Origin of the sequence: Bartonella sp. AP3QHHD, assembly GCF_042195765.1 — a bacterium.
GTDB lineage: Bacteria > Pseudomonadota > Alphaproteobacteria > Rhizobiales > Rhizobiaceae > Bartonella.
In genome coordinates, this window is the sequence record NZ_JBHIPC010000111.1 from 115343 (window position 1) to 173013 (window position 57671).

The following is a 57671-nucleotide window of genomic DNA, read 5'->3' on the forward strand; positions in this document are numbered from 1 at the left end:
TCTCGAGCCATCATAGCTGCAGTAGGAGCCCAATTTGGCCACCGACGCTTGCGCTGTATAACCCCCTCACCTTCAAATGCTAGTCCTTCTTTACCGACACCAATCCCATAACGCAAAGCTTTTCCATTTTCACCAATAAGGTAAAGAAAACACTCTTGCGTATCGATAACCAATGTTCCAGGCGCATAAGATGTATAATAAATCACCTCTTGTCGCCAATATTTTGGATCAATTGTCGCAAGATCAACAGCAGGTAACGAATAGGTCTCATTCGTTACAGGACCATACAAAGCCTGTATTTCTGGTGGAATGTATCGAACTTGTTGAAAAGGTACCGATGACATATCTGACTGACGTGTAGCACATCCAGCCAAAGCCAAAAGTGCTGCAATTAAAAAGGCACAACGAGATAACACTCTTCTATTTTCTCCGATTAATTATTTATGCAGATTTGCATACCATGAAAAACTTAGCACAATATTAACATTAATTCGAAGTTTTCTTATCCTTGTAACTAAGGAGAACAATAAGGTAAGAAGAACTAAGGTAAAAAAGTAGATACCTACTACTTTAGACTTTTTTCTCACTTATCGCAAGACAAGGACTATAACTCTTCTGAAAATATGCTATAAAAAGGAAGCTTTATCTTGACCATAAAATCAATAGAAAAGAAAGACTCTCATGGGCTTTAAATGCGGTATTGTCGGATTACCTAATGTCGGGAAATCAACTCTTTTTAATGCATTAACAAAAACAGCCACTGCACAGGCTGCCAATTATCCTTTTTGTACCATTGAACCCAATACCGGTGAAGTTGCTGTTCCAGATTTACGAATGGAAAAAATTGCATCAATCGCTGGTTCAAAAGAAATGATTCCTACACGCATTAACTTCGTCGATATTGCGGGGCTTGTGCGAGGAGCTTCAAAAGGTGAAGGTTTAGGAAACAAGTTTTTAGCCAATATTCGCGAAGTCGATGCCATTGTCCACGTTTTACGCTGTTTTCAAAATGAAGATATTACCCATGTAGAGGGACGTATTGATCCTGTTTGTGATGCGACAACGGTTGAAACCGAACTCATGCTTGCGGATCTTGAAAGTCTTGAGAGACGAATCATACAAATCCGTAAACGAGCAACCGGAAAAGACAAAGAAGCTCTCACAATTTTACCTATTATGGAAAAAGCATTAAACATACTGCAACAGGGAAACCCTGTCCGGTTATTACTCAAAGATATTTCTTCCGATGAACACCACATTCTTAAGAGTTTGAATCTTTTAACCTCCAAGCCTGTACTTTATGTTTGTAATGTAAGCGAAAATGACACCGCTCATGGAAATAGCTTTACCCAAACAGTTGAAAAAATGGCAACAGAGCAAAATGCGCAAAGCATTATCATCTCTGCTTCTATCGAAGCGGAAATTACACAACTGAGTGATGCTGAAGCATCAGAATATCTCAATGCTCTAGGACTCTTTGAACCGAGTCTCAATCGCCTCATTCGCGCTGGTTACCATTTACTTGATCTCATTACTTACTTCACCTGTGGGCCTAAGGAAACACGAGCATGGACAATTACGCGTGGTACAAAAGCTCCCCAAGCAGCTGGTGTTATTCATTCAGATTTTGAGCGCGGTTTCATTCGTGCCCAAACCATCAGCTATAATGACTATATTGCTTTGGGTGGAGAAAGCGGTGCAAAGGAAGCAGGAAAAGCCCGCGATGAAGGAAAGGAATACATTGTGCAAGATGGCGATATCATGTTATTTAAACATAATACTTAAATCTTCACTCTGTCTTAATAGTTTATCTTGAAAACTTTGGTAATAGCTCCTTGGAATCTTGTCGCAAAAATTCTCAAGAGTTTTTAGAACAAAAAAACTGTTGCTAGCATATGATTGTGATAGCAACAGCTTGATCCATTAAAGAATAGAAATATAAAATTAGCGTGTCCAACGCCCTTCGTATTTAAATGTTGGAGCGTTCTTTAAAGAATCTTTTGTCACATTTGTAATGAGTTTCCATTTACCATAATCATTTGTCATCTGGATTGTTTCTGGAGAAACGACCACATAACTCTCGCCTATGCCAAGAAAACCACCAACAGCAATAACAAATCCTGCAATATTATTTTCACGTAAAATAATATCTTTTACTTCACCAATATTTTCATCTTCTATATTATATACATTGGCGCCTATAAGACTGGAAGCAACAAAATCCGTTGCTAAAGGTGTCACATAACGCACAGACTTATCTATCCCTACCTGTACAATACCCGTCGAAGAGATCATTTCAGGTTTTGAAGGCACTTCAAAAGACTGAGCATAAGTACTAGAAACCATCAAAATTGACATAAGAGTAGTACATGCAATTTTTTTCATTTTAACATCTCCATTTTTACTTTGCTTTTACTTTATAAAACCTCAATGCATCATAAAAAGATTTGTTCCTTATGCTCTTTATACTCTATACTCTTTTGAGCCTTGTCGCTTTACCTTTTTCTCTTTATTTCGTCTTTTATTTCTTTCTCTAATTCTTCTTCTAAACCACACCAAATACGATTTTTTAAAATATAAACAAACCCTGCAAAAATGATTAAAAATAAAATAACACGAAAACCGGTTTTTTTACGAATTTCCATATGAGGATCGGCAGCCCACATCAAAAAAGCAGAAACATCGCGCGCATAATGTTCAATGATTTCTGGGGTCCCATCTTCATAAGAAACCATACCATCACTCAAAGGAGGAGCCATAGTTAAAGAATTACCGGCAATAAAATAAGGATTATACCAATAACCATTCGCAATTTTTATCTCCTTCGGTGCCTTCTGATATCCTGTTAAAAGAGCCGTAATATAATCTGGACCAGCTGTATCATAATGAGTCAATACATCAGTAATTAAAGCAGGAAACGGCAAAGATACCCCACGTGCACGTGCCATCAATGTCAAATCTGGAGGATAAGCACTATTCAAAATAAATCTTGCTTCTTCTTCATGTGAAAAGGGAGAAGGAAAATAATCCGTTGCAATCCCAGCACGTTTAAAAAATTTTCCTTCTCGATTAGGACCATCGCGCACTTCATATTGCTCCGCCAAAGCTTTGATCTGTTCTTGATCATACCCAAGATCTTTTAAATTGTGAAAAGCCACATATTTTAGCCCATGGCAGCTGGAACAAACTTGTCTATAAACCTTTAATCCGCGCCTCAATTGCGCCTTATTATAAAGCCCAAATGGACCTGAAAAACTCCATTCTTGTTTTTTAGGAACCTGTAAAGGAAAAGAAATAAATCCCTCTTCCTGATCAGAGGCATCACTCGCTAAACTCTGAGCAGAAAAACTCATAGCAACAATAACAACCAGCCCGACAAAAACATTTACCATAGTCTCTTTTTTTTCTGTTTTAAATCTTGCATAATTGAAGAAGGAAGAGAACAATTTTTTTCAAACGCTGGCAAAATCGGCAAAATAACCAAAAAAAATATAAAATAATAAACCGTAGCCAATTGTGTCCATAAAAGAATTTTGTCACTTATTTCTCTTGACCCCAACCAACCAAGAAAAACGATATCAATAACCAACGCCCAAAAGAAAATTTTATAAACAGGTCGATATCTTGCTGAACATATTTTAGAGCGGTCTAACCATGGCACAAAAATTAAAATGCAAATCGAACTGACGAATAAAACAAAACCAACAAAGTTTGAAGAGAAAATACCAATATCAAAAGTTATAGCACGAAGCATCGCATAAAAAGGCAAAAAATACCATTCTGGAACCACACGAAGAGGTGCCTTTAAAGGATCTGCCACACTATAATTTTCAGCCTGCCCCATATAATCGGGCATATAAAACAAAAACCAGGCAAAGAAGATGAGAAAAACAGTAATAGCAAAAATATCTTTGATAAGCGCATAAGGCGAAAATGGAACTGTTTCCTTATCTGATTGTATAGCAAGACCTGTTGGATTGCCTTGCCCAACACAATGAATTGCCCAAATATGCAGCCCCACAAAAAGAAGCAAAATAAATGATAAAACATAATGGAAAACATAAAAACGATTCAACGTTGGTTGTCCTACGACATAACCACCCAGAAGTGTCTCATGCAACCATATCCCCACCAAAGGTATCGTTTTTAAAAGCCCTGCAATCACTGAAGCCGCTGAAATAGACATCATCCCCCAAACAAGCACAGAACCAAAAAATGCTATTGCCATCATGATGATATAAATAAAAATACCTGTAACCCATACCATTTCTCGCATATTTTTATAAGAACCATAATAAAGTCCACGTGCCAAATGGATATAAACAGCAATAAAAAAAAACGAAGAGCCTACACAATGCCATGGACGAAAAAGCCAACCAAACTGCCCTTCACGCCGAAATCGTTCACTAGTTTCAAAAGCCAAATGAATATCCGGAACATAATGCATAGCCAAGACAATACCAGTCAAGAGCTGTGATAAAAGCATAATGGTTAAAATACCGCCAAATGTGTAAAAGTAATTAAGATTACGTGGAACAGGAAAAATCACAAATGCATTATAAAAAAAACGAGGAAGAGGAAAACGCTTATCAAACCAACGGACAAGAGCACTTTTAGGACAATAAGGAGGAAACCTTATCATGACTTTATCCTATTTTGAGCAAAGTATCAGAAAGAAATTGGTAAGGTGGAATAGTCAAATTATAGTTAGCTGGACCTGACCGCACTCTTCCAGCAGTATCATAAACAGACCCATGACAGGGGCACAACCATCCTCCAAATTTACCCGATTGCCCAAGTGTTACACAGCCTAGATGCGTACAAAGATTAATAACAATAAGCCAATTTTCACGTCCTTTACCTGCTGAACGCGCAAAATCTGTTGCTTCCTTTTCACCTTCAAGATTAGGATTGCGCGCTTGACGATCTTTTAGAAGTCTCAATTCAGTAGCGCGCGCATCAGCAATTTCTTTTGCCGTACGATTTCGAATAACAACAGGCTGTCCTCGCCACTTTACCGTTACCGACATCCCCTCTTCAATACTAGACAGATCAACCTCAACAGAGGAAGATGCCAAAACAGCTTCATCTGGACGCAACTGACGGATAAAAGGCCACACAACCGCTCCCATTCCAACTGCTCCTGCAACAGCTGTTACCAAAAACAGAAAATCCCGCCTCGTTTGCTCACCCATGGACTTAACTTAAAGAGACACTTTGCTAAAACATCCTTTTACCATACCCTCTCCCATTGTACAATGCTTGATCACTCCGTTACCTCAACCATAAAAACATCCCTGTAAAAAACTCCTGCCATTTGTATGGTTTATACAAAAAACTGTTTTATAATGATAATTCATCGTTTTACAGAGTGAATGAAATCCCTAAACACCGTAAGGTTTTTTCATTTCAAACCTATTCATATTAATCAATCAAAATTACTCCCCCGCCCGTGAAAATCAGAGATAGCATGTAAATAAACACTTCTAAAGAAAGAAACATAGTCTTGTTATGACCATATCTCAGTAAACAAGTTGAGCTTATCGGTTATTTCTTTAACACATTTACAGCATCTCTCCCTCCCTCAATTCCAACTGGTTGCATGAGTATTTTTTTCGCTTCTGTTTTTGCATAAAAAGCATATTTTGTTGATTTTAATTAAAATTGATGATCTAACCTCATTAAATATCCCACTTTTCAACATAATGAGCCAATTCATTTCATGGATTGCTCAATAAAATGAAGCCCCTAATAGGGAGCTTCTCTCTGATCCCAAACAGACCTGTATACATAACTTTTTCCCTGAAATTTAAAGGGAATAAAAATGAACCGTAAAAAACATGTATTTCTCAAAGCATATTTTTCGAATAAATTGTGGTGCTTCTTTACAAAGTCGGTGGTGCTTCTTTACAAAGTCGAAAGAAAAATCATATTACAGAGAACATGACACTTCATATAGCTCTTTTCCAACCTGATATTGCTGGTAATACTGGAACGATTTTACGTCTTAGCGCTTGCTTTGGTTTACATGTGCACATTATTGAACCTGCAGGCTTTAATCTGTCGGATCGTAATCTCAAACGCGCAGGATTGGATTATCTCGAATATGCTTCCTTAGAACGACACATTGATTGGCAACATTTTATAAGCTCCATGAAACACTTTAAACGCCGCCTGTTGCTTTTAAGTACAAAAGCAAAAACATGCTATACGCAGATATGCTATCAAAGAAATGATGTTTTACTTTTTGGTCGTGAAACAGCTGGCGTTCCCGATTATGTTCATGAAGCGGCCGATTACACATTGAAAATTCCCATGCAACCACAGGCACGCTCTCTAAATCTCGCCATGAGCGTAGCCATAACAACAGGAGAAGCATTACGCCAAATTGGTTATCATGAAAGAAACTGTAACCTATAAAAACATAAATTATCACGAAAAACAATAATACAACATATAAAGAATAGTTAGAGCGTATAATGCCTATTATTTTCCAACAATTAAGTGCTGATAAAATAAACATTTTTTAGTGCCTAGCACATCCATTTCATATCACCTCATATCACCACCTATGAATGATTAAATACTCCTCATAGTAAAAATCCAGTGAACATCCCCCTCTTTATGGTCATACAAGGTGCAAACCGCTATCACTATTCTCTTTATTCGTTCTCATTTTCGAGAATCCTTATCTTTGAGATGATTCATAAGAGACATTTTTCCTCTCTGTAATCATTTTTCCTCACTTGTGGCGTGTAAGGCAATAACTTTGATTGGTGTAATATGAACAGGTTTGAAATAACCTTACAATATTGTGAACTCTTATTTCACATGAATAATGATTATTATAAATTAATATGTTGACTTAAAAAATATAAACAACAGTGAGTTTATAAACAGAAATATTATAAATCAATTTTTTCTAATAGTGCATGACGATCCATTAAAAATCCGCTTTCAATCCATATCATTTCTAGCTCTTTAAGCTTTTTTCCTAAAAGTACACCTTTCGTAAAACCTTTCTTTATTAAATCGTTACCATTAATAGGAAAAGTTGGAATTTGCCATTTTTTGGCAAATTGATAAAGCTTGACATAACCCTCTGCTTTTTGCAAAGCATCACTTTTTTCCAGATGATCAAGATGTGATGCAGCGACAGACAACGATAATTGATCTAAAACTGGCTGTCGTCCATGAAAATAAATCAGTTTTTGCACAAAATGATCAGAACAGTTTTGGTTTATTATTTCTAACTCTGCCCATTCTTTTAATCGCGTTGTTTCCTTAAGAGAAAAACGCAAGCGCTGTGCCATTTCATGAAGACGCATGGGATCAGGAGGAAGAAGGCTTTCTAGCCGTAACAATGGATCAACTTTCCAACCAAGAGCCTGTTCTGTCTTCACCAATGCGTGAATTGCATCAATACCCCATCGTTCTGTTTCAGGAAAAATGAGTGGCAAAATTCTGCTTTGTCGCATCCATAAAAGAGCACGCGTTGGATCAAACGCAGCAAGAAGCTTTTTCATTTCTGCCCAAATACGTTCAGAAGAAAGCTTTTTTAAACCGTGTTTTAAACGAACACATGCCTTCAATCCTTGCACATCAGGTCGCCCTGCTCCATACCACGCAAAAAAGCGAAAAAACCGTAAAATACGCAAATAATCTTCGCCAATACGATCTTCTGCAACCCCAATAAAACGAACTGTTCGGCTAGCAATATCACTCAAACCTCCCACATCATCATAAAGGTTGCCAGCAGCATCACAATAAAGCGCATTTATCGTAAAATCTCGCCGTTCAGCATCTTTTTTCCAATCACGACCAAATGCCACTTTTGCATGACGACCATCTGTTTCAATATCGCAGCGAAGCGTTGTAACCTCATAAGAACATGAATGAGCAACTACTGTTATTGTACCAAAAGCAATCCCTGTAGGAATAGCTTTAAATCCTGCTTCTTCTACACGTGCAATAACCTGTTGCGGCAAACAGGTTGTTGCAATATCAATATCACTAATAGGCTGCCCTAGCAGTTGATTGCGCACTGCTCCCCCTACAATACGCGCCTCTTCCCCCTCCACAGACAAAACACGAAGAAGTGTTTGGATATCACTTTGTTGTAACCACGCAACCTGTTTGAAGTTCTGTCTTATACTCACCCTTTAACCTTTCAAAAATTGTCTTCATTGCTTTAAAAAACTCTCTTCATAAAACAATTTTTTTAAGACATCCCTTATAAAGCACGTCTATTTCTTCCAAAGAAACTTTTCTCTTCTTATATACGAATATAAAAAAACGGCATATGATACTTCATTTCTTCTCATTTTCTGTTACAAACAATAAGATATCCATTATCATGCAGAGAAAATTACCATTTTTGCGACAAACGCCTTAAGGAAGAAATATGAGTCAACATGATCCATCATCCAATTCTATAAAAAAGGTCAATATCAATCATGAAGCTCAAGTCATTATTGATGATATTGATACGGCACACAAAGAATTGGATATTTTACAAAAAGAAATTGACAAAGTTATTTTTGGGCAAAATCAGGTAATCGAATATGCTTTAATCGCTATTTTCGCTGGTGGTCACGCCCTTCTTGTCGGTGCTCCAGGACTTGCAAAAACACGTCTTGTTGAAACATTGGGAACAGTCTTAGGGCTTGATGAAAAACGCATCCAATTCACTCCTGACTTAATGCCATCGGATATTATTGGTTCTGAAATTATGGATTCCGATAAAGACGGTAAACGTTCTTTTCGATACATTCAAGGTCCTATTTTCACGCAACTTCTCATGGCCGATGAAATCAATCGTGCTTCCCCACGGACACAGTCAGCCCTTTTACAAGCTATGCAAGAATATCATGTTACTGTTGCAGGTAACCGTTATGATTTGCCACAACCTTTTCATGTTCTTGCAACGCAAAATCCTCTCGAACAAGAAGGGACATATCCACTTCCTGAAGCACAACTGGATCGCTTTTTGATGCAAATCGATATTGACTATCCTGACCTTACAACAGAACGACGGATTATTTTAGAAACAACAAAAGAAAAAAAATCAAATGCAAAACCAATTTTATCCGGCAAAAAATTGCAAAAAATTCAAAATATCGTTCGCAAAATGCCTCTTTCAGAAAATGTGATTGAAGCTATTTTAAAAATTGTCCGCTCATCTCGCCCTCATAAAGACAATAGCCTTGCTAATACTTATGTTTCTTGGGGACCTGGTCCACGGGCATCACAAGCCCTTTCACTTTGTGTTCGCGCTCGTGCTCTTTATTATGGACGCTTAGCTCCTTCACTTGATGATGTTGAAGCATTGGCCTATCCCGTATTACAACACCGCATGGCTCTTAATTTTTCTGCCCGTGCTGAAGATATAACCGTAAAAGATATTATCAATAACCTTGTGAAAGATGCTCTTTGAATGGCTCTTGGCAAAAAAGTTTTACAAAAGCCTCCATTGTCGCTGGCAAATGAACTGCATAAGGATACTGGCAAAATGCCATATTTCCTTTTACAAGCGCGTCATATCGCTAATACATTGATCACCGGGTGGCATAGACAACGTAAAAGCGGTAATGGGGAAAACTTTTGGCAATTTCGTCCCTATATGGAAGGAGAATCCATTACCCGCATTGATTGGCGTCGCTCAGCGCGTGATGAAAATACGTATCTCCGTGAACACGAATGGCAAACGACACAAACCGTTTGGCTTTGTCCTGATCAGAGCGCATCAATGCATTACTGTTCGCGCTTTTCTAAAATCTCTAAAGGTAATCATGCCACTATTCTTACCCTTACCTTGGCATCCCTTCTTGCACGCAGTGGCGAACATATTGCTATTCCCAACTTAATGTCCCCCACAATGACATCCAATGTCGTAGAACGAATAGCCTTTGCTTTAGAAAATCATTCAGATGAAAATTTATTTCCGGATTTTTCAACGATTACACGCTTTTCACATGTCATTATAATGAGTGATTTTCTCGACTATCCTGAAAAAATCATCCAACATTTAACCGTTTTAACTACAAAACAGGTGACAGCTCATTTAATTGAAATTTCTGATCCCGCAGAAGAAAGCTTTCCCTACACAGGTCACACAGAATTTTTGGATCCTGAAACGAAAGAGAAACATGTTTCCACTAAAGCAGAAGATCTTCGTAAGAACTATTGTAAACTATATCACGCAAGGCGACAAGAATTGGTAAATTTTTGCGCACGCCAAGGATGGTCTTATCACGTTAGTACAACAGATCAACCTTTAACAGAGACCATTTTTCATCTTGCAAATACAATGAGCGACTCTCCATTGCAAAAAAGGAGGGCACTTTGAGTTTTGCTGCTCCCTTTCTGTTACTAGGGCTTTTGTTCCTACCGGTCATTTGGTGGCTGTTGCGGATAACTCCTCCATCTCCGCGTAAAGAGCTTTTTCCTCCTTTTCGCTTCTTACCCAAACCAACTCATCAACAAGAAACAGCAAAACATACACCTTGGTGGTTGCTCTTGTTGCGTTTAACCATAGCGGCACTTGTTATCATAGCTCTAGCACGCCCCACTTGGAATCAAAAACCAATAAGCTTTTCCGGGTCTCAACCCCTTGCACTCATTATTGATAATGGTTGGGTTTCTGTAAAAGAATGGAAACAGCGCATCTCTATCGCTGAAATGCTCCTTGCACAGGCAGAAAAACAGCAAAAAAATATTTATCTTGTTGCAACGGCTGAAAATAATATCTCCAATATAGAGCCCCAACCAGCCAAGATTATAAAACAGCATTTAATGCATTTGCAACCGCGTCCTTGGCCTGTCAACCGCGTGCATGCCTTCAAAAAACTCAGCAAAATAACCAAAGGAAAACCTCTTGATATTGCTTATTTAAGTGATGGATTACAAACAAATGAAGATGAGCAAGCTTTTGCTCTTCTTGAAGAATTAAAACCTAGAAACTTCTTGTGGTATTTGACTGATATTTCCGATTTAACCGGCATAACATCCATAGAAAATAACAATGGAAACATGGGCGCGCGTATTATCCGCTCAACAACACACAGTAACACTCCCGCTATACTCAGCCTCTACGATTCAAATAATCAACTTCTCGGACAATTTACGAACAATTTCTCTGAAGGAGAAACAACAGCACTTGTTCCTTTTAATGTACCACTTGAACTACGCAATGATATCGCTTGGATAAAAATAAACAATCAAAACCATGCTGCTGCAACCTTCTTGGTAGACAGCCATAACAGGATAAGCCGTGTTGCTCTTCTCTCACCCGATACCAATGAAATGGCACAGCCTTTACTTGCTCCATTTTATTACATTATCAAAGCCTTACAAGGTCATACACAGCTTATAACAGCCGGTGGAAGAGAACTTTCAACGGATATTGATCATTTGCTTAAACAAAATCCATCTGTTTTGATTATGGGTGACATTGTTAACATACCCCCAAAAGCAGAAAAAAAACTTTCTGATTTTGTGAATAAAGGGGGAACACTCATCCGCTTTGCAGGAGAAAAACTCAGTAGCGCAGAACATTACGATAACCTTCTTCCGATACCACTACGCCCAGGTCAACGTTCCCTTGGAAGTATTATGTCTTGGACAAAACCACAAAAGCTTGCCCCTTTTGCAAAAAATAGCTTTTTCTTTGGTCTTCCCTTTCCAGGAGATGTTACTGTCTCGCGCCAAATCCTCGCAGAACCAACCCCAGATCTTTTTGAAAAAACGTGGCTTAGCCTTTCGGATGGAACTCCTCTTATTACCGCAGCAAAACGTGGTAAAGGAACCCTCATTCTCATTCATGTTGCTCCTGACCCAACATGGTCTAACCTTCCTCTTTCTGGCTTTTTTGCACAAATGCTGCAAAAATTAATCACATTAGGTTCTAACGAAAACACAAACCTAACACACAGAGAAAAAAGAACAGTGGTACAAAACCCTTGGCGAACTATAGCCGTTGACGGACAATTACAAGTACCACCCTCTGATGTTGTTCCTTTGATCTTTGACTCTCAAAATCCACCCCATCCTTCCTACCATACTCCCCCAGGACTTTATGGTGTCAAAAACGATTTTTATGCACTCAATCTCTTAACTCATTCGTCGCACTTGATGAAACAATCATCATTGCCAACTTCTCTTAATAAAAAACCTTTATCTTACGATACAAAAGAAAAAAATCTTATCGGCCCACTTTTAGGATTAGCCATCTTATTATTCGCCTTTGACAATTTTCTCATTTTATGGATAGGAGATATTTTTTCTTTCATGAAACGGCGTAATATGTTTCTCCTCCCCTTTATAAGTCTTATTGCCTTGTTTTCATATGATCCAACTCTTCATGCACAAACGAAAGAAAATCAATATGATAGTGTACAAGCTGCTGGTGCAACACATCTTGCCTATGTTATAACCAATAATCATGAAATTGATACAACGAGTAAAAGTGGTCTAGAAGCATTAAGTCAATTTATCGCAGAGCGCACAATGCTTACCCTCGGCTCTGTTACAGCACTTGATCTCGATAAAGATGAACTCTCTTTTTATCCTCTTATTTACTGGCCAATTGATGTTAAGAGTCCTATACCAACCCCCAAAAGCCTTGAAAAAATAAATAACTTTATGAAACATGGGGGAACAATTTTATTTGACACGCGCGATCAGATAAAGAGCAATCTTAATCTTGAAGGAGATGCTACTCCAGAAACGCAAAGATTACGAGATATCTTAAAAGAGTTAAATATTCCATCCATTGAGCCAGCATCAACGGATCATGTTGTTGCACGTTCTTTTTATATTATGCCAGATTTTCCTGGTCTCTACCGTGGTTCACCTTTATGGATTGAATCCTCATCAACAAACAAAAAAAATAAAAATTCCCTTGCCAGCGGCGATAATGTAAGTTCTCTTCTCATTACTGCCAATAACTTTGCTGGTGCTTGGGCACTCGATAAAAAAGGGTCATGGAAATATCCCCTTGTTCCCAATGATCCAATGCAACGTCTATGGGCATTTCGTGCAGGTTTAAATATTGTCCTTTATGTTCTTACAGGAAACTATAAAGCGGATCAAGTTCATGTTCCAGCACTCTTGGAACGCTTTAAAAGAGAAAGAAGGCAATGATATCATTTTTCACTTTTCAGCCTTTTTTACCACTCATTTGGATTCTGTTCTTAAGTGGAATATCGATTCTTTTTGTCGTTGTTGGTCTTGTTACGCAACGGCAAGGTTCTTTATTTCGTCTGATGGCATTAAGCGCCCTCATCCTTGCTTTGCTCAATCCAATGATCATAAAAGAACAGCGTGAACCACTGAAAAGCACAGTAGGAATTGTTATTGACCGCAGCAAAAGCCAAACATTTGGAACACGTACAAACGACAGTGATGAAGCGCGCGCGCAATTAACTCAAGCATTGGCGCATTATCCACAATTTGAACCACGCTTTATTGAAGCTGGAAAACTTGCTGATAATCAGTATGCGCCCTCAACGAATTTGTTTGAGGCTTTAACACAAGCAGTATCTGATGTACCGCTCTCTCGTTATGCAGGAACCATTTTTATCACCGATGGACAAGTGCATGACATTCCTGACCTATCAGACCTTCATCATGAAGCACCTCTCAATGCCCTGATTACAGGGCACTCAGATGAATTTGATCGCCAAATCAAGTTTATTTCTCCTCCACGCTTTGCCCTTGTCAACAAACCACAAACGCTCTCCATTTTGGTAGAAGATAAAGGCCCCGCCAAAAAAACAATACCACAGAAAGCAAATATTACACTAAGCGTCAATGGACAAGACATTGGCCATTATTCTGTGACTCCTGGCGTGATTTTTCAAACTGAAATTAGCCTTCCTCATGCTGAAAAAAATATTATCCAAGTTATAACTGATCCACACAAAGGTGAACTAAGCTTTAAAAACAACCGCGCCATAACAATTATTGAAGGAATCAGAGAAAATTTACGCGTTCTTCTTATTTCAGGTGCTCCTTATAATGGAGAACGGACATGGCGAGACCTTTTGAAAGGTGACTCTAATATTGATCTTGTTCACTTTACTATTTTGCGTCCCCCCACCAAAGCAGATAATACGCCCTCAAGCCAATTATCCTTAGTGGTCTTTCCCACAAGAAAACTCTTTGTTGAAGAAATTAATAACTTTGATCTCATCATCCTTGATGGCTACCAGCACTCTACTGTTCTCCCCTTAATCTACTATGATTATATCGCCCAATATGTACAAAAGGGTGGTGCATTGCTGATGGTAACAGGACCTGAATTTACCCAAAAAAACTCACTTGCGAAAACACCTTTAATAAGCATTTTACCGGCATTGCCCAATGGAACTATTATTGAAAAACCTTTTCGCCCCACATTAACCAAAGAAGGTGAGCGCCATCCTGTCACAAGGGGTCTTGCAACACTTAACCTTCCCGCTTCTCAATGGGGGCAGTGGTTGCGACAAATTGCTATTCAAAACATAAATAACGGAATCGCCCTCATGAAAGGAGCCGATGAACAACCACTTTTACTTCTCTCGCATGTTGATAAAGGACGTGTAGGCATGTTGCTCTCTGATGAAAGTTGGCTTTGGGCACGAGGTTTCGAAGGCGGTGGTCCTTATGCTGCTCTTTATCGTCGTATTGCCCATTGGCTCATGAAAGAACCAGAACTTGAGGAAGAAAAATTAAGTGCGACCAGCAGCCATCATCATTTAACAATTCGCCGCCAAACTCTAAAAGACCATCCAGAACCCGCTGAAATAATCTTTCCCTCTGGAAAAAAAGAAAATATTACTCTGACCAAAGAGCAAGAAGGCCTTTTTACTGCAACTGTGACCACTGATGAGACAGGAATTTTTACCATTAAAAATGGCGGTTTAACAATACTTTCTTCTGTAGGGATGCTCGATAATCTTGAGTTGTTTGACTTGATTTCAACACAAGAAAAACTAGCCCCCATTATTAAGCACACTGGTGGCTACATCGGACGTTTACACCCTGAAGGAAAAGAAAACATTCATCTTCCTCCATTTAAGCTGATTCAATCAAAAACAAGTCCGTCCTCTTCCCCAGCACATTCAATTGTTCTGAAAGAAGCAACAGAAACCCGTTTAATCAATACCTTTTATTTTTCGATATTTTCTGGTTTTTTTGCACTGCTTGCTTACCTTTTACTGTTGAGCAGCATGTGGTATTATGAAGGCCGTTAAAAAGTCTGAGATTTCGTATAATAGTTTTAAAATTCAGCTTATCTTTTTACGTATCTACTTGTCTTTTGTAATTAGATAACGTATTGATTTATAACTCAAAATACAGTGGAATTCTCCTTATTTCTAATATCCTCATATTAAAACAATAAAAAACATTCTCTTGCGTATTATTAGAAGAGATGCTGTATGGATAGAAACCATTGAAGAAAAGAGTGAAATACCTCTTATGAATCCTCTTAAAGCAAAGCAAGGATTTTCATAAAATTGGGGGAAAATAGTATGATGTTTTTTATTTGCACCTTGTATAAGTGTAGAGATGGTAGTGTACAGTAAGCCCTATATAGTTCACAGAAGCTTTCCATTATAATATCGAGTACCGTCGTGAAGTTAGCTCAAACGCATTGAGAAATGTTTTTTTACAAATATGTGAATCTACAACACAATGATATTTTATTAGGGATATTCTATTTGGAACATTCCGCTTGAGACGTTCTTTTTTGCAAGCTAATTTTCATTTTACAATCTTTCTTGCCTTTAAGCACTAACTTATCTTATGTTTATTCTTTAAATCGTTTTTAATCCTCTACGAGCTTTTATGTTTTATCTTGCCCATATATCGGATGTACATCTTTCCCCTCTCCCGCAACCTTCCCTTTTTGAACTTTCTGGGAAGCGTCTTACCGGTTATCTGAACTGGCAAAAAAAACGTAAGAGTCAGATGGCAACAGATGTCCTAGAAACTGTAATAGATGCCTTGAACAAAAAAAAACCTGATCACCTTGTGATCTCTGGTGATCTTGTAAATCTTGCTCTCGATAAAGAATTTGTACAAGCTCATCGTTGGCTACTTAACCTAGGAAAACCTCAAGATATTTCTTTAACATTTGGAAATCACGATGCCTATGTCCGCGGCGCTTTACAAAAAGCATGCACTCTTTTTAAACCTTGGATTACAGGTGACATCCCTCAAAAAAGCGTCTTTCCTTATATGCGCATTCGCAAAGATGTTGCCATCATAGCAGCTTCTTCAGCCATTGCGACATTGCCTTTTCAAGCTTCTGGCTATTTTGGTAAAATGCAAGCGCAAACTTTACCGCTCTTTTTAAAGGAAGCAGCACAGCGCAACCTTTTTCGTGTCGTCATGATTCACCACCCCCCCTTTCCAAAGGCAACGTCTTGGCATAAAAAACTACGGGATATAAAACGTTTTCTAGACGTTATCAAATATCACGGTTGTGAGCTTATTCTTCACGGACATACTCATTTACCCACATTGAATTACATTGAAGGACCAATTAAAAAAATTCCTATTGTTGGTGTTCCTTCCGCATCACAAGCTTTTGGTGATAAAAAACCACCCGCAGGCTTTAATTTATTTTCCATTGAACGCTTACAAAATCAATGGCATTGCCAATTACAACGTTATAGCATTATCAATCTTCAAAACGAGATTGCATGTACTGAAACAATTAATCTTTAAACACCTTCATAGTTGCCAAAACAACAAAAAACGAAAATATTTTTATTTCATATTCCTTTGAAAATCATAATTCTTATTTCCCTTTTTCTCCTTAAAAGACAAAGTTTCACCTTCTCTGTCAATAGATCAATTTTTCTCAGACAGTTCCATCTGCTGCCCCACTTATGTGACTAGCTTTTTACAAACTTATCGGTTTTCTTCCTTCCCGCCCTAAAGAACGAAAATTCTACCACATCTGATTTATAAATAATCCGGATTCTTGTCTCACGGGTTCCAGCTGCTAATTGCGCATGTGATTTACTTCACAAAGCTCTACACATAAACCCTGCTTTGAATTTCATCATACACTCCTCCAAAAGCATCTAATGCGTAAAATCCTTATATTATTACAATGATGATATTTTATAGAATAATAGAGAAGCTCATTCAGCGTCTATATCTGAAAATCAATGCCTAAAAAAGCCAAATAATAACTAAAGTATATAATTTCAATAACCCAACCTACTTGTGATTCATAAACAAATGATGTTGATTGATTTATCGTAAATAGATTTGAAATGATCCATTACTATTTCACTCGACATTTATTATCGTACATTAAAAAAGTTATAAAAAATAGTAGATTATATTTCGATAACAGACATAGGTAATAATGTTTTTTATGTCTCAATAAATTCCTAATTTTCTCTCTATTTTTTCCTATAAATCACTTTATAATACTCTTTATAATTATTTTATTATTGAGTTACATTGCGGATGTAATTTTACGTGCTTTAGAATTTTTTTGCGATCTTTTTGTTATTAAATAAAATATTTTACGATACCGCAAAACAGAAAAGTTGATTGTATGAGAGATCTTTCAAATAAAATAAAATGCCATTAGCTTGCCAATTCACATGTTGGTTTTAAAAAGCATCTTTTAAAGCACCAAAACCCATTTCCCGACGGCACCTATGAATGATGTAATGATAAGTCCATTTAGCAACACCATCTTCACGTTTATGGAAAAGCAAGCTAGTATCAAATCTCATACTTTGCCACCCCCTAATGTAGCAACAGCCTTTAGCACTTAAGATAGTTCATAAGAAGCATTTTTATTCTTTCTTTAATGTTTTTTATCTCACGACTCCCCCTCTTTTTGACGTGCAAAAGACATGGTTTTGATTGGTTCAATATAGTATAGGTTTAAAATGAGAAAATCTTATGACACTCGGGTCTCTCACTCAACATGACAAAAAGTAATTTATATTTATAAATCAAAGTATTGTTCGAATAAAATAGTAGCCCTTTTGAGTAAAGGATATTTACTAGAACATACCTGAAAAATAAAAGCCTCATTCGAAAATGAGACTTTTGAAGTGTTTTATTCTGCAAAAAATTAAAATTTATAAGCTACACCCACGCGGAAATCATTTGTTTTGTAGCCCATTTCAAATTTATCCTGTATGAACTTCTTTTTGCCAAAATCTGAATAACGATATTCTGCACGCACAATGACATTATCAGTCATTGCAAAATCAATACCACCTCCAAGGGTATAACCAATCATGGTCTTTTTTTCATCATGCAACCAATCAGAAAAATCAACTTCTCCATTTTTGCTATCAGCTACTGCCGCAAAAATATTCTGAAGCTGCGTATAAGCAATCCCTCCGGAAATATAAGGCATCATACGCTCAATCGCAAAACCAACTCTCACCCGTGTAGCACCAGCCCATTTTTGTTTTAAAGTATGACGTACAGCTTTAATACGCCTTGTTGAATCATTCTCCTGCAAATCTCTTGTTAGACTTGTTTCTTCTATAGGTTTTGGTGTTTCTTCAGTTGGACTTTTTTTCGGTAGATTGACATCTTTAGAATCCTTTTTACCAGACCACATAATATCTGTATCAACACCTATAATAAAACTATTATCGATATCAATATTGGAACCCGCATAAACTCCCCCGATAAAACCAGAAAGTTTAGGTAAATTCTCCTTTCCAATTGGATTCCATATCCCTGTCTCATGTTTTAAATAACTTGCAGTTGTTTTACCTGAAAAGTTACCAATCTGTCCTCCAAGATAAAATCCTGTCCAAGACAAAGCAGGCGCTGGAATAACAGGAACAGGTTGTTCAGGAATAACGATATCCGACGCCTGTACTACAGAAATTGAAATTAAAGAAAATAGAGATGTTGAGGCTAAATACTTTGTAATCATAATTGCTCCCCTAAAAGCTAATGTGATACATAAATAATGGTAAATCGTTTCACAATTTTTTGAAAAAATCTATAGCAAAAATGACACAGTTAAAAAATTAAAATTAGTTTTAAATAAAGCTTAAATATTATTTATAATTTCCAGAAACTATTAATCTATAGCAGCTTTTATAGCTTCATATTGATCATCATTATATTCAATAATATAAATAATTATAATGTCAATTTTTTGAAAAAATGAGATAACGCTCATAAAAAATATGATTCACTAAATTAATCACTCATCGTTTTTTGTATAAAGAATGATACCTAGAATGGAGAATTTTTTCATCACACTTGAAAAACCAGTAGAGAACTTCACTCTAACCATCTCAAGCGTCTATGAAATGAAAGACAAAAAATTAATATATAAAAATGGAATTAATAATTTTTATTTATTCTTATAGAATTATTTTAATGTTTCATGATTTTTGAAAAAACTGAACAGACCAATTGCCCAGTTTCTGCAATTAATTTTTCAACACGAAGCAAATCAGGTTCCCCAACACTATTCAACAAAAGGTCACTTAATCCAGGTGGCATATCATTGGGATCAAGAGAATCATTTAAGCAAAGCCGTATAATTTGACTCAAATTTGTATAAAGACGATAGGCATAATGTAAATCAGCAATACATGACTGATTAAGAAAACTGTTTGGTAAGTGATCTAAAATATCCGCTGTCGTCGCTCCAATTTGAAACTCAATGACATGCGTAATAAGAGAAAATTGAGCAATAAACTCCAAATCCATAATGCCACCAGACATCGTTTTTAAATCCCATTGATTTTTTGGCGGCTTTTCTTTTGCAATCAAGGCACGCATTTCACATACTTCTTTTGCAACTTCCTTCTTATCACGAGAAATAGCAATAATTGCACACACTTCATTTTCTAGCTTTTGTAAAAAATCAGGGTCTCCTGCAATGCCTCGAGCCCTTGTTAAAGCAAGATATTCCCATATCCATGCTTCTTGGCGATAATACTTTTTAAAAAATGGAAAAGAAACAGCAATAGGTCCTTTATTGCCTAATGGCCGTAACCTTAAATCAACGACATAAAGAATACCTTGGCTTGTAAGAGTGGATAAAGCAGAAACGAGGCGCTGTGCTAAACGCGTATAATATTGAGAGATATAAAGAGGCTTTTCTCCATCAGATATTTCTGCATCATTATCGTGTTCATAAAGCAAAACAAGGTCAACATCGGAATCTGCTGTTAATTCGCGACTTCCAAGCTTCCCCATACCCAATATGCCAACACGCCCCCCTTTAATACGACCATGAAGACGAGAAAATTCCTCTTGAACGGTAGCAAATGTTTTTGTAATCATAAGATCAGCAAGCGCAGTAAAAGCAAAACCCGCTCTTTCTCCTGTAATTGTACCGTTTAAAATTCGAATACCAATCAAAAAACGTTGTTCATCTGCAAAAATCCTTAAATGGTCAAGAATTTTCTCATAAGAAAGAACATTTTCAAGAAAATATTCAAGCCGTTTTTCTAAGTACGTTTTGGTCGGTAATTCTGAAAGAATATTCGGATCTAACATTCCATCAAAAACATGGGACCTGCGTGCAATAATTTCTGCAAGACGTGGAGCAGCCCCCATAATAAGGACAAGCATATCCAAAAGAGAAGGATTAGACTGCAAAAGACTAAAAAGCTGAATTCCTGAAGGTAAGCCCTGTAAAAAACCATCAAAACGCAACATCGCCTCATCAGCTCGTTTTGTCCCACCAAAAGCTTTCAAAAGAGCTGGTGTTAATTCCGTTAATCTCTCGCGTGCTTCGGCTGATTGCGTTGCTTTATAACGACCAAAATGGAGCGTGCGCATAATACGACAAATATCACTTGCTCTTTCGAAACCTAAACGGCTTAACGTTATTAATGTCTCTGGATCATCTTCTTCACCTGTAAAAACTAAATTACCAATTTCTAAACCAAGTTCTTGCTCATTCTCAAAAAGTGCAGCATAATGTTTTTCAACAACCTGAAGTGTTTTTAATAAATCACGGATAAAACTGTTACTGTCTTGATAACCCATTAAATAGGCAACACTCGTGAATTGAGCAGTATCATTTGGAAGAAGATGTGTTTGTTCATCGAAAAGCATTTGAATACGATGTTCTACATTTCGAAGAATAGCATAACTTTTTATAAGGCTATTTCTCGTTTTCTCACTGATCCAACCAAGCGTGTGAAGTTCTGCTAACATTGCAACTGTCTGACGTCCACGTAATTGAGGAAAACGTCCACCAGCAATGAGCTGCTGTGTCTGAACAAAAAACTCAATCTCACGAATACCACCACGACCTAACTTTATATTATGCCCATAAGCTGCAATTTGACCATAATTTTTATGCGCATGAATTTGACGTTTGATCGAATGAATATCAGCAATAGCAGCGTAATCTAAATATTTCCGCCACACATAGGGAAAAAGCTCTTTGAGAAAGTTAAAACCTGCCCTCTTATCACCAGCAACTGGACGTGCTTTAATCATGGCTGCTCGTTCCCAATTTTGCCCACGCCCTTCGTAATAACGCAATGCAGTCCTTACTGGTAAGGCCAAAGGGGTTGATCCTGGATCTGGACGAAGACGAAAATCAAGACGAAAAACATATCCTTCCGCAGTGCGTTCTTGAATGATACGGATTAATCGGCGTACCATTTTAGAAAATATGTCAACACTTTCAGAAAGATTACCAATATGAGGTGATGTTTCATCAATGAAAACAATAAGATCAATATCAGAAGAATAATTAAGTTCCCCTGCTCCTAACTTTCCCATCCCTAAAATAATTAAACCACAGTCTTTTTCTGGATTCTCACGGCTTAATAAATTGATCTTACCATGATCATGCGCTTCTCTTAATAGAAAACGTAGTGCTACACTTAATGCTGCTTCACCCAAACGTGTCAACCAAGCACATGAAACTTCGTAAGTAAAAACACCACCCAAATCAGCTAAAGCAATAAGAACATGCGCTTCTCGTTTTTTGCGCCTTAAAGCAGCCATCAATGAAGTTTCATTTATAGCTTCATCCTTATCAATAGCTGTAATATCATCTATAATTTCGCTCAGCCTTGTTTCTATATCAACATTTAATAAAGCACTAAGATATGATGGGTTGGCAATTAAAACCTCACGCAAAAAAGGAGATAAGGTCATAACCGAACTGATAAAATCAATCTGCGTTCCACTCTCTGAAATGATGGAAACAAGCGATTCTAAACCTTCTTTCCTTGCTTGTTCTTCCATGTCTTTTAACCATTGGGAACCACTTTTATCGAGAGGACATAAAGGGAGAAGCTGTGTTTTAAAAAAAGCTTGTTTCGTCTGCGCTCCCTTGAAAAGCATTTTTCTTTCCTTTCTATTGCTTTATACTTTTAAAATAGTTGTTACGTATGAAAAGAGAAAAGTGAAGAAAAATATCTTTAAGGAAATAACAAAATAGCCCTAAGCCCTGGATTTGCATTTTCAAGTAACAATTCACCCCCATGAAGCTTCATAACCGCTTTTGCTATACTTAAACCAATCCCAAACCCAGGTTGTGTGCGGCTTTCTTCAAGACGAACAAATCGTTCTGTCACTTTTTCACGTTTATCCTCTGCTATTCCTGGTCCATTATCGCTCACAACAACTAATAAATGTTCATCACGATATTCCATTGATAAGCAAACCTTCGCTTGCCTTCCACCTTTAGGCGCATATTTAATTGCATTATCTATAAGATTAAAAATTGATTGTGCAACAAGCTCACGATTCAATTTTAGCTCTTTATCAAATATATCTCCCAACTGAAGTAAAACACCTGACTCCTCAGCAAAAGGTTCGTAAAGCTCAACAGCATCCTCAATGATCAATTTCATATTCATCATTTCAAGATGTTCAATTGCACTGCTGGCCTCAATACGTGAAATCATTAAAATCGCATTGAACGTACAAATAAGTTGATCTGACTCTGCAATAACCCTATCAAGGACCTGACGATATTCAAGCTTTGTCTTATTTCCTGAAAGTGCCTCTTCAGCGCGATTTCTAAGACGCGTTAACGGCGTTTTCAGATCATGAGCAATATTATCTGATACTTGACGTAAACCAATATTTAACTCTTCAATGCGGTCTAACATAACATTAAGATTGGTTGACAATCGATCAAACTCATCCCCTACTCCAGAAACAGGTAAACGCCCACTGAAATCACCATCCATCAAGCGCTGTGATGCAGCCGTTACATGATCAATCCTTTGTAAAGCTCTCCTGCCAACAAAAAACCATATGAGTAAAGCGCCTCCAACCATTGCAGCAAGTGCAATGATCACAGCTTTGCGAATAACAACAGCAAAACGTTCTGGCTCATCCAAATCACGTCCTATAAGAATCTTCATAGCATTAGGCAAATCAACAATAACCGCCAAAGCGCGATGTTCACTTGTTTTGCCATGTTCTCCAAAACGGGAATACAAAAAAGAGGTAGAAATAAAACCACTCTGATTCAAAAGACCTAATTCAATACGTGCTACATTTCCTGCTAAAATACGCCCCATAGAATCTGTAACAAGATAAAGAAATGCTCCTGGTTGTCTTGAACGATAATCAATAGTGCGCATTAATAAGGATAATCCCCCATAATTATAAGCATTTTCAATATACTTTAATTCTTCATGTAAAGCCTGTTCAGTTTGCTCTGTTAACAATGAAGCAGAAAATGCCGTCATATAAATAGAAAGTCCTGTTGCCACCAATCCAAACAATAAAATGTAAAGTGCTGAAAGCCTTAGCGCCGTCGTGCGCATTATATTAATCAAACGATTCATGCTTTGTTATCTGGTACTTTCAGCATATATCCAGCTCCACGCACTGTATGGAGAAGGGGAACATCAAAATCTTTTTCAATTTTGGCTCTCAAACGAGAGATATGGACATCAATGACATTCGTTTGTGGATCAAAATGGTAATTCCAAACGTTTTCCAAAAGCATAGTGCGTGTAACAACCTGCCCCGCATAACGCATCAAATATTCAAGTAAACGAAACTCTCGTGGTTGCAATAGAATGTTTCTATCACCTCGTTTTACCGTATGTGCTAACCGATCAAGCTCAAGATTACCTACACAGTAAACAGTTTCTGCTTCTTTAGGATTTTTCCGCCGTTGTAAAACTTCAACACGCGCAAGAAGTTCAGAAAAAGCATAAGGCTTTGTCAAATAATCATCTCCCCCTGCACGCAGCCCCGTTACACGATCATTAACTTGCCCTAAAGCAGACAGAATAAGAACCGGTGTTTCATTGCCTTTAGCGCGCAATTCAGCAATAATAGAAAGACCATCACGATGCAAAAGCATTCGGTCAACAACCATAACGTCATAATTTTCCGTGGTTGCTAAAGCATATCCCGTATCCCCATCATAAGCAACATCAACAGAATGCCCTACTTCCAAAAATGCTTTTTCGAGATAATGCCCCGTCTCATGATCATCTTCAATAACGAGTATCTTCATAAAACGTATCTCCATTATTTTATTATGTTGTAGGACAAATATTTAATAAACATTTGTCCTACAACTAAAGCCTTATTTTTTGAAAATTGGAAGAGCAACAAAACGATTTTGATCATTTGTTCGCACTTGTAAGAGTATAGCCTTTCGTCCTAACTGCTGAGCATTTTTGATTGTGTTAATAATATCAGAGACTCGTTTAACCGGTTTATTATTTACTGTCACAATGATATCACCAGGGCGTATCCCTTTATCTGCAGCATCTGAATCGGTATCGACATCCGTTACGACAACCCCTACACCATCATCAGAAGGCATAACAATCAAACCATAATCTTCCAATGTTTCATCTAAATCACTCTGTCCATTTGAATATTTTGAAGTCTCTTTCTTACTTTCATCTTCAGACATTGAAGCGAGTTTAACCTTTATACTCTCCTCCTTACCTGATCTCCAAATCCCTATGGTTACCATTTCTCCTGGTTTAATATTTGCAATACGTTTCGCCAACTCACGCGCATCAGCAACTTTTTCATTATTCACTGAAATAATTACATCACCCGCTTTAATACCAGCCTTTTCTGCCGGTCCTTTTAACGGATCAGTAACCAAAGCACCTTTGGCTTCTTTCAATCCTATTGAATCGGAAATCTCCTTTGTTACCGGCTGAATCTGAACACCTAACCAACCACGTTGAACTGAACCTTTTTCAATAAGTTGTTGTACAACCTGTTTTACAGTCGCTGCTGGAATAGCAAAAGCAATCCCAACATTTCCTCCAGAAGGAGAAAAAATTGCTGTATTAACCCCAACAACCTTTCCATTAAGATCAAACGTTGGACCACCAGAGTTTCCTCTATTAACAGCAGCATCAATCTGAATAAAATCATCGTATACACCAGTGCCAATATCACGTCCACGTGCAGAAACAATACCTGCTGTCACAGTTCCACCAAGACCAAAGGGATTCCCAATAGCAACAACCCAATCCCCAACACGAAGCTTTGAATCATCACCAAAATCAACATAAGAAAATTTTCTTTTATCATTCACTTTTAATACGGCAAGGTCGGTTTTTGGGTCTTTCCCAATGAGCTTTGCGTTCAATTCTGTACCATCATCAAGAACAACAGTATAACTTGTTCCGTCAGAAATCACATGATCATTGGTCACAATGTAACCATCAGACGAAATAAAAAAACCCGATCCAAAAGCAACAGGACGGAGTCTCTGCGATTGGTGCGGAAATTTATTTTTAGGTTTATCAAAATCATAAAACTCTTTAAAAAATCTTTTTAAAGGATGCTGATCTGGTAATTGATCAAGTCCTGGACCACTAAAAAAGTTGCTAAAGAACCTATCTTCTTTCTTTTTATTGCTCTTTACTTGTACTGCCACAACGGCTGGTTTCACTTGAGCAACAATATCGGCAAATCCCTGTTGTTGCATTAACGAAGTAAATACAGAACTTGCATGAGCCTTTGTCATCCACAAGCTTGATGTACATCCACTAAAAAACAGTGCACTTTCCAATATCGCAGAAAAACTCACTGCGACAAATGTTTTAAAGAAAGCCTTTTTAACCATTTATTCTATGCTCCTATTCAATCATACCTATATTTCAATTCCGATCACTTATAAAATACCAGACCTTACCGTTTTCTGTCTAAATTATTAAAGTTTTGTAAGGTTTCAGTATTCCCTAATATAATTACAATAAGATTGTCTGCTTATTGCAGATGATCTGATTTTTTTCTTTTATGTAACATTTTTTTTAATGCAATGACATTTTTGACTGTTCTTTTTCATTCACATAACGCATGATTATTCCGTTTGAAGTGGAAAAATATAATACTTACGCCAATGATAATAATGATCAAAGGCGAGAACCATAAAAACCAAGTTATTTTATTCAATGGTGGTTTCAAGAGAATAAATTCACCATATCGCTCAACAAGAAAGTCAGTGACTTGCTGATTACTATAGCCCATTTTTAGCCTTTCCCGAATTAAAAGCCGTAAATCACCTGCTAAAGCAGCATCTGAATCATCAATTGATTGATTTTGACAAACCGGACAACGTAAATGCGATGAAATATGGCGTGCTCGCGCTTCAAGAATCTTATCCTTTAAAATCTCATCCGGCTCTACTGCTATTGCTAATCGAAAAGGAAACGTTGCAATTAAAAAAAATACAATCCAAAGAATTTTTTTCATCTCAATGTCTTTTCCAAAAATTTAAAGCAAGCACTATCCTATTGTACATGCCAATGCGAAACCAATACCCCAAAAGAGAAAAACATCCCCCCATAGCCATCATGAATGCCCCTAACCAAATACATATTACATAAGGCTTCCACCATACGTGCACAACGAGACCCCGATTATCGATATGTCCCGGTACAATATATAGCTGCGATAAGCCATAATTTTTAAGACCAACTTCTGTTGTTGATGTATTTTGGCTTGAATAAAATCGCTTTGAGGCTGTTACATGACCCACAATGTTTTTATTTTCATATATTTTAAAATAAAATTCCATTGTCGAATAATTCGAACCAACACCATCATGCACTGCATCAAAATGAAGCGTTTTATCCGCTATCGTCACCCTATCCCCTACGTTCATGATTAAAATACGTTCTTGCCCAAAACTTACCACGCAAACAATACCAAATAATGTAATGCCTAATCCCATATGTGCTATTGCTGCACCAAAAGTAGACCATGGCAATCCAAGAAATCTCTTAACGCGTACTGAAAAAGCTCTCTTGCCATATCCACTCTTTCCCCATAGATCCGCTAAACTGCCTAAAAAAACAAACGCTGAAAGCCCAATCCCTAAAACTGCAAAAATATCACGCACAGATGCCGCATAGAATATTATAAAACAGACGATACCAACCAATACAAAAACAAACCACAACCGTTCAAAAACTGCAAGAAAATCACCGCGTTTCCATGCCATCATTGTCCCAAATGGAACAAACAACAACAGCAAAACCATTAGCGGTCCACAGGTAAGGTTAAAAAAAGCAGCCCCTACAGAAATTTTTTGCCCTGTTAATATCTCAATAAAATAAGGATAAAGCGTACCAATCAATACTGTTGCTGTTATTGTTGTCAGTAACAAGTTATTTAAAACAATAAACCCTTCACGTGAAATTGGTTGAAAAAATCTTTCTGTTTTTAAAATAGGGATACGCAAAGCAAAAAGAAGAAAAGCAGCTCCCGTAAAAAAAAATAAAAGAGCAAGAATTGCTTGCCCGCGTGCTGGATCAACAGCAAAACTATGAACAGAAACTAAAAGCCCAGAACGCACAAGAAAAGTTCCCATCAGAGAAAGGGAAAAAGTAAGCAGCGCTAAAAACAGAGTCCAACTTTTCAATATTTCTCGTTTTTCGAGAACAAGAGCAGAATGTAAAAGAGCCGTTCCTGAAAGCCAAGGCATAAACGAAACATTTTCAACAGGATCCCAAAACCAATAGCCTCCCCATCCTAGCTCATAATAAGCCCAATAAGAGCCAACCATAATACCCAATGTCAAAAAACACCAAGCAAGTAAAAGCCACGGACGAATCCCACGCGCCCAAATTCTATCAACATGTCCCATAATCAATGCCGCAACGGCAAAAGAAAAACAAAGTGAAAAACCGACATAACCTAAATAAAGTAGCGGTGGATGAATTGCTAATGCGATATCTTGTAAAAGAGGATTGAGACCATTTCCCTGCAATGCTGGTGGATTTACGCGTAAAAATGGATTGGATACAAAAAGAATAAATAAAAGAAAAGCAGTTGTAATCCAACTTTGGCAAATTAAAACAAGCGTCTTAAAATCTTCTGGCAAATGTTGGCTAAAAAAAGCCATCAATGCACTAAAAAAAGCAAGACTTAAAACCCACAACAACATAGAGCCTTCGTGGTTGCCCCAAACACCTGTAATTTTATAGAGCATCGGTTTTTCTGAATGAGAATTCTCAACAACGTTCAAAACAGAAAAATCAGATACAACATAAGCATAAATTATCACTAAAAAAGATAAAAGCAGTAATGTAAAAGTAATATATGTTAGAGGAACAACTGTTTGCATTAACAAACGCTCTCTCCACCAAAAACCTAAAGCAGGTAAAAATGCCCCTAATAAGCTTACTGAAAATGCTGCAGCTAAAAAAATATGACCCAGTTCGACAAGCACAATCGAATTATTTCTCCATAATGTAATGTTTTTTCAAACGATCAGCTGTTTCTTTAGGCATATAAGTTTCATCATGTTTTGCTAAAATACGCATCCCTATAAAAAATCCCTGTTTATCGAAATGCCCTTCTACGATCACCCCCTGACCTTCACGAAAAAGATCCGGTAAGGCACCATTGAAAACTACTTTTTCATGTTTTTTGTTATCCGTTACAAAAAAAACAACGCCTCTCTCTCCAACATATTGAACAGTTCCCTTTTCAACAAAGCCACCCAAACGCAAAGGGCGCTCCGTTAAAATATCTTCTCTTGTAATTTCAGAGGGCATTCTAAAAAAACTGACCGCATGACGCATTGCATACACTATGAGACTTGCTGCAATTGTTATAACCAAACAACATAATAATATGATCAGTAAGCGCTTTTTTTTTCGCTGCTCTAAAATAACCTTCCATGAGGTAGAATTCTTTAAAGATTGACTGTTCATAGACACTCTGCGAAAAAATTTTAAATACGTTATAACTAAGTATCAATATTTTATTTTTTAAGAGCTTTGCACATCTTCTACATAGGTGCAAGATTTCTTTTCTTTGTATGATCACTCGATAAATCACGTAACTGAATCATCATTTTTTTAACACGTGATTGTCCTGAAAAATTTTCAGGCATTGTATCAAGAAAGCTTTGTAAAAATTGCACTGCCTGCGCAGTTTTTCCTGCTTGATGCAATGCATCTGCCAACAATAAACGTGGATAAAAATCTGTTGGCGCTAAATCTGCTGCTTTTTGAAAAGCATTTTGCGCTTCTTGCGTTATCACTCCCCCTTCATAACCAACCAATGCTAAACCGTATCCTACAAGCCTTGGAGCTGTTTCTCCATTCAAACGAAGTGCATCTAAATAAGTATTCACTGCTTCTTGAAAAAGGCTTTCTTCGAGATACCCTACCGCTAACGCATCTGCTAGCTTGCCATCATGAGGTGCACGGAAAAAAAGCACTTGTAAACGAATAAGCTTTTCTTGCTTACTAAGAGTTTGAGGATTTTTATCCATTAATTCGCTAAAAAAATAACTTTTCACTTCTGGATTGCCTGTCAGCCCATAAATATTCCATGTCATAAGGAGAACAAACAAGATACTTAAAGCCTTAAGAATATTTCTTTTTTTATAATGCATATAAAGCTTGTTAAACTCAATCATACGCTTATGGCTTCTGTAACCATCCACGGTTTGAACTTTCCATTCTTTTTTTATCTCATCGTCAAAACGTAGTGAAAGAAAAAGAACACTTGCCAGAAAAATCAGAAAAAATGCTGCAGAAATTAATAAGAGCATATCGTTTTTTTCCAATACGAACAGAGAATAACTCGCTTACATTTTATCCTCTTCATGAGAAAAATGATGTGAATTAATAAAAATTCATTTTTTCATGGAGAATATTAATCTATTATATACATCAATTAAACAAAGAAACTAAAAACAATGTTTCCCTACTCTTTGATGTATTGTCTGAAAATACTGCTTTAAAAACTTTATAGACATTTCTTGCTTAAGGAGAAAATATGTTATTCTCCCATCTTAGGTAATAAAACTTTTGCATACAATCCACCCAAATCAGAACGTGATAAAAAGAGATTGCCACCATATTCACTGACCATATCTGAAACAATTGCTAACCCTAAGCCTGACCCTAGTTTATTTTCATTAAACCGCCGCCCTCTTTTTAATGCTTCATCAATTTTGTCTTCTGTTAAACCAGGACCATCATCTTCTACAAAGATACTAAAATATTCTGTTTCTTCAGCATTTTCTTCTAAACAACAAGAGATCAAAACCTTTGCGCGAGACCACTGAGTAGCATTTTCAATCAGATTCCCTATAATTTCTTCTAAATCTTCCTTCTCTCCAGAAAAAACAATATCATCAACATCCATAATAAATTGAATTTGTTTTTCAGGATTAAGCTTTTTCATAACCCGCACCAAGCGTTCAAGCACACTGCGAACAGACGTATGATAGACAACACTATCGCATTGTGCTGCAATCCGCGCACGCTGAAGATAATGATTGATTTGAGCTTGCATTATTTGCGTTTGCTCTCTCAACAAACTAGCCTTTTCTCCGCGCATCTTATCTGTCTCATTCATAATCACGGATAGAGGCGTCTTCAATGAATGCGCGAGATTACCAACCTGTGTGCGAAATCGCTCAATAATACGCTGATTATTATTAATGAGAGCATTCATCTCTTGTACAAGCGGCATCACTTCGCTTACTAAATCCGTATTCACATAATGAACTCTTCCTTCGCGAATATCATTCAATGCACGTCGAATAAGCTTCAACGGTTGAAAACTAAAGAAAATAATAGCAATATTAATAAGAACACTCCCGATACCGAAACTCCAAAGAAAAATTTGCAAAGTTCGCTTAAATTCCTTTACCTGGGCATGAGCTTCATCGATATTCCCAACAAGCCGAAAACGTGCAATATGATTTTTATTATCAAGAACAACATCACTCTCAATCACTTGTAGCTTTTGACCATTGTTCCCCGTTATCCGATAAGAGCGAAAGAATTTATTGTTAAAAGGTATATCAACATCACTTGGTGTAAATATCTCGCCTGTTCCCAATGAGGGGGATGTCAATCTTCCTTTTAAATTATGGGATATCGCAACAACTTCCCAATACCATCCTGTTGTTGGATCAGAATAACGAATATCATCAATCCCAGCCCCTCCTCTTAAAGTACCTTCTGATGACACCGTCACTGTTGCAATAAGACTGTAGAGTTGAGCAGAAAGGATACGCTCTAGGCTTTGTTCAGTCGAACGCTTATAAAATAAAATACTTACTGCAGAAATCGATAAAAGAGAAATAACAACCCATAATGTTGATAAGATCATAACACGTAAACTGAGAGATCGAGTAATTACAAAAAAGAACCTCCTATACCAATTATTCTCTTCAAAAACATTCATTAATCACCTCGCGTTCTCACGCGATATCCCATTCCTCGAATAGTTTCAATCAAATCCACTCCAAGCTTTTTCCGTAACCGACCTACAAAGACTTCCACTGTATTCGAGTCCTTATCAAAATCCTGATCATAAAGATGTTCAGTAAGCTCTGTTCTTGAAATGACTCTGTCACAATGATGCATGAGATACGAAAGCAGTCTGAATTCATAAGATGTTAGTTTAATCAATTGACCATCCACAAAAACACGAGATGTCTTTGTATCCAACAAAACATTTCCGCAACATAATGCACTCGTCGCATGTCCCGTAGTGCGACGAATTAATGCTCGCAAGCGCGCCATCACTTCCTCCAAATGAAATGGCTTCACAACATAATCGTCAGCTCCAGCATCAATACCGTGCACCTTATCAGACCAACGGTCTCGCGCTGTTAGCATTAAAACAGGCATGGAGATCCCTTCTTGACGCCACTTTTCAACAACACTAATACCATCAATCTGCGGTAAACCTATATCAAGTATCACCGCGTCGTAAGACTCTGTGCTACCTAAAAAATAAGCCTCTTCACCATCGAAAGCACTATCGGAAACATATCCTGCACGTCTTACAGCTTCTGCTAATTGATGGTGAAGATTCCGATCATCTTCAACGATTAAGATACGCATCACAACACCATCTGCTAAAGACTAATCAGCAGGAACAAAAAACTCAACACGACGTAACTTTTCACCATTACGGGCTGGTACAACAACCACAATTGCACACATGTCCTTTCCATCCTGAACAACCGGTTTTGAACGGACGAGAACCCCGCTCTCTTGCGCGGCAACCTTCTTACCTACTTCAGCACACCCAGAAGCTCGAACAGAATCTGCTCCTAAAAAAGCTGCTATTATTACAAACAAGAATTTTTTTTTCATCATAAATATTTCAATAACCCATCTCTTCTTTTCCTTGATAAAGGATAAAAGAAATAATGGTTTTTTTGGGTCGACTTAAAAATCACAAATGGAAATAATTTATCCTCTATCTTACAGAAGAACACATTAATATTATTCCAAATTTTTAAAAACTCAAAATAAAATATTTTTAATAATGAGAATAAAATTTATTCAATAAAATAATAAAATCTTAATACACTATCTTATGAAAAATGAATAATTCTAAAATAAACTCTTTCTCTGTTAGCACTATAGCAAAAAAATACTTCTACTCCATATAATTATTGTAGATTTGTTTGGTTGTATTTCTTTGCCATAGGCTCTCTTTAAATGTTTGATTTTTTTAAAAAAAAGAAAAGGCAACATCGTAAGCCATTTCACAGTCCTGCTCTCATTGAATTAGACGCACGATTAGACACAGCGCTTTATCACATTCGTTCTGCTAACAGTTTTTTCTGGAAAAAGGCAAAAATCGTCTCACAAAATTTTCATCTTCAAGGATGGAAACGTTTTATCGTTGAAGTTCTCGATGAAATACTAACATTAGGGTTGATGGGATTTACTCTTTTTACCATTTTTGGCATTTCTGTTTTTGAACTGACCAAAACAGATTGGTCTTCTCCTAAAAACTTTTCCATTCTTTTTCTAGATCGCTATGGAAATTCCATTGGGCACCGTGGTGCACTGCCGGCAATCTCTGTCCCCGTTGAAGAAATGCCTGACACTGTCATTAAAGCGGTTCTCGCTACAGAAGACCGTCGTTTTTTTGATCATTGGGGTATTGATTTTCAAGGACTTACACGGGCAATTTCACAAAATATGCAAGCTAAAGGTGTGGTGCAAGGTGGTTCAACTCTCACACAACAATTGGCTAAAAATTTATTCTTAACAAACGAGAGAACCATAACACGTAAAATCAAAGAAGCTTATCTTGCTCTTTGGCTAGAAGCAAATTTTAGCAAAAAGCAGATTTTACAACTTTATCTTGACCGAGCCTATATGGGAGGAAACAATTTTGGTATTGCCGCAGCGGCAAAATTTTATTTTGGAAAAAACATACGTCATGTATCTTTAAGTGAATCTGCTATGTTAGCAGGACTCTTTAAAGCTCCAACAAAATATGCTCCTCATAGTCATCTCTTTGCTGCTCAAACACGTGCCAATGTCGTCCTTTCTAATCTTGTTAATAGTGGCTTTATGACAAAGAGCCAAATTATCAATGCGCATCGCCACCCTGCTAAGGCACTTCCCCAAATAGAAAATAATCAGCCAGATTATTTTCTTGATTGGGCATTCGAGGAAGTCAAAAAAATGCGCAATCAACTTCCAAGCCATAGTTTAATTATTCAAACAACCCTTGATCCGAATATTCAAAAAGCAGCAGAAGAATCAATCGCATATCATTTACATCAATATGGTCAACAATATCGCGTAACCCAAGCTGCCACCGTTATACTCGATAATAACGGTGCCGTATGCGCAATTGTTGGAGGACTCGATTATAAAAAGAGCCAATTTAACAGAGCAACACAAGGCGGACGGCAAACTGGTTCTTCATTCAAACCTTATGTTTACGCAACCGCACTGGAACACGGACTGTCTCCCTCGACAATTGTTTTAGATGCTCCTATCAATTGGGGAGGTTGGACACCCAAAAATAATTCTGGTCGTTATTTGGGAAAAATTGATTTAGCAACAGCTTTAGCTTTTTCTATTAATACAGTCCCTGTGTATCTCACCTATCAATATCTTAACCGTGATACCCAACCCATCATAGATCTCATCAAGAATATGGGGATTAACGCGCATATTTTATCACACAAAACAATGGTTCTTGGCACTTCCAATATGACCCCCATGGATCAAGCTACAGGCTTTAATGTCTTTGCCAATGGAGGAATAGCGGGTAATCGTCATGGGTTTACGCAAATCAAAACAATTGATGGTCGTGTTGTGTGGGATTTCGAACATAACGGAAATAAGTTACACCGAGTTCTCAGCAGACAATCAACAGCTTATATGAACCAAATGATGGTGGGTGTCACGACACGAGGATCTGGTAAGCGTGCTGCTCTGCCCATGACTCTCGTCTCAGGGAAAACTGGAACATCACAATCTTATCGTGATGCTTGGTTTGTTGGCTTTACAGGCAATTATACGGGAGCCGTATGGATGGGAAATGATAACTTTTCACCGATGAATCGTGCTTTTGGGGGTGGCGTTCCTGCCATGATATGGCATCGCATCATGCTTGCTGCACATCAAAATATCATGCTCAAACAGCTCTATGGTGTTCAAGATTCTCTCCTTCCTCCTTATCAGCCCCCAGTACTTTCTTCCCATGCAGATTCTGAAGTTCCTCCTCCAATACCCTCTACGCTTTCTCCTGAAACATTGAATATTGTGCGATTGATTAACAAAGATCTGAAAAAACCATCTGCAATTTCTTTGAAGATGAAAACAACTGGAGATTCAACATTTTGAATTCAAGATATTCACTGATGTTTTTTAATATCACCATTTTCTTTTTTATCTTCGCTTTTTCCATTTTATGTGGAACACTGAGTGTCGATTATGTGCTCAATTCCTTTCCTCATTTTGAACGCTTTAGAATTGGAAAATGGAGTGCTTATCCAAAAATGGGAACCGCCAATATGGATCCTTATACCCGCGCCCGCACGACCAAACGAGGCATTGTTTCACTCGGACGAACTGAAGGTATTCAATTCCAGATTTGGCAAGATAACCAAGGGCGTCCACTTCATCATCACTGTCATTATTTACTCAAAGGCACCATCCCTGAAACCCGTCTTTTTACCCTTTATACAGCTGACAAATCCCTAAAACCCTATACTTCATCCAAAGAAATACCTTTTGAACTCCACACTGACAATATTATCTATGAGCATGATGGCTCATTGCGCATTAATATTTCACCCACACCGCAAACCGGCAATTGGCTTGCAACAGTTAGTCAAAAAGAATTCGGGCTTATTCTTACTTTATACGATACCCCAATCATCTCAGCAACGGCATTACAAACGCTTACAATGCCATCAATAGAACAAATCCCATCAGGACAAATAAATTGTGACTAGATTTATTTATATCGCACTTCTTGCAATCATTGGCGCTATTATTGTTCATATTTGCGTTCTCTTTCTGATCCCCACCTGGGCACAAGATAATATATGGACAGCACTAAAAAAATCTGGAACCTCTTATCAATTTGTCGATTTTACTCCCGATAATCCTATTCAACAATCTGCTGATCCCCTCTTTCTTCTTAAAGTCTGCAGATTTAACCTTGAAAATGGACCTGTTCATTTAAAAGCTTTGAAAACACGACAATTTTGGTCACTAGCAGCCTACACACACAACGGAATTATTTTCTATAGCCTTAATGACCGAACAGCCCCTGATGCGACACTCGATCTTATCATTGGAAAACCAATACAAATCATAGAACTCAAAAAATCAAAACCTAAAAAAAATACCAATTCAGTTTTGGTTGCTAAAAATTTGAATGAAGGGTTTGTTATTTTACGTACTTTTGTCCCTTCTTCCCTTGCGGGAAAAGAAAGTGAAGCTTTCCTTTCATCTGCGACCTGCCGTATATTTTATGAATAAAAACCGACTAACCTCTCATTTGTACAACACCTTACTTTCTATACAAAATACATGAAGCCTATCAAAATGGTTATCTTTTTTCTCTATTAATTGAATATTCAAATTTATCTGATTATAAATCCCTCAATTTTTTATTGAGATATAATGAAATCTCTATTGCACATCATCATATCCTATTTGATACGCATTATCTGACAGAAAAAACTCCCCGCAATCAGAAGAGAAAAATCAAGAGTAAAGCTCTAAAAAATATGCTGCTAACAATTGTAAAACTTGTTATTTGAGTTTATTTCTTTTTATTTACAAACATTCCCATAAAATTCGCATCAATAACATGATAAACTATAGAAGAAATACTGTTTACCTTCAATGAAGTGCCAAAACAATCGCTGGAAACTTATAAGACATTACGCATCCTTGACCTCAAAAATAAGTGCTTTATTTTTGTTTTATGAGCATAAGCTTTTTGTAAGATAGCACTCTGAAAAAACTTGGCTTATAGTTTACAATTGAGGGGAAAAACTTCATGAAGAAGAGATATGTTCGGTTCGTTTCAAGAGCAGCAGTATGGTCCCCTCGATTTGGTGGATTGTCGTTCTTTATTTTATTATTTTCAGTCATTTTACAACGTTTTTCCGTCATTAACATAAGCGACTTCATAATTTTGATAGGTATCTCTACTGGCTGTGTAATTATTTCTCTTTTTCTGGCTATTAAAGCACTTCATAGTTTATGGTTATATGGTGCTCTAGGGGGAATGAAAGCTTTAAAAGGGATCGTTTATTCACTCATAACTGCGACACCATTGATGCTCTTTTTTGGACTTTGGTTTACCTTACCGGCTCTTTACGATATTTCTACCGATACACAAAGCCCGCCGGCTTTTTTTCGCACAATACGTCCCAGCGATGCTTTACCGCTCAAAAGTGTTTTGACTGAACAAGCAGCAATACAGATGTCACAATGGCCAGAAATATCGGGGCGCCGTTATGATGGCTCACCTGACCGTATTCGCGAATCCGTTCTTAATGTTTTAGCTGCGTATGATTGGCCTGTTGTAGCACAACGAGAATTCAAAGGCGAAGAAAATGAAATTTATATCGAAACGAGAGCAAAAACTTTTTATCTTGGCTTTATTTTAGATATTGTTATTCGTTTAACTGATGAAGGGGATACAACTTTTGTTGATATGCGTTCTGCTTCTCGTTATTTGCCAAGAGATTTGGGGACAAATGCTGCTTTTATTATCGATTTTATGGATGCACTTGATACAGAAATCGCCTCACTTCCTCTTTCTGAAGATAATGAGTAGAGGTTAGAAGTATAGTAAGTTACATTTACTAAATTAGCTTATTTCAAAAATAAATTTTGAGACGTGCAGAAACGCACAAAACATTTATCGTCTCTCGACGGCCATAAGCATTACTGACAAGTTCTTTAAACACCCAAAAGCAACTTATAGACTCTTTTTAGCGCGTGACATATAGATAAAATATTTGAATTTGAATTCAAATTCTAAACTTAAATACTATAATTGATTTTACATATATTTTTTATGCTCAGAAATCTCATCATAAAAGTAGGAAAGAAGACTTCTCTAATAAGGAAATTAAGCATTTCTTACAGGCTTATTTTTCCAATGAAAATAGAAAAATATATCTTCATCAAGAAAGATGAAATACATTTATCATAAAATATGATGCATATGTAATATAGTTACAGAAAAAAATAAACAATAAAATACACATAAATTCATCTGTATTTTACAATAAATGATTATTTCAATTTTATAAAGAAATTTCATAATAATAAAAAAAATATATATTATTACAAATAATAGAAACTTATTTAAATGAAAATAATTTTTTATCAAAAATAACTTAAATATAAATACTAATATCTAATATATTTAAACGCAACATAAATAAAACAAAACGCCAAAAATAACAAAAAGAACCCACTAAATGTCTTAATTGCTTCCTTTATACTATTTTTCCAACTGTCACCACTGTATCTATAAATTAATGAAAATGAAAATATAAAAATAAATATTGAAAATAAAATATCAAAAACATTATTATATAAAGATAATAAATAATCATTTTTCATATAAATAACGTATACAAATAAAAACTGTTATAGAAAGTAATATAACAAATATAATGAACAAAAATGTGCTTAACAACATTTTTTTCACAATTTCTTTGTTACTATAACCTTTAAATTTATACCGTAAAAACATTGTATAGAAAAATATAAAGAAAGCACATGTAGAAGATAATAATTCTGCAATAATACGAATAATATCACTCATAAAAAAATCCAAATTAAATATATATAAAAACAATAAACATTAATATATATTATATCATACAAAAGTTAATAAAGTAAAATAATATAAAAATAAAATTTCCAAATTAATCTATAATTATAAATTAATAATGAATAATCATTGTTCATAGAAATAACGTATATAAATAAAAAATATTATAGAAAATAATATAACGAACAAAAATATTCTTAACAAAATTTTTTTCCAAACTTCCTTTTTACTATAACCTTTAGATTTATAATATGAAAACAATGTATAGAAAAATATAAATAAAGCACCTATAGAAAATAATAATTCTACAATAATACTAATAATCTCATTCATAAAAAAAATCCAAATTAAATATATAATTTTGTAAAATTATGCACCTAAACCTTCCTGTCAAGTTTGTAGACACATAATTATGCCTACAAGCTTGTTCATTTTAGAAATATCTGCTGATTTTTATATTAGCGATAACATCCATAGGCTGTATTTCCTATACCTGTGGCAAATCCTACTCCAGAGCCAACTCTTCCTCCTAACCATAAACCTTCCACAGCGCCTATTGGTCCTCCAGTTACCCCCCCCCATAACTCCACCAATTACCACTCCCATATCATGTCCCCTATGTCCCATTGAAAATCCTGCAGAGAGATAATCTCCAACAGTACACCCAGGTCGTGATCCACTGCTTGAAAAATTCATTGATGAAATATTTGACCACGTATTAGAAACATGAGACCAACCATTAGAAAAACTAGAACCAAATGAACGAAACATATAAAACCTCTTTAATTATTGTTAAAAATAACTGTATCACAAAGATACAATGGAAAATTCATTATTATTCATTTTAGCAAATATCAAATATAATTTGTATAAATAACAATAAAAATACTGTATAAATAAAATATACATTTTGTTTGTATTGCATACATACAAAATGTATATTTTGTATAAATATAATACTATTTACAATACTGTTTAAATATGCGACATCCATCGCTCTTTCTCTTAAACAAAATCATAAATTCAAATGAGTCATTCACAAGAAAAACCTGTATCATTCTCTTGGTTTACAAGAACAACAAAGAAATATATTTATTATGTCATCGAACTCAGTTGCGTTGCTGTTGTTTTGCGCTTACTTGGCTTGGTGAGTCCTTTTATTTTTCAAGCGATTATCGACCGTATTCTCCCTTTTCAACGTATTGAAAGTCTCTATGCTATCGTTGTCTTGATGGTTGCTATTATGCTGTTTAGCACGGCTCTTAGCACTCTATCAGGTTACCTAGGCGCTTATTTAGCCAATCGGCTTACATTAGAATTTGGGCGGCGCATTTACAGCCATCTGTTAAGTCTTTCCTTGCCTGTCTTACGCACTTGGCAAGTGGGAGAACTATTCACGCGAATCGGAGAGGTTGATACAATTCGCGGTTTTCTAACAGGAACCATCGCCACAACTGTGCTAAATGTTCTGTTCGCAATCATTTATCTTGCGGCACTCTTTTCCATTAGTCCGAAACTGACCTTCATTGTCCTTATCATTTTACCTTTACAAATGGGTTCTTTAGCGTTGGTCGGTCCCTTCTTGCGCCGCCAATTACGCCGTTCTTTCACTCTGCAAGCTGTCCATAAATCGCGCCTTATTGAAAGTTTTACCAATCTTGAAGCCATTAAAGCACATGTAAAAGAATCTGCTCATACGATACGCATGCAAGAAACTTTAGCTCGTAGTTTAGATCAAAGCCTTACAACCAGTAAATTGCATCTTCTCAATGGAGCCATGAGCCATATTTTTGGTGATCTTTTCACTATTTTTATTATCTTTTTTGGTGCTCAGGCAGTTCTTCAAAACCAGATTACGCTAGGGCAACTTATTGCCTTTCATCTCCTCGCTGGAAATGTTTCTGGTCCTATCTTAAGCCTTGCATCCCTATGGGAAGAATGGCAGCATTTGAAAATCTCTCGTCTTCGTTTGGGCGATATTCTTAACTCCCCTTCAGAATGGGAAGAAGAAAAGCCGCCTCTTCAACTCAGCGCTCCTCCTCATCTTGAAACCAACGATCTCTGTTTTTCTTATGGAGATAAGTCCATTATCAATCATCTTGATGTCTGTTTACAACCTGGGCAACCGATTATGTTACTTGGTCCTTCAGGGTGCGGAAAAACAACCTTGGCGAAGCTCCTTTGTGGACTCTACCCCCCAACAAGCGGAAAGATATTGATTAACGCCCAACCTTTACAGAATTTTGATGTCCGTAGCGTGCGTAAAACAATCGCGTATTTTCCTCAAAATCCTTGCCTTTTTTCCGGAACTATTCTTGAGAATATGCTTCTTGCTAAACCAGATGCCACTAAAGATGAAATCGACTCTGCACTATATGTTAGTGCTTGCCATGATTTGATTGCTCAGTTGCCTTTAGGACTCAATACTCAAGTAGGAGAGCAAGGTGGTTTTTTATCAGGTGGTCAGCGCCAACGCTTGGCTTTGGCTTGTTTCTTTCTGATAAACCCAAGCCTGCTTATTTTGGATGAACCTACTTCCGCATTGGATGACGCTGTCAGTGCACAAATTGTTGAGCATTTATATAAACTTTCACAAGATCGTATTGTTCTTGTTATTACCCACAAAAGTGACCTCTTTCCTCGGCATGCAACCGTCTTAAACTTTACTGATTTGGAGGCAAAAAATGGCAGATAAAGCTCCCTATTTGCGCCCTTTGTCACCAACGCTTCATATGGTTGTTGCTGTTTTGGTCACCTTATTTCTCTTTATTGTAATCGGCAGCTTTATCGCAAAAACAGAGATTGTTGCACGGGGGCAAGGAAGTGTTATTCCCACCGCTTACGTTCAGCTGGTCCAAGCGCAAAATACAGGACGCATTGAGAAAATTCTTGTAAAAGAAGGGCAATTTGTTCATCAAGGCGATCTCCTTATTCAATTAGATCCTCGTGAAGCCCTCAATGAGTGCGCACGTGTTCAAGCAGATATCGCGCAACAAACTCTTCAAGCACAAATCGCAACAGCTATTTTAACAGCTTTACATGAAAGTGATCCTTTGGATAAAGATTTTGTGACCAAAGGGATTGCCTATCTGCCAGTTCCTCCTTCTGGCAACACGACTGCAAGAATAGAAGGGGAAAAACTCATTAGCGCTACCCTTCAATCTCTCCAAGATAAATTAAGAGCGCTAAAAGCACAGGCGGACCGCGTCGAGCGCAGCGGTGCAACACAACATGCGCAATTAGATAGGTTGGAAGATGATCGTCAATTAAGCCAAGGGAAATTAAAGGCTGCAAAAAGCCTAATGGAAACAAAAGTCATTAGCCAAGCAGTTTATTTAGAGCGTTTACATGACTTTAAAAATGTCGAGCATGAAATTTTAACCAATCAAAGACGTTTGGAAGAAAATGCCGCCGAAATAAACACCCTCCGCCAACAACGGAAAAGTCTCATTTCCGATGAAATCGCCCGCTATCGGCAACTTTCGCGTGAAACAGAACTGAATCTTCAAGGATTAAAAGCAAAGCTTGATAGCACTCAATACCATCTTGACCACTTATCACTTTATGCACCTGTTGATGGACGTATCGATGATTTAAGTATCCATACTTTGGGCGGCTTTGTAGAGGCTGGTAAAACTCTCATGCGCATTGTCCCTGGTGCCGGCGGACTCATTGTCGAAGCGTTTTTTGATAATCGAGATATTGGTTTTTTAGAAAAGTGTCAACGTGCTTACATCAAGTTTTCTGCCTTTCCACCTGAACGTTTCGGTGTTATCCACGGTACAGTCGTTAATGTAGGCGCTACAGCGCGCTATAATAAAGAAATTAATGGTGTCTACGCTGTTTTAATCAAAATTGACCAAGATCATATCACTTTGAATAACAAACATCTTAAATTTATCCCTGGCATGACTGTGACAACGGATGTCATTACCTCAAAACGACGTCTCATTTCTTATTTCTTTGAACCTATCACCAAAATTTTAGAACAATCTCTAAAGGAAAGATAAAGATTAATGTGTGTGCATGAAAATCCTTCATCATCATTCATAGACCCTCTTACAGCGTTAGGAGCTATGATGGTTTTAATGCTTACATCTCCCTTATACCGCCGCTGGCGAATTTGGGATATCGAACGCAACATAGGACCCGCCTTACAGACTGGGCAATATAAACTCTATAAAAATGAACGTGGAGAATTTTGTGCCTTTATCACTTGGGCTTTTTTAGATGAGAAAAATCATCAATCTATGCTTAAAAAGGGAGAATTTTTACCCGATGTCAATTGGCAGAATGGAAAATACGTATGGTTTATTGATTGTGTAGCACCCTATGGCCATACTGCTCATATTGTACGCGATATGCAACGAAATATATTTCCTGATCAGCGTTATTGTTATGCTGTACGACGTAATGAAGATGGTGGAATACGAAAAATTGCACGCTGGTGTTGCTATAGAGCGCAAAATCCAGCCAAATAGTTTTTCTAAAGCAAGTGCGCATAAATCATTTATTCCCCTCTTATAAAAAATAAGCTTTTAAAAGAGTTCTTTAAGCGATAGCTATATTAAAAGAAAACTTTACCATTATTTAGAGCTGCCCCGCTACAAATAGATGTTTTTCAACTTACCAGACTTTCCATGAATAGCAATAGATGGTTAAGGGGGCTAATTCACTCTCAAGCTGAACTTTGATTAACTAATTTCACTAAAATTGGCTGGGGTACCTGGATTCGAACCAGGGAATGCCGGTACCAAAAACCGGTGCCTTACCGCTTGGCTATACCCCAAAAAAAACACGCTTTATAGCAACTCTTGCACTTTATAGCGATTCCTGTGATTGGACGCAATATCTGAAAATCAAAGACTTTACTTTTTTATCATAAAATTTCTGAGTTTTGTATGGCATTGCCATCGATACAAATTCGTAGCAGAAACTGATATACAGTTGTGATTTTAACATAAGAAAAAACCATTTATCCATCAATTATTTTGCTCTTTGTATTGATTTTCTAGGAACAGAAGAAAATCTTGCAGTTTACTCATGTATCTAATAAATTTGCATATGATTTACTTTTCTTGATATATTAAAATCCCATCTTGCTCAATTTAAGAAAAAAGCTGTCACCACATTGGCAATCGGTAAGTGTATAATAGTGCTGCTGTGCTCTGTCAACACATTGATTTATAATAATAAATCATCCTTTTTCAACTTGAATCATAACTCCGAATATAGTAAGATTTTCTCATCACAAACCCTCTCAGATTGAATCAATTAATATCACTTGCTTGCACGTCAAAAGCGGGGCTAGTGTGTGGGTAAAAATTGTACAAGAAAGGAGTAAAAATGGTTCTTATGAATCGTCTTAATGCAAGGGCTGTCGCAACATTGGGGCTGGCAAATATAATGATGGTGCCGGCTTGCTTCTTCATAAGCGTAAAGATGGTGGTGCTCAATGGCTTTATCGTTATACCATTCATGGTCGGCGCCGCGAAATGGGCTTGGGTGCATTAAGACATGTTTCTTTAAAAAAAGCCCGTGAATTAGCAAATCAATGGCGTTCTGTTTTGCATGAGGGGCGTGATCCCATTAAAGAACGTGAGAAACAAAAGCGTGAGGCAATAAGTAATCTCCATTACCTAAAAGACATTGCCTTAGATGCTTTTGAAAGTCGTAAAGCTGAATTAAAAGGAGATGGCAAGGCTGGGAATTGGTTTCTACCTTTACAACTTTATATTCTCCCCAAATTAGGCTGTATTCCTATTTCAGAAATTACACAAACAGAGATACGCAATGTTCTTGCTCCCATCTGGCATGCAAAAGCTGCAACCGCAGAGAAAGCAATAAATCGTCTTAATATTTGTCTCAAACATGCTGCTGCTTTGGGGCTGGATGTTGATTTACAAGCAACGATAAAAGCACGGGCTCTCTTAGGGAAACAACGCCATAAAGCACAAAATTTACCAGCAATGGACTGGAAAGATGTTCCTGCCTTTTATCAGTCACTCTGCAAAACAACAACAATGACACAACTGGCTTTGCGTTTGCTTATTCTTGCATTAAGCATAAAGATGGTAATGTCCACTAATTTTTACATTATATTATTCATGGGTAGCACCATAAAATAAAATCAAGCACATTGAAAAATATTTCCTAAAAAATAACACTTAATATTCTGTTGAAAACATTATGATACACCAATAAACTGGAAGAGTTTTGCAAAAATTAAAAACATTTTATATGGTATTTGAAAAAATAGAGATACAAAAACAAGGAATAATAACTATTTCCATTTACTTTTTATTCAAAAGATAATGATATTTATTACCCACTCATAGATGTAAAAAAATCTTCAGAAGCAATCTTTATGTAGACCAATACCCTTTTTGATTGATGAATATACATTTCCTAAAAGCTTCTTTTACAAAAAGAGAAACATTAAAACTATTTCATACAAACTAGGTATTCAACATTTGCTTTTAAATGCGGTAAATGGCAAATTAGACTTATGAAATAAGCTTAACAATTAGAATCGAGGAGATTTTTAAATGGCTTTTGAATTGCCCCCGTTGCCTTATGATTACGATGCCCTTTCGCCTTATATGTCACGCGAAACGCTTGAATATCATCATGATAAGCATCACCTTGCTTATCTTACCAACACCAATAATTTTGTGAAAGAGTTAGGCTTAGAAAATGAAAGCCTTGAAGATATTGTTAAAAAAAGTTTTGGAAAAAATATTGGTTTGTTTAATAATGCAGCGCAGTATTACAATCATAACCACTTTTGGCTTTGGATGAAAAAAAATGGTGGTGGCCAAAGACTTCCTGAAAAGTTAGCAAAAGCTATTGACGCTGATCTAGGTGGTTACGACAAATTCCGCGCTGATTTTATTGCTGCTGCTAGTGCCCAATTTGGTTCTGGATGGACGTGGGTTGCTGTTAAAGATGGCAAGCTTGAAATTATGAAAACGCCTAATGGTGAAAATCCCTTAGTGCACAATGCTCGCCCTATTTTGGGTGTCGATGTGTGGGAACATTCCTATTACATTGATTATCGCAATGCTCGACCGAAGTACCTCGAATCCTTTGTAGACCATTTAATTAATTGGGACTATGTTTTGGAACTTTATGAAGAATGTGAATTTTAAACTATCTAGATAACTTTTTAGTGTATGAAAGTCTCTATAATCCAATAAATTATCGGAGACTTTCATACAGAAGTATTATGGATTAGCAAAAGTCTTTTCCTGCTATCTTTAGAATATATGCATAGATATAGGCAACTTCTTCTAGCTTTGAAAAACGTCCAGCTGCACCAGCGTGCCCTGAATCCATATTAATACGTAATAAAACTGCATTATCGTCTGTTTTTAGGTCTCGTAATTTTGCCACCCATTTTGCAGGCTCCCAGTAAGTTACACGAGGATCTGTTAATCCTGCCATCACAAGTATAGGGGGATAGTTTTGAGCTTTGACATTATCGTAAGGGGAATAGGAAGCAATAAGCTTATAATCTTCTTCTGATTCAAGAGGATTCCCCCATTCGGCCCATTCTGGAGGTGTGAGTGGCAATGAAGCATCTAACATTGTCGCTAAGACATCAACAAAAGGCACATTCGCTACGATCCCAGCAAAATCCTGGGGAGCTATATTGGCAATGGCTCCCATCAACATCCCCCCTGCTGAACCACCATGAGCAATCAGCCGGTCGTGAGAAGTGAATTTATTGTTTACAAGGTAACGCCCACAAGCAATAAAATCTGTAAATGTATTGTGCTTAAAGAGATGCTTTCCTTTCTCATACCACTCTACTCCCTTTTCTTTTCCTCCGCGAATATGAGCAATCGCGTAAATAAAACCTCTGTTTACTAGAGAAAGTACATTACTATTGAAACTGGCAGGAATAGAGATCCCATAAGCACCATAACCGTAAAGCAGACAAGGCGCACCACCATCAAGGAGAGTGTTTTTGTGGTAAAAAAGTGAAATAGGAATCTTCTCACCATCGTCTGCTATTGCTGTAATCCGTCGTGTTACATATGCATCTTTATTATGCCCAGAGGGAATTATTTGCGTTTTTAAAAGCATTCGTTTACAATTTTTCATCTCATAATCAAACACTTGATCAGGTGTTGTCATAGATGAATAGGAAAAACGAATAGTTGGACTGTTATATTCTGCAACTCCTTGCAAACTTAAAGAATAAGCCTCTTCAGTAAAAGCAATGGAATTCACTTGTTTAGTGGTACGTTCCATCACTTTTATACGTGGAAGCCCCTCAAAACGTTCGATCCAGACAAGAAAATCTTGATAAGCATCATGGGATAATATTAGGCACCCAAGCTGATGTGGGACAAACTCAGACCAATTTTCTGATTGTGGAGATGTATATGGCGCTACCATAATTTTGAAATCTTTTGCATTATCTAAATTGGTCAGAATATAAAAGACATCACCACCCTCTGTAAGTGAATATTCAATACCTTTTTGTCGTTTCCGTACACATTGGGGAACAGTAAAAGGCGCCTCAGCAGGAATTAACCAGATCTCGGATGTTTCATGATCATGAATATTAATATAAATAACATCATTAAGCTTAGAACCGCTTACATCTAAGAAAAAACCTGGATTGTCTTCACGAAAAATAAGCTTATCTTGTGATTGATCTGTGTTTAATTGGTGATAATAGAGCTCTGAAGGTCGGTGGTTTTTATCCATCTTAGTATAAAAAAAACCTTCAGACCTAGCATCCCATACAATTTGACCAGATGTATCAGTAATTGTGTCCGTACAGTCAGACAATGTCTCAAAATTACGAATTTTAGCTGTATAGAATTCTGATCCTTTGTCATCATAGGTCCATACCACATGTGTATGGTCAGGAGATTCTTGAACTGAACCAAATTTGAAATATTCTTTGCCTTCTGCCAAGACATCACCATTAAGGTACACGTTTTTTTCTCCGCCATTCCTTGGTGTCTGAAAATAATGTGGTTGTTGGCCTCCGGTAACATAAGAGAATCCGTAAGCAAAAGGACCATGTTTTATAGGAACAGAACTATCATTCTCTTGGATCCTGTTTTTCATTTCGGTAAAAAGCAAATCTCGTAATGGTTTTGTATCAGCCATTTGAGCTGATTGATAAGCATTTTCTTTTTCAAGATAATGTCGAATATTGGGATCAAGACAGTTAGGATCTTTAAAAACATCTTGCCAGTTAGACGCACGTAGCCAATGATAGGGATCATCACGAAAAATACCATGATATATTTCCTTATGAGTGATTCTAGATGCTTTGGGAGGAATTGCAAAAGTGCGAGTCATACACAATCCTATATTAAAATATGTTAATAGCTTCGTTTATATGTTAGAATCACAGTGATTGATGCAAGTGTAAAAGTCTATAAGTTCTATTCACTTGCAAAAATAGCACCATGATAATTTTTAAAACTAATACCTTTCTGTTCATTACATATCACAGCTATTGTTTTCTAGGGATATAACACCACTTTTATAATGAAAGTGACTGGTAAAACAATTAAACTATTAGAAAAAGAATTGATTTTTTTTGAAACAGTATAATCGCATAATTTTACAGAGAGGAATAAATATATCTAAAATATTATTATTACTGTATAAAAAATAAAAATGTCCTATCTCCTTTTAATGAATAATTTTATATTATAAATAATACTATTATGTCATATTTATAATACATCATGTTTTTTATTATTAAATTTTATAAATATAAACAATAAAAATGAATTTAAAACTTATTAAACATAAACTTACTAAACTATAAGTATTCAAAAAAAATATAATAATTTATATATTATATTTTTATAATTAGTAATTTTATTTTTACGTTCTCAAAAAAAATAAATAAATTTTATCATATATTTTTTTATATTTGTGATGTATTATATATTATGTATGATATGTTATAGGATAAAAATATATTTTAGCATGTAATAATTTCGTTTTTCTTATTGTATATTATGACAAAAAATGGGTATTTATTTGATTTTTTTGTGTTTTGGCAATTTTATAGAATAATTGAATTGACAAAAAAGATTTTTGTACAATATGAAGCTCATGTGCATGAGATCTTTATATCATGAGTATATGCACTATATCTCGATTTTGAATTACTCAATTTTAAATTAAAGGAAACAAGAATGGAACATCGTGCAGTCTTAGAGACTGAAAGCAATTTAGTTATTACATTGGTTGCTGATATTGTTGCTGCCTACGTGAGTAATAATTCTATTCGACCGACTGAAGTGCCAAGTTTAATTGCTGATGTCCATGCTGCTTTTCGTAAAGCAGGGAATCTAGAGTTAACAGAAGTCGAAGTTGAAAAACAAAGGCCTGCCGTTAATCCGAAGCGTTCAGTATTTCCTGATTATCTCATTTGCCTTGAAGATGGAAAGAAGTTTAAATCTCTAAAGCGTCATCTCATGACACATTATGGAATGTTGCCAGAGGAATATCGTGAAAAATGGCAGTTAGATAGTTCTTATCCTATGGTGGCGCCTAATTATGCAAAAACACGATCGGCTTTGGCCAAAGAAATGGGGCTTGGACGCAAAAGCAAACGGAAAAAAACTAAATAATCTTATTTTGCGAAAAAATGGTTTCATGTATAAAGTTGATTTTAGTATACATGTTTTGTGTGAAGCTTTTGTATATATAGCAATTTCTACCAAGGGGATTACATATAGCTTTCGTTACGAATCCGTTTAATCATTGATTTCAGACCATTTGATCGTTGTGGTGTAAGATTTTCATTTAAACCAAGTTTTTCAAAGAGCTCTTGAGCATCAGAATTGCGAATTTCAGAAGCTTTTTTGCCTGAATAAAAAGCAAGAAGTATGTAAATGAGTCCACGCACAATATGAGCATCGGAATCACCTTGAAACGTCAATATTGGATCTTTTGAGTTATTACGTGAAGATAAAAGCCACACTTGGCTAACACAACCAGGAACTTTGTGAGCATCGTTTCGAGCGCTTTCTGGAAAAGGTGGCAATTCATAGCCAAGCTCGATGACATAACGATAACGATCTTCCCAATTATCCAAAAGCGAAAAGTTTTCTATAATATTACCGATTGTTTCCGCCATTATTTTAGTCCTGTTTCGTTTGAATAATCATTCTTGAATACACTTATAAAAAATAAATATTTATTCTTCCTAACATAAATAACACGAAGAACGTTAAAAATCCTTATTTCAAGATAACATTGCATGGTTTTGTAAGAACTCTTGTATTTCGATTTTGTAAGAAACATTAGGGGAAGTCTCTGATATCATTTTTGTTTCCTAATATGTTCCCTAAATATTCATAAGCAGCTCTTGCACCGTAATATGCGCGCTCGCCAAGTGAACTTAAAAAGGATTTTCCTACTTTGCAGGTTTTTATATTACGGTCACAAAATGCGCCTAAGTCATTTAAGGCTTCCTTAAAAGCAATAATCACATCGCTCGTTGTTGTCTCATTATTTTGGGGGCTAGAAGAATGGTTACTGCTTGGATCTGCTACAAAAAATGAAATAATGACAAAAATAAAAAATAAAAAAAATGATAATTTGATTAAAAAACGTATCATGGATAATCAATGTACCGCAGTGGTAAATACAATAAAAGAAACATTTTATACACTGTTGCTTTATAAACAATTTATAAAATGTGCTTTTTATAAAATTGAGTATTCATGTATTGGATCTATATCATTGGCTTTTTTATAAATATGGCACAATTCCGCTGTATAAAATGGGATACATTGTCTATTCAGTAAAAAATTAACATCAAAATTATACACTTACAAGCTGGTCATGTTAATGAACATACTATGATAAAAAATGAGAGAGATAATCATGTTGTGTACATAATTATTTTAAATAATAGTCCACCATATTAGCTTAGTTGAAAAGGCTAAAAAGAGTAAAATTCTGTTATTCTGACTCTAGTGTCGATAAAATATTTATATTATCTATAAAATTTTTACTGGAATGTTATGAAAATGGTCAACATGTCGATAAAAACATCAAAAAAATAACTGCATCTCTTATGATTACATCTCAAGCCAGTTTTTTTTCTATAACATTGTAAACATCAATTTAATTGATACTTATGAAAATTATTTAATAGAAGGAATTTATACCAAAATATAATAATATTAAGAGATAATTATTCTTACCAAACCGTTTATGGATCAGTAACCATCTATATGTAAATTATAAAGAATAGATAACGATTGTCATCTTTTTAGCGTTATAGGCAAATATTTTCAATTTTATTTTAAATAATAGGCAAACATATGCCACAAAATGAAGAATAACGTGGCATTATTGTTTAGATAATTATATGTGATAATGCAGTTTGCAAACACCAAAATGATCTTGAATGCTAATCATTTGGTACTCTCTTTATACACATTAAAGATTTGTAAAAAAATGAAATGAATAAAAGTTGGTAAGAACTCTTGTTGATTTATCAACTTATAAATTGATATAATGAAGCTGCTCATTCTAGGAGTTTGAAAGGAAAAATCAATAATGTCAATGCACTTCTCTCTGGCTGGAAGTAAGAACTGATTCATATTCGTTTCCTAATTTATATTTGTTTCTTTGTAAAAAATAAACGCAACTGAAAATAAAAGTAATGGCAACAAAACGAAAGACATACCGAAAAAAAACTGTAAAACACCGTAAATACTACAGTAGTATTGTTATAACACTTCTTCTTATAACTTTTCATTTTATTTTTTGGAGTGCAAAAACTCTTTATTTCTATACACGAAAAAATACTTTATTTTTTGTTGGATTTCTTCTTTTTAGCATTAGTTTTTTATTTATTTCATTTAATGCTTTATTTTCGCAAATGACAACGCATCAAAATATTTTAACTCAAATGAAATTTTCCTCTGTTCAAAGTATAGGTAAGAGCTCTAATTTATCGGAAAAAGAAGAAAAATCACAAGAACTCTCCCGTGTAGCTTCTGTACATTCTCAAAGTCATAACCACACAAATTCACCTTTACCCTCTCAATCAGCAAGCATGCTGGAAAAGCAAAAAGAACTAGCAAAATTAGGATTTTATGATGGTCCATTAGATGGACTGGAAGGACCTAAAACACGCCGAGCCATCACTTTATGGAAACAGCAAACTGCTCAGAGAATGCAAAAGAATGTTCTATCTAATCCCGCAGCAGATGAAATCGCGATATTAATTAAGCAAAGCGAAATAGAAACAAACAATACAAAAAATATGACACACTTAAAAGAAGCTATTTTAGAGCCTTCTGTTGAAGATATTATACAAGTGCAAAAAGCTTTACATATTTTTGGGAATGAGGAGGTTATTGTCACAGGAATAGAAGATCAAAAGACGATAGAAGCCTTAAAACAGTTTCAAAAAATATTTGATCTTCCTGTAACAGGTAAAATTAATCACACAATTTTAATGAAAATGCGTGAAATTGGTTTATTAAATTGAAGCTAATCATAATAATCTCTTAATTTATAATGATAATTCATCTTTCGTTTGTTTAATGCTCCCCTCAAACATTCCTTCATCTCAAGCCCTCTTATATTCAATCAATCAGAATGGTTTTCTTACACATTACATATTGAGCCGTATAATTTGCTTCAAAAAAACCACAACCGATTGCAGAAAAAAGAATATTGCAAAATAGCAAACGCGCTTGTTCTAGCATTTTTATTGCCTCTGATGATAAAAGGACACGAAATTTTTGTAGTATCACGTAAACCTTTCATATTATCGAACCACGAATTGTCCATATATTATCGTCAATTTGATCTTTATAAATATGATGCAAAGAATTTGTGCAAACACCTGTAAGGATAAGTAGACATAAAGCTAGTTGTGTTATGGTTGTTGTTTTGCAAAGTGTCTGATAAAAAACCGGCACTTCTCTCTAATCTACTGCTGGAAAGTTATGTGTTTTATGACATTGTCTTCTTAAGAGAGCGTGTGCGTTTAGTATTGCCTATAAATCAACATCCAAACCTAACGCAGCAGTATGTTTGAAACAAATGTTAAGACAGTTTAGTACTTCTCTCAGCTGTTATAGCTTTTGTATGCCAAATGGAAGCAAGAATATTGCGCATCTCTGTTTGTATAATCTCTTAAAACAGGAAAACAGCCTAATTTGGGAAGAATATGAAAATTTAAGGTAAAAACCAGTTTTCATCTTTGCCATTTCCTTTTAATTCAGCTTTACGCCTTTCAAATACATCTAAAGCAATATCTTTAAAATAACGGAGATTACCTATTGCCTCATGCTCTTATTTATCACATGTCTTTTTAGTCTCACTCCCCCTCACCTAAAACAAAATGTCCCAAACGGAATATACTTGGATTGCCATTCACGGGCTTTCTTAAAAAACATCTCTAAAGCACCCAAAACCACTTCGCAACAACGCCCGTGAATAATAATAGCAGCCCCCCCCACAACAACTGCGCGACAGCGCACATCATCTTTACGCTTATGAAGAAGCAAGCCGGCACCATTACACACTGTACCTACCTTCAATTTGTGATAGCTCTCACTTGAGATGATTCATAAGAGGCATATCCTTGCTTTATTTTTTTATCCACAGACGCTCATCCGGCCTGTAACATACAAAAAACATGGTTTTGATTGATTCATTATAAAAGAAGTCGAAATAAGAAGATCTTATGATATTTACAGCTTTCATTCAATATGAGAAATAAAAAATTATCTTTATAAATCAATAGATTGTGTAACTTTGATATTCCTTTATAAATGTAAAGATGGGAGTGCATAATGGAGTTTATAAATTTTGGGAAGATTTTTATAAACTTACGGGGAGTTTTACATAATCCCCATTCCACGAATATCAATGTGAAATGGAGCATCCACTGAGAAATGTCTATCTCAAACAGCATGATGTGCAAAAAAAAATGCATTTGTTTGGAGCATTCTATTTTGCGTGAGGAGCTCATTCCCCTATAAAAAAGCAAACGCATAAATTGACTGCACAATAACACGTTTCTCTCTATCAAGAGGTTCGCCAATAGAAAGTAGTATTAATAATACATCTTTGTCTATCCTGCTTTATATTTTCTCTCATAAACCTCTAAAAAAAACACTTTCTCGCGTAACACAACTTATCGTGCATTTTAGAAGCATTTTTATTCCCTTTATTAAAGAAAATAAAAGAATATATAAAAATTTATTTCAGTAATAACGATACAACAAAAAATATTAACCCATTACATCCTTTTTGCTATTGCGGCCTGAGCTGCTGCTAAACGAGCAATTGGCACTCGAAAAGGAGAACACGAAACATAATCTAGGTTATTTTCTTCGCATAAAGCAATAGAGGCAGGATCGCCTCCATGTTCACCGCAAATTCCCAATTTTATTTTTGCACACTTTGAGCGTCCACGCTGTGCAGCAATGGTAATAAGTTCCCCTACTCCATCACGGTCAATAGACACAAAAGGATCTTGCTCTAAAAGACCTTTTTGAAAATAGGTTGCCAAAAAAGGAGCTGCATCATCACGGGAAATCCCAAAAGTAGTTTGTGTCAAATCGTTTGTTCCAAATGAAAAAAATTCAGCAGTTTCAGCAATTTCATCTGCTCGAAGCGCCGCTCTTGGAAGTTCAATCATCGTCCCAACCATATATTGAATAGTGCTTCCCTTTTCTTTCATCACTTCCTCAGCAACCTGATCAATACGCGCTTTCACAAAATCGAGTTCAGATTTAAGCGCAACCAGTGGCACCATAATTTCAAGCATAACAGGAGATCCAGATTTTTGGGCAGCTTCTGCTGCTGCTTCAAAAATCGCCCGCGCTTGCATTTCTGCAATTTCAGGATAAGTAATAGCTAAACGGCATCCTCGTAATCCAAGCATAGGATTAAATTCGTGCAACTGCTGAGTGCGTTCAGCAAGCACTTCAGCAGAAACCCCCATAGCTGTTGCAACATCAAGAATTTCTGCTTTCGTTTTAGGCAAAAATTCATGTAATGGTGGATCTAGCAAGCGGATAGTAACAGGTAAACCACACATAATTTCAAATAATTCACTAAAATCTGAACGCTGCATTGGCAAAAGCTTATCTAGTGCTTTACGACGACCACTTTCATCATGACTTAAAATCATTTCACGCATGGCAACGATACGTTCATCAGAAAAAAACATATGCTCCGTACGGCAAAGACCTATACCTTCAGCCCCAAAAGAGCGTCCCATACGGGCATCAGATGGTGTATCAGCATTAGCGCGAACTCTTATACGTCGCATCCCATCAGCCCATTCCATTAATTTTGCAAAGTCTCCGCAAAGCTGAGGCTGCAACATTGCAACTTTCCCTTTGAAAATTTCTCCACTTCCACCATCAATTGTGATAACATCACCTTTTTTTAGGCTTTCTCCTGAGGCAAACAACGTATTTGTGTTATAATCAATCCGCACACTGCCAGCACCAGAAATACATGGTTTTCCCATCCCCCGCGCAACAACAGCAGCGTGACTTGTCATACCGCCACGCGTTGTTAAAATTCCTTCTGCAGCATGCATACCATGAATATCTTCTGGGCTTGTTTCTACCCGGACCAAAATAACTTTGCGACCTTCCGCCGACACAGTTTCTGCCTCTTCTGAAGTAAAAACAATTTCACCAGTTGCGGCTCCAGGAGAAGCAGGTAAACCACGTCCTATAACAAAACGTTCTGCTTTGGGATCAAGTGTTGGATGCAAAAGTTGGTCAAGCGACTTTGCATCAATACGCATCACAGCCTCTTCACGGTTTATTAACCCCTCCTCAACCATTTCAATTGCCATCTTGAGAGCCGCACGAGCCGTGCGTTTTCCTGAACGAGTCTGAAGCATCCATAATTTACCTTTTTCAATGGTAAATTCGAGATCTTGCATATCCCGATAATGCTGCTCAAGATTCTGCGCAATCTGACATAATTTCAAAAAAGCCTCAGGCATAATTTTTTCTAACGACGGTCTATTTGAACCAGAAACAATACGCGCATTTTCTGTAATATTTTGAGGCGTTCGAATGCCCGCCACAACATCTTCCCCTTGCGCATTAACTAAAAACTCACCATAAAGTTCTTTTTTCCCTGTCGATGGATTGCGTGTAAAAGCAACGCCCGTTGCCGAATCTTCTCCCATGTTACCAAAAACCATAGCTTGCACATTAACTGCCGTTCCCCAACTTTCAGGAATGCTATGTAAACGGCGATAAGTAACTGCACGTGCTGTCATCCAACTTGAAAAAACGGCTCCAATCGCCCCCCATAACTGTTGTTCAGGATCTTGTGGAAAAGGGGTTCCTAATTTTTCTTCAACATAGGCTTTATAAGAAATAATAACATTCTTCCAATCATCTGCTGTCATTTCTGTATCAATAGTGTAACCATTGCATGCTTTTACTTCATCAAGAATCTCTTCAAAATACGAATGGTCTAGCCCCAAAACAACGTTAGAATACATTTGGATAAAACGCCGATAACTATCATAAGCAAAACGTTCATTATTGGCTTGTAAAGCAATTGCTTTTACAGTTTTATCATTCATGCCAAGGTTCAGCACTGTATCCATCATCCCTGGCATAGAAGCCCTAGCCCCTGAACGAACAGACAGCAAAAGTGGTCTTTGTTCATTCCCAAATTCACGTCCTGTTTGTTCAGCAACGTATCTTAGTGCTTGCTTAACAGATTCCTGTAGCTCTTCTGGATATGATTTGTCATGGGCATAATAAAAATTACAAACTTCTGTTGTCAGCGTAAATCCGGGTGGTACGGGCAAACCAAGATTACTCATTTCTGCCAAATTAGCCCCTTTACCTCCGAGAAGGTTACGCTCACTTGCACTTCCTTCTGCCTTTCCATCTCCAAAACTATAAACCCATTTTTTCACTGTACAAATCCTCCCATATCAGCTTCAAAACATCATTCAACCCAGGCTCACTTAAAAGCAATGATTTGATTCAAAATTGGCTCAACGATATCGCTTCATAAATGCATAATATTAATCCTTCTAAAAGAGATAATGACCAAAAATCACTATCCATCTTCTGGAAGATTAAGATTCAGTTTTTTAGAAAACTATCAATCACCGAAAAAAATTCTTCTACTTTCATGGCACCTTCATATTTACTACCATTAATAAAGAAAGTAGGTGTTGCTGTGACACCAAGCTCTTTACCGCGTTCAAAAGATGCATTTACTTCATCTAAAATGGACTGATTTTTCAAACACGCAGTAAAACTTTCATCTGTAAAACCAGCCATTAAGCCAATTTTCTTCAATGGTGTTAGAGCATTTTTTCCGAAAGCCCATTCATTTTGTTTTTGAAATAAAACTTCTATCAAAGGAAAATAGCGATCTTCCGGTGCACACCGTGCCAACATAAAACCTGCTGTTGCCCGAGGATCAAAAGCATATTCTCGGAAAATAAGTTTTACTTTTCCTGTTTTGATATATTTTTTACGAATTTGGGGAAGTATATCATTATAAAAATGCGCACAATGGGTACATGTCAACGAAGCATACTCAACAATGACGACTGGTGCATCCGCCTCTCCCTCAAAGCGATCCTTTACTTTACCCGATTGAAGAAGCTCTGCCATATCAACAGTTGCCACTGATTTGGGATCACGCGCTAAAGCAACTGTTACACTGTTTTGTACAATCGTTATGAAGAGAAAAATTATCCCGAAAGATAAAAAAGAACGATATTTTACCATAAATAATACTTTTCTGTTGTTATTAACGAATAGGAATCCAATGCTTTCTCATATATTAAAGAAAAATATATAAAATATCTTTCTATTTATTATTTTTTTCCAAAAAAATGCAACAGCCAAGTTGATAAAGTGCTTGGTGCAAACTTTTATCTTCAATTCCTTCAAGCATTTTTTCCACGCATTTTTTGTCTTGTTCACTCAAAGGCGGTTTTAGAGGCAAGTGATTCATAAAAACCGACATACTCCTTTGCTCAATCTTGATGCGATCAATAGCAATATAGCCAAAAAATCCGTTAATTCTATGAAGTAATTCCTCTGTTTCATGCATCAATTTTAACGCAGCAAATCCTTCACATGCGACAACAAGTGTTGCTGGCT

43 protein-coding genes, 1 tRNA gene and 2 pseudogenes (2 of these 46 running past the window's edge) are annotated in these 57671 nt (G+C 36.4%); 18 read left to right on the forward strand and 28 right to left on the reverse strand.

Annotation, left to right across the window (positions count from 1 at the left end; translation table 11 throughout):
• A protein-coding gene (locus ACFIL7_RS09605; protein ID WP_375634218.1) for a L,D-transpeptidase crosses the window boundary here: on the reverse strand, positions 1-416 show its 5' portion. Its footprint begins 328 nt before the window's first position; only the first 416 of its 744 coding nucleotides appear in the window; it begins with the start codon at positions 414-416; the stop codon falls past the left edge of the window.
• A 265-nt stretch (positions 417-681) separates the two neighbouring features.
• Here ACFIL7_RS09605 and ychF point away from each other — a divergent pair, with 265 nt between their 5' ends.
• Positions 682-1785 carry a redox-regulated ATPase YchF gene (gene ychF / locus ACFIL7_RS09610; protein ID WP_375634220.1) on the forward strand — a complete coding sequence of 368 codons (1104 nt, stop codon included), beginning with the start codon at positions 682-684 and terminating at the stop codon, positions 1783-1785.
• Positions 1786-1944: 159 nt separating this feature from the next.
• Here ychF and ACFIL7_RS09615 read toward each other — a convergent pair whose 3' ends face one another.
• The 4 genes from ACFIL7_RS09615 to petA all read right to left on the reverse strand — a co-directional run bounded on the left by ACFIL7_RS09615 (position 1945) and on the right by petA (position 5195).
• Positions 1945-2385 carry a PRC-barrel domain-containing protein gene (locus tag ACFIL7_RS09615; protein WP_375634222.1) on the reverse strand — a complete coding sequence of 147 codons (441 nt, stop codon included), beginning with the start codon at positions 2383-2385 and terminating at the stop codon, positions 1945-1947.
• A gap of 110 nt (positions 2386-2495) precedes the next feature.
• Positions 2496-3392 carry a cytochrome c1 gene (locus ACFIL7_RS09620; RefSeq protein ID WP_375634224.1) on the reverse strand — a complete coding sequence of 299 codons (897 nt, stop codon included), beginning with the start codon at positions 3390-3392 and terminating at the stop codon, positions 2496-2498.
• Positions 3386-4642 carry a cytochrome bc complex cytochrome b subunit gene (locus ACFIL7_RS09625; RefSeq protein WP_375634226.1) on the reverse strand — a complete coding sequence of 419 codons (1257 nt, stop codon included), beginning with the start codon at positions 4640-4642 and terminating at the stop codon, positions 3386-3388. Before ACFIL7_RS09625 ends, ACFIL7_RS09620 begins: the two co-directional genes overlap by 7 nt.
• A gap of 4 nt (positions 4643-4646) precedes the next feature.
• A complete protein-coding gene (petA, locus tag ACFIL7_RS09630) occupies positions 4647-5195 on the reverse strand; it encodes a ubiquinol-cytochrome c reductase iron-sulfur subunit (protein ID WP_375634228.1) in 549 nt (182 codons plus the stop codon).
• Positions 5196-5943: 748 nt separating this feature from the next.
• On the opposite strand from petA, the gene ACFIL7_RS09635 reads away from it, so the two are divergent.
• The gene (locus tag ACFIL7_RS09635; RefSeq protein WP_375634307.1) at positions 5944-6420 is read left to right on the forward strand and encodes a tRNA (cytidine(34)-2'-O)-methyltransferase; all 477 of its coding nucleotides are present in this window, start codon (positions 5944-5946) and stop codon (positions 6418-6420) included.
• Positions 6421-6905: 485 nt separating this feature from the next.
• Here ACFIL7_RS09635 and ACFIL7_RS09640 read toward each other — a convergent pair whose 3' ends face one another.
• Positions 6906-8159, reverse strand: a complete 1254-nt coding sequence (locus ACFIL7_RS09640; protein WP_375634230.1) for a CCA tRNA nucleotidyltransferase — start codon at positions 8157-8159, stop codon at positions 6906-6908.
• Between the two features lie 245 nt (positions 8160-8404).
• Between ACFIL7_RS09640 and ACFIL7_RS09645 the strand changes: the two genes are divergently transcribed.
• The 5 genes from ACFIL7_RS09645 to ACFIL7_RS09665 all read left to right on the forward strand — a co-directional run bounded on the left by ACFIL7_RS09645 (position 8405) and on the right by ACFIL7_RS09665 (position 16716).
• Complete coding sequence (locus ACFIL7_RS09645; protein ID WP_375634232.1) at positions 8405-9436, forward strand: AAA family ATPase; 1032 nt, start codon at positions 8405-8407, stop codon at positions 9434-9436.
• Positions 9437-10348 carry a DUF58 domain-containing protein gene (locus ACFIL7_RS09650; protein WP_375617591.1) on the forward strand — a complete coding sequence of 304 codons (912 nt, stop codon included), beginning with the start codon at positions 9437-9439 and terminating at the stop codon, positions 10346-10348.
• Entirely contained in the window at positions 10345-13143 is a 2799-nt protein-coding gene (locus ACFIL7_RS09655) for a DUF4159 domain-containing protein (protein ID WP_375634234.1), read from the forward strand. The genes ACFIL7_RS09650 and ACFIL7_RS09655 overlap by 4 nt, the downstream gene beginning before the upstream one ends.
• Positions 13140-15236 carry a glutamine amidotransferase gene (locus tag ACFIL7_RS09660; RefSeq protein WP_375634236.1) on the forward strand — a complete coding sequence of 699 codons (2097 nt, stop codon included), beginning with the start codon at positions 13140-13142 and terminating at the stop codon, positions 15234-15236. Before ACFIL7_RS09655 ends, ACFIL7_RS09660 begins: the two co-directional genes overlap by 4 nt.
• A gap of 595 nt (positions 15237-15831) precedes the next feature.
• Positions 15832-16716: a metallophosphoesterase family protein gene (locus ACFIL7_RS09665; protein ID WP_375634238.1), complete on the forward strand. Its 885-nt coding sequence runs from the start codon at positions 15832-15834 to the stop codon at positions 16714-16716.
• A 905-nt stretch (positions 16717-17621) separates the two neighbouring features.
• Here ACFIL7_RS09665 and ACFIL7_RS09670 read toward each other — a convergent pair.
• The 13 genes from ACFIL7_RS09670 to ACFIL7_RS09730 form a co-directional block, all read right to left on the reverse strand.
• Positions 17622-17747, reverse strand: coding sequence for a hypothetical protein (locus ACFIL7_RS09670; protein WP_375617587.1), 126 nt, complete (start codon positions 17745-17747; stop codon positions 17622-17624).
• Between the two features lie 347 nt (positions 17748-18094).
• Complete coding sequence (locus ACFIL7_RS09675) at positions 18095-18919, reverse strand: outer membrane protein (RefSeq protein ID WP_375634241.1); 825 nt, start codon at positions 18917-18919, stop codon at positions 18095-18097.
• A 452-nt stretch (positions 18920-19371) separates the two neighbouring features.
• Complete coding sequence (locus tag ACFIL7_RS09680; protein ID WP_375634243.1) at positions 19372-22317, reverse strand: bifunctional [glutamine synthetase] adenylyltransferase/[glutamine synthetase]-adenylyl-L-tyrosine phosphorylase; 2946 nt, start codon at positions 22315-22317, stop codon at positions 19372-19374.
• Between the two features lie 77 nt (positions 22318-22394).
• A complete protein-coding gene (locus ACFIL7_RS09685) occupies positions 22395-23777 on the reverse strand; it encodes an ATP-binding protein (protein ID WP_375634245.1) in 1383 nt (460 codons plus the stop codon).
• The gene (locus ACFIL7_RS09690) at positions 23774-24460 is read right to left on the reverse strand and encodes a response regulator transcription factor (protein WP_273791552.1); all 687 of its coding nucleotides are present in this window, start codon (positions 24458-24460) and stop codon (positions 23774-23776) included. Before ACFIL7_RS09690 ends, ACFIL7_RS09685 begins: the two co-directional genes overlap by 4 nt.
• Positions 24461-24532: 72 nt before the next feature.
• Positions 24533-26044, reverse strand: a complete 1512-nt coding sequence (locus tag ACFIL7_RS09695) for a Do family serine endopeptidase (RefSeq protein ID WP_375611163.1) — start codon at positions 26042-26044, stop codon at positions 24533-24535.
• Positions 26045-26262: 218 nt separating this feature from the next.
• Entirely contained in the window at positions 26263-26673 is a 411-nt protein-coding gene (locus tag ACFIL7_RS09700; protein WP_375634247.1) for a cytochrome c-type biogenesis protein CcmH, read from the reverse strand.
• A gap of 1 nt (position 26674) precedes the next feature.
• Positions 26675-28654 (reverse strand): heme lyase CcmF/NrfE family subunit, encoded by a 1980-nt coding sequence (locus ACFIL7_RS09705; RefSeq protein ID WP_375634249.1) that lies wholly within the window; start codon positions 28652-28654, stop codon positions 26675-26677.
• Between the two features lie 7 nt (positions 28655-28661).
• Positions 28662-29141, reverse strand: a complete 480-nt coding sequence (gene ccmE / locus ACFIL7_RS09710; protein WP_375634251.1) for a cytochrome c maturation protein CcmE — start codon at positions 29139-29141, stop codon at positions 28662-28664.
• A gap of 77 nt (positions 29142-29218) precedes the next feature.
• Positions 29219-29989 (reverse strand): tetratricopeptide repeat protein, encoded by a 771-nt coding sequence (locus ACFIL7_RS09715; RefSeq protein WP_375634253.1) that lies wholly within the window; start codon positions 29987-29989, stop codon positions 29219-29221.
• 230 nt (positions 29990-30219) lie between these two features.
• A complete protein-coding gene (locus ACFIL7_RS09720) occupies positions 30220-31638 on the reverse strand; it encodes an ATP-binding protein (RefSeq protein WP_375636213.1) in 1419 nt (472 codons plus the stop codon).
• Positions 31638-32303, reverse strand: a complete 666-nt coding sequence (locus tag ACFIL7_RS09725; protein ID WP_375634257.1) for a response regulator transcription factor — start codon at positions 32301-32303, stop codon at positions 31638-31640. The genes ACFIL7_RS09720 and ACFIL7_RS09725 overlap by 1 nt, the downstream gene beginning before the upstream one ends.
• A gap of 21 nt (positions 32304-32324) precedes the next feature.
• Positions 32325-32561, reverse strand: coding sequence for a hypothetical protein (locus tag ACFIL7_RS09730; protein ID WP_375634259.1), 237 nt, complete (start codon positions 32559-32561; stop codon positions 32325-32327).
• Positions 32562-32909: 348 nt separating this feature from the next.
• Between ACFIL7_RS09730 and ACFIL7_RS09735 the strand changes: the two genes are divergently transcribed.
• The 4 genes from ACFIL7_RS09735 to ACFIL7_RS09750 all read left to right on the forward strand — a co-directional run bounded on the left by ACFIL7_RS09735 (position 32910) and on the right by ACFIL7_RS09750 (position 37521).
• Entirely contained in the window at positions 32910-35063 is a 2154-nt protein-coding gene (locus ACFIL7_RS09735; RefSeq protein WP_375634261.1) for a transglycosylase domain-containing protein, read from the forward strand.
• A gap of 17 nt (positions 35064-35080) precedes the next feature.
• Complete coding sequence (locus ACFIL7_RS09740) at positions 35081-35677, forward strand: DUF1214 domain-containing protein (protein ID WP_375634262.1); 597 nt, start codon at positions 35081-35083, stop codon at positions 35675-35677.
• Entirely contained in the window at positions 35670-36209 is a 540-nt protein-coding gene (locus tag ACFIL7_RS09745; RefSeq protein WP_375636211.1) for a hypothetical protein, read from the forward strand. Before ACFIL7_RS09740 ends, ACFIL7_RS09745 begins: the two co-directional genes overlap by 8 nt.
• Before the next feature lie 526 nt (positions 36210-36735).
• Positions 36736-37521: a DUF1499 domain-containing protein gene (locus ACFIL7_RS09750; RefSeq protein WP_375636209.1), complete on the forward strand. Its 786-nt coding sequence runs from the start codon at positions 36736-36738 to the stop codon at positions 37519-37521.
• A gap of 1469 nt (positions 37522-38990) precedes the next feature.
• On the opposite strand, the gene ACFIL7_RS09755 is transcribed toward ACFIL7_RS09750, so the two are convergent.
• A complete protein-coding gene (locus ACFIL7_RS09755; RefSeq protein WP_375683543.1) occupies positions 38991-39125 on the reverse strand; it encodes a hypothetical protein in 135 nt (44 codons plus the stop codon).
• Between the two features lie 434 nt (positions 39126-39559).
• On the opposite strand from ACFIL7_RS09755, the gene ACFIL7_RS09760 reads away from it, so the two are divergent.
• From ACFIL7_RS09760 to ACFIL7_RS09770, 3 genes are read left to right on the forward strand one after another with little or no spacing between them, the layout of a single operon-like run.
• The gene (locus tag ACFIL7_RS09760; RefSeq protein WP_375683544.1) at positions 39560-41227 is read left to right on the forward strand and encodes a peptidase domain-containing ABC transporter; all 1668 of its coding nucleotides are present in this window, start codon (positions 39560-39562) and stop codon (positions 41225-41227) included.
• Complete coding sequence (locus tag ACFIL7_RS09765) at positions 41217-42542, forward strand: HlyD family type I secretion periplasmic adaptor subunit (protein WP_375683545.1); 1326 nt, start codon at positions 41217-41219, stop codon at positions 42540-42542. The genes ACFIL7_RS09760 and ACFIL7_RS09765 overlap by 11 nt, the downstream gene beginning before the upstream one ends.
• A gap of 6 nt (positions 42543-42548) precedes the next feature.
• Complete coding sequence (locus ACFIL7_RS09770) at positions 42549-43013, forward strand: toxin-activating lysine-acyltransferase (RefSeq protein WP_375634273.1); 465 nt, start codon at positions 42549-42551, stop codon at positions 43011-43013.
• A gap of 233 nt (positions 43014-43246) precedes the next feature.
• Here ACFIL7_RS09770 and ACFIL7_RS09775 read toward each other — a convergent pair.
• Positions 43247-43321: transfer RNA gene (locus tag ACFIL7_RS09775), tRNA-Gln, on the reverse strand.
• A gap of 557 nt (positions 43322-43878) precedes the next feature.
• On the opposite strand from ACFIL7_RS09775, the pseudogene ACFIL7_RS09780 reads away from it, so the two are divergent.
• A pseudogene (locus tag ACFIL7_RS09780) lies at positions 43879-44588 on the forward strand (tyrosine-type recombinase/integrase); the annotation flags it as partial.
• Between the two features lie 492 nt (positions 44589-45080).
• The gene (locus ACFIL7_RS09785; protein WP_375634275.1) at positions 45081-45683 is read left to right on the forward strand and encodes a superoxide dismutase; all 603 of its coding nucleotides are present in this window, start codon (positions 45081-45083) and stop codon (positions 45681-45683) included.
• 82 nt (positions 45684-45765) lie between these two features.
• On the opposite strand, the gene ACFIL7_RS09790 is transcribed toward ACFIL7_RS09785, so the two are convergent.
• Entirely contained in the window at positions 45766-47859 is a 2094-nt protein-coding gene (locus ACFIL7_RS09790) for a S9 family peptidase (RefSeq protein ID WP_375634276.1), read from the reverse strand.
• Positions 47860-48713: 854 nt separating this feature from the next.
• Between ACFIL7_RS09790 and ACFIL7_RS09795 the strand changes: the two genes are divergently transcribed.
• Positions 48714-49151, forward strand: a complete 438-nt coding sequence (locus ACFIL7_RS09795) for a MucR family transcriptional regulator (RefSeq protein WP_012754848.1) — start codon at positions 48714-48716, stop codon at positions 49149-49151.
• A gap of 98 nt (positions 49152-49249) precedes the next feature.
• On the opposite strand, the gene ACFIL7_RS09800 is transcribed toward ACFIL7_RS09795, so the two are convergent.
• A complete protein-coding gene (locus tag ACFIL7_RS09800) occupies positions 49250-49660 on the reverse strand; it encodes a SufE family protein (protein ID WP_375611146.1) in 411 nt (136 codons plus the stop codon).
• Positions 49661-49768: 108 nt separating this feature from the next.
• Positions 49769-50144 (reverse strand): annotated as a pseudogene (locus ACFIL7_RS09805) (DUF5330 domain-containing protein).
• Between the two features lie 1055 nt (positions 50145-51199).
• On the opposite strand from ACFIL7_RS09805, the gene ACFIL7_RS09810 reads away from it, so the two are divergent.
• Positions 51200-52033 (forward strand): peptidoglycan-binding protein, encoded by an 834-nt coding sequence (locus tag ACFIL7_RS09810; protein ID WP_375634277.1) that lies wholly within the window; start codon positions 51200-51202, stop codon positions 52031-52033.
• Between the two features lie 847 nt (positions 52034-52880).
• Here the strand turns inward: ACFIL7_RS09810 and ACFIL7_RS09815 are convergent.
• The 4 genes from ACFIL7_RS09815 to ACFIL7_RS09830 all read right to left on the reverse strand — a co-directional run.
• Positions 52881-53078 carry a hypothetical protein gene (locus tag ACFIL7_RS09815; protein ID WP_375683546.1) on the reverse strand — a complete coding sequence of 66 codons (198 nt, stop codon included), beginning with the start codon at positions 53076-53078 and terminating at the stop codon, positions 52881-52883.
• Positions 53079-53797: 719 nt separating this feature from the next.
• Positions 53798-56464 carry a pyruvate, phosphate dikinase gene (ppdK, locus tag ACFIL7_RS09820; RefSeq protein ID WP_375634250.1) on the reverse strand — a complete coding sequence of 889 codons (2667 nt, stop codon included), beginning with the start codon at positions 56462-56464 and terminating at the stop codon, positions 53798-53800.
• A gap of 172 nt (positions 56465-56636) precedes the next feature.
• Entirely contained in the window at positions 56637-57293 is a 657-nt protein-coding gene (locus ACFIL7_RS09825) for a DsbA family protein (RefSeq protein WP_375611143.1), read from the reverse strand.
• Positions 57294-57375: 82 nt separating this feature from the next.
• Positions 57376-57671: the 3' portion of a DUF721 domain-containing protein gene (locus ACFIL7_RS09830; RefSeq protein ID WP_375631604.1), read on the reverse strand. It continues 205 nt past the right edge of the window; 296 of the gene's 501 nt are visible here — the last part of the coding sequence; its start codon lies off the right edge, out of view; its stop codon occupies positions 57376-57378.

Coding starts and splice junctions, on each gene's coding strand:
- ychF (WP_375634220.1), top strand. CDS start 682: ATGGGCTTTAAATGCGGTATTGTCGGATTACCTAATGTCGGGAAATCA.
- ACFIL7_RS09615 (WP_375634222.1), bottom strand. CDS start 2,385: ATGAAAAAAATTGCATGTACTACTCTTATGTCAATTTTGATGGTTTCT.
- ACFIL7_RS09620 (WP_375634224.1), bottom strand. CDS start 3,392: ATGGTAAATGTTTTTGTCGGGCTGGTTGTTATTGTTGCTATGAGTTTT.
- ACFIL7_RS09625 (WP_375634226.1), bottom strand. CDS start 4,642: ATGATAAGGTTTCCTCCTTATTGTCCTAAAAGTGCTCTTGTCCGTTGG.
- petA (WP_375634228.1), bottom strand. CDS start 5,195: ATGGGTGAGCAAACGAGGCGGGATTTTCTGTTTTTGGTAACAGCTGTT.
- ACFIL7_RS09635 (WP_375634307.1), top strand. CDS start 5,944: ATGACACTTCATATAGCTCTTTTCCAACCTGATATTGCTGGTAATACT.
- ACFIL7_RS09645 (WP_375634232.1), top strand. CDS start 8,405: ATGAGTCAACATGATCCATCATCCAATTCTATAAAAAAGGTCAATATC.
- ACFIL7_RS09650 (WP_375617591.1), top strand. CDS start 9,437: ATGGCTCTTGGCAAAAAAGTTTTACAAAAGCCTCCATTGTCGCTGGCA.
- ACFIL7_RS09660 (WP_375634236.1), top strand. CDS start 13,140: ATGATATCATTTTTCACTTTTCAGCCTTTTTTACCACTCATTTGGATT.
- ACFIL7_RS09665 (WP_375634238.1), top strand. CDS start 15,832: ATGTTTTATCTTGCCCATATATCGGATGTACATCTTTCCCCTCTCCCG.
- ACFIL7_RS09670 (WP_375617587.1), bottom strand. CDS start 17,747: ATGAGATTTGATACTAGCTTGCTTTTCCATAAACGTGAAGATGGTGTT.
- ACFIL7_RS09675 (WP_375634241.1), bottom strand. CDS start 18,919: ATGATTACAAAGTATTTAGCCTCAACATCTCTATTTTCTTTAATTTCA.
- ACFIL7_RS09680 (WP_375634243.1), bottom strand. CDS start 22,317: ATGCTTTTCAAGGGAGCGCAGACGAAACAAGCTTTTTTTAAAACACAG.
- ACFIL7_RS09685 (WP_375634245.1), bottom strand. CDS start 23,777: ATGAATCGTTTGATTAATATAATGCGCACGACGGCGCTAAGGCTTTCA.
- ACFIL7_RS09690 (WP_273791552.1), bottom strand. CDS start 24,460: ATGAAGATACTCGTTATTGAAGATGATCATGAGACGGGGCATTATCTC.
- ACFIL7_RS09695 (WP_375611163.1), bottom strand. CDS start 26,044: ATGGTTAAAAAGGCTTTCTTTAAAACATTTGTCGCAGTGAGTTTTTCT.
- ACFIL7_RS09700 (WP_375634247.1), bottom strand. CDS start 26,673: ATGAAAAAAATTCTTTGGATTGTATTTTTTTTAATTGCAACGTTTCCT.
- ccmE (WP_375634251.1), bottom strand. CDS start 29,141: ATGAACAGTCAATCTTTAAAGAATTCTACCTCATGGAAGGTTATTTTA.
- ACFIL7_RS09715 (WP_375634253.1), bottom strand. CDS start 29,989: ATGCTCTTATTAATTTCTGCAGCATTTTTTCTGATTTTTCTGGCAAGT.
- ACFIL7_RS09720 (WP_375636213.1), bottom strand. CDS start 31,638: ATGAATGTTTTTGAAGAGAATAATTGGTATAGGAGGTTCTTTTTTGTA.
- ACFIL7_RS09725 (WP_375634257.1), bottom strand. CDS start 32,303: ATGCGTATCTTAATCGTTGAAGATGATCGGAATCTTCACCATCAATTA.
- ACFIL7_RS09730 (WP_375634259.1), bottom strand. CDS start 32,561: ATGATGAAAAAAAAATTCTTGTTTGTAATAATAGCAGCTTTTTTAGGA.
- ACFIL7_RS09735 (WP_375634261.1), top strand. CDS start 32,910: ATGTTTGATTTTTTTAAAAAAAAGAAAAGGCAACATCGTAAGCCATTT.
- ACFIL7_RS09740 (WP_375634262.1), top strand. CDS start 35,081: ATGTTTTTTAATATCACCATTTTCTTTTTTATCTTCGCTTTTTCCATT.
- ACFIL7_RS09750 (WP_375636209.1), top strand. CDS start 36,736: ATGAAGAAGAGATATGTTCGGTTCGTTTCAAGAGCAGCAGTATGGTCC.
- ACFIL7_RS09760 (WP_375683544.1), top strand. CDS start 39,560: ATGAGTCATTCACAAGAAAAACCTGTATCATTCTCTTGGTTTACAAGA.
- ACFIL7_RS09765 (WP_375683545.1), top strand. CDS start 41,217: ATGGCAGATAAAGCTCCCTATTTGCGCCCTTTGTCACCAACGCTTCAT.
- ACFIL7_RS09770 (WP_375634273.1), top strand. CDS start 42,549: ATGTGTGTGCATGAAAATCCTTCATCATCATTCATAGACCCTCTTACA.
- ACFIL7_RS09785 (WP_375634275.1), top strand. CDS start 45,081: ATGGCTTTTGAATTGCCCCCGTTGCCTTATGATTACGATGCCCTTTCG.
- ACFIL7_RS09790 (WP_375634276.1), bottom strand. CDS start 47,859: ATGACTCGCACTTTTGCAATTCCTCCCAAAGCATCTAGAATCACTCAT.
- ACFIL7_RS09795 (WP_012754848.1), top strand. CDS start 48,714: ATGGAACATCGTGCAGTCTTAGAGACTGAAAGCAATTTAGTTATTACA.
- ACFIL7_RS09800 (WP_375611146.1), bottom strand. CDS start 49,660: ATGGCGGAAACAATCGGTAATATTATAGAAAACTTTTCGCTTTTGGAT.
- ACFIL7_RS09810 (WP_375634277.1), top strand. CDS start 51,200: ATGGCAACAAAACGAAAGACATACCGAAAAAAAACTGTAAAACACCGT.
- ACFIL7_RS09825 (WP_375611143.1), bottom strand. CDS start 57,293: ATGGTAAAATATCGTTCTTTTTTATCTTTCGGGATAATTTTTCTCTTC.